The organism is Novosphingobium sp. HR1a, from assembly GCF_015594425.1.
GTDB lineage: Bacteria > Pseudomonadota > Alphaproteobacteria > Sphingomonadales > Sphingomonadaceae > Novosphingobium > Novosphingobium resinovorum_A.
The window spans coordinates 1-55,991 of sequence record NZ_JABXWS010000042.1; the positions used below are offsets into that span (position 1 = coordinate 1).

General features: G+C 62.0%; 46 protein-coding genes and 3 pseudogenes. 34 read left to right on the top strand and 15 right to left on the bottom strand.

Features of this window, described 5'->3' with window-relative positions:
- The 10 genes from HWN72_RS09775 to HWN72_RS09820 all read left to right on the top strand — a co-directional run.
- The coding region (locus HWN72_RS09775) for a TonB-dependent receptor (RefSeq protein ID WP_211150177.1) at positions 1-814 on the top strand (814 nt) is incomplete at its 5' end.
- Positions 815-935: 121 nt separating this feature from the next.
- The gene (locus HWN72_RS09780) at positions 936-2,435 is read left to right on the top strand and encodes an NAD-dependent succinate-semialdehyde dehydrogenase (protein ID WP_025548160.1); all 1,500 of its coding nucleotides are present in this window, start codon (positions 936-938) and stop codon (positions 2,433-2,435) included.
- Positions 2,436-2,559: 124 nt separating this feature from the next.
- The gene (locus tag HWN72_RS09785; RefSeq protein ID WP_211150178.1) at positions 2,560-3,177 is read left to right on the top strand and encodes a UbiX family flavin prenyltransferase; all 618 of its coding nucleotides are present in this window, start codon (positions 2,560-2,562) and stop codon (positions 3,175-3,177) included.
- Positions 3,177-3,746 carry a hypothetical protein gene (locus HWN72_RS09790; protein ID WP_211150179.1) on the top strand — a complete coding sequence of 190 codons (570 nt, stop codon included), beginning with the start codon at positions 3,177-3,179 and terminating at the stop codon, positions 3,744-3,746. Before HWN72_RS09785 ends, HWN72_RS09790 begins: the two co-directional genes overlap by 1 nt.
- A complete protein-coding gene (locus tag HWN72_RS09795) occupies positions 3,743-5,302 on the top strand; it encodes an FAD-binding oxidoreductase (RefSeq protein WP_188084453.1) in 1,560 nt (519 codons plus the stop codon). Before HWN72_RS09790 ends, HWN72_RS09795 begins: the two co-directional genes overlap by 4 nt.
- Positions 5,303-5,336: 34 nt before the next feature.
- Complete coding sequence (locus HWN72_RS09800; protein ID WP_211150180.1) at positions 5,337-6,782, top strand: aldehyde dehydrogenase family protein; 1,446 nt, start codon at positions 5,337-5,339, stop codon at positions 6,780-6,782.
- Between the two features lie 23 nt (positions 6,783-6,805).
- Positions 6,806-8,263 carry a non-oxidative hydroxyarylic acid decarboxylases subunit C gene (locus tag HWN72_RS09805; RefSeq protein ID WP_248005919.1) on the top strand — a complete coding sequence of 486 codons (1,458 nt, stop codon included), beginning with the start codon at positions 6,806-6,808 and terminating at the stop codon, positions 8,261-8,263.
- Complete coding sequence (locus HWN72_RS09810; RefSeq protein WP_037513049.1) at positions 8,260-8,484, top strand: non-oxidative hydroxyarylic acid decarboxylases subunit D; 225 nt, start codon at positions 8,260-8,262, stop codon at positions 8,482-8,484. Before HWN72_RS09805 ends, HWN72_RS09810 begins: the two co-directional genes overlap by 4 nt.
- Positions 8,485-8,502: 18 nt before the next feature.
- Positions 8,503-9,969: an FAD-dependent oxidoreductase gene (locus HWN72_RS09815; protein ID WP_211150181.1), complete on the top strand. Its 1,467-nt coding sequence runs from the start codon at positions 8,503-8,505 to the stop codon at positions 9,967-9,969.
- Between the two features lie 29 nt (positions 9,970-9,998).
- Positions 9,999-10,367, top strand: a complete 369-nt coding sequence (locus HWN72_RS09820; RefSeq protein ID WP_248005920.1) for a cytochrome c — start codon at positions 9,999-10,001, stop codon at positions 10,365-10,367.
- On the opposite strand, the gene HWN72_RS09825 is transcribed toward HWN72_RS09820, so the two are convergent.
- Positions 10,351-10,863 carry a TIGR02444 family protein gene (locus HWN72_RS09825; RefSeq protein ID WP_130030111.1) on the bottom strand — a complete coding sequence of 171 codons (513 nt, stop codon included), beginning with the start codon at positions 10,861-10,863 and terminating at the stop codon, positions 10,351-10,353. The genes HWN72_RS09820 and HWN72_RS09825 overlap by 17 nt on opposite strands.
- Before the next feature lie 120 nt (positions 10,864-10,983).
- Positions 10,984-11,844 (bottom strand): alpha/beta fold hydrolase, encoded by an 861-nt coding sequence (locus HWN72_RS09830; protein ID WP_130030112.1) that lies wholly within the window; start codon positions 11,842-11,844, stop codon positions 10,984-10,986.
- 149 nt (positions 11,845-11,993) lie between these two features.
- Here HWN72_RS09830 and hpaH point away from each other — a divergent pair, with 149 nt between their 5' ends.
- From hpaH to HWN72_RS09845, 3 genes are read left to right on the top strand one after another with little or no spacing between them, the layout of a single operon-like run.
- Positions 11,994-12,842, top strand: a complete 849-nt coding sequence (gene hpaH / locus HWN72_RS09835; RefSeq protein ID WP_211150182.1) for a 2-oxo-hept-4-ene-1,7-dioate hydratase — start codon at positions 11,994-11,996, stop codon at positions 12,840-12,842.
- Between the two features lie 15 nt (positions 12,843-12,857).
- Positions 12,858-13,646: an HpcH/HpaI aldolase/citrate lyase family protein gene (locus HWN72_RS09840; RefSeq protein WP_211150183.1), complete on the top strand. Its 789-nt coding sequence runs from the start codon at positions 12,858-12,860 to the stop codon at positions 13,644-13,646.
- A 46-nt stretch (positions 13,647-13,692) separates the two neighbouring features.
- Complete coding sequence (locus HWN72_RS09845) at positions 13,693-14,826, top strand: CaiB/BaiF CoA-transferase family protein (RefSeq protein WP_211150209.1); 1,134 nt, start codon at positions 13,693-13,695, stop codon at positions 14,824-14,826.
- Positions 14,827-14,841: 15 nt separating this feature from the next.
- On the opposite strand, the gene HWN72_RS09850 is transcribed toward HWN72_RS09845, so the two are convergent.
- The 3 genes and pseudogenes from HWN72_RS09850 to HWN72_RS09860 all read right to left on the bottom strand — a co-directional run.
- The gene (locus HWN72_RS09850) at positions 14,842-16,020 is read right to left on the bottom strand and encodes an MFS transporter (protein ID WP_211150184.1); all 1,179 of its coding nucleotides are present in this window, start codon (positions 16,018-16,020) and stop codon (positions 14,842-14,844) included.
- 174 nt (positions 16,021-16,194) lie between these two features.
- Positions 16,195-16,983 (bottom strand): IclR family transcriptional regulator, encoded by a 789-nt coding sequence (locus HWN72_RS09855; protein WP_211150185.1) that lies wholly within the window; start codon positions 16,981-16,983, stop codon positions 16,195-16,197.
- Positions 16,984-17,268: 285 nt separating this feature from the next.
- Positions 17,269-17,653, bottom strand: a pseudogene (locus HWN72_RS09860) (transposase); the annotation flags it as partial.
- A 154-nt stretch (positions 17,654-17,807) separates the two neighbouring features.
- Between HWN72_RS09860 and HWN72_RS09865 the strand changes: the two are divergent.
- A pseudogene (locus HWN72_RS09865) lies at positions 17,808-19,104 on the top strand (IS110 family transposase).
- Positions 19,105-19,313: 209 nt separating this feature from the next.
- Here HWN72_RS09865 and HWN72_RS09870 read toward each other — a convergent pair.
- The 4 genes and pseudogenes from HWN72_RS09870 to HWN72_RS09885 form a co-directional block, all read right to left on the bottom strand.
- Positions 19,314-20,178: pseudogene (locus tag HWN72_RS09870) on the bottom strand (transposase); the annotation flags it as partial.
- Between the two features lie 58 nt (positions 20,179-20,236).
- A complete protein-coding gene (locus HWN72_RS09875; protein ID WP_013832782.1) occupies positions 20,237-20,731 on the bottom strand; it encodes a hypothetical protein in 495 nt (164 codons plus the stop codon).
- Positions 20,732-20,768: 37 nt separating this feature from the next.
- A complete protein-coding gene (locus tag HWN72_RS09880) occupies positions 20,769-21,125 on the bottom strand; it encodes an AlpA family transcriptional regulator (RefSeq protein WP_309141563.1) in 357 nt (118 codons plus the stop codon).
- A complete protein-coding gene (locus HWN72_RS09885; RefSeq protein ID WP_211150186.1) occupies positions 21,082-21,543 on the bottom strand; it encodes a transcriptional regulator in 462 nt (153 codons plus the stop codon). The genes HWN72_RS09880 and HWN72_RS09885 overlap by 44 nt, the downstream gene beginning before the upstream one ends.
- A gap of 348 nt (positions 21,544-21,891) precedes the next feature.
- Between HWN72_RS09885 and HWN72_RS09890 the strand changes: the two genes are divergently transcribed.
- Genes HWN72_RS09890 through HWN72_RS09975 form a run of 18 tightly spaced genes read left to right on the top strand, consistent with a single transcriptional unit; the run spans position 21,892 to position 39,875 of the window.
- The gene (locus HWN72_RS09890) at positions 21,892-22,236 is read left to right on the top strand and encodes a TrbC/VirB2 family protein (RefSeq protein WP_109807671.1); all 345 of its coding nucleotides are present in this window, start codon (positions 21,892-21,894) and stop codon (positions 22,234-22,236) included.
- 26 nt (positions 22,237-22,262) lie between these two features.
- A complete protein-coding gene (gene traL, locus HWN72_RS09895; RefSeq protein WP_007013892.1) occupies positions 22,263-22,550 on the top strand; it encodes a type IV conjugative transfer system protein TraL in 288 nt (95 codons plus the stop codon).
- A gap of 12 nt (positions 22,551-22,562) precedes the next feature.
- Entirely contained in the window at positions 22,563-23,135 is a 573-nt protein-coding gene (locus HWN72_RS09900; protein WP_211150187.1) for a type IV conjugative transfer system protein TraE, read from the top strand.
- Entirely contained in the window at positions 23,135-23,893 is a 759-nt protein-coding gene (locus HWN72_RS09905; RefSeq protein WP_211150188.1) for a type-F conjugative transfer system secretin TraK, read from the top strand. The genes HWN72_RS09900 and HWN72_RS09905 overlap by 1 nt, the downstream gene beginning before the upstream one ends.
- Positions 23,886-25,220, top strand: coding sequence for a TrbI/VirB10 family protein (locus HWN72_RS09910; RefSeq protein WP_211150189.1), 1,335 nt, complete (start codon positions 23,886-23,888; stop codon positions 25,218-25,220). Before HWN72_RS09905 ends, HWN72_RS09910 begins: the two co-directional genes overlap by 8 nt.
- Positions 25,217-26,107, top strand: a complete 891-nt coding sequence (locus HWN72_RS09915; protein WP_211150190.1) for a DsbC family protein — start codon at positions 25,217-25,219, stop codon at positions 26,105-26,107. The genes HWN72_RS09910 and HWN72_RS09915 overlap by 4 nt, the downstream gene beginning before the upstream one ends.
- 5 nt (positions 26,108-26,112) lie before the next feature.
- Positions 26,113-26,856: a conjugal transfer protein TraV gene (locus HWN72_RS09920; protein WP_211150191.1), complete on the top strand. Its 744-nt coding sequence runs from the start codon at positions 26,113-26,115 to the stop codon at positions 26,854-26,856.
- Positions 26,856-29,402 carry a type IV secretion system protein TraC gene (gene traC, locus HWN72_RS09925; RefSeq protein ID WP_211150192.1) on the top strand — a complete coding sequence of 849 codons (2,547 nt, stop codon included), beginning with the start codon at positions 26,856-26,858 and terminating at the stop codon, positions 29,400-29,402. The genes HWN72_RS09920 and traC overlap by 1 nt, the downstream gene beginning before the upstream one ends.
- Before the next feature lie 32 nt (positions 29,403-29,434).
- On the top strand, positions 29,435-29,830 hold the full coding sequence (locus tag HWN72_RS09930) for a hypothetical protein (RefSeq protein WP_211150193.1): 396 nt from the start codon (positions 29,435-29,437) through the stop codon (positions 29,828-29,830).
- Positions 29,827-30,234 carry a type-F conjugative transfer system protein TrbI gene (locus HWN72_RS09935; protein WP_062902905.1) on the top strand — a complete coding sequence of 136 codons (408 nt, stop codon included), beginning with the start codon at positions 29,827-29,829 and terminating at the stop codon, positions 30,232-30,234. The genes HWN72_RS09930 and HWN72_RS09935 overlap by 4 nt, the downstream gene beginning before the upstream one ends.
- Positions 30,221-30,745, top strand: coding sequence for a S26 family signal peptidase (locus HWN72_RS09940; RefSeq protein WP_062902906.1), 525 nt, complete (start codon positions 30,221-30,223; stop codon positions 30,743-30,745). The genes HWN72_RS09935 and HWN72_RS09940 overlap by 14 nt, the downstream gene beginning before the upstream one ends.
- Positions 30,742-31,386 carry a type-F conjugative transfer system protein TraW gene (gene traW, locus HWN72_RS09945; RefSeq protein WP_211150194.1) on the top strand — a complete coding sequence of 215 codons (645 nt, stop codon included), beginning with the start codon at positions 30,742-30,744 and terminating at the stop codon, positions 31,384-31,386. The genes HWN72_RS09940 and traW overlap by 4 nt, the downstream gene beginning before the upstream one ends.
- On the top strand, positions 31,383-32,411 hold the full coding sequence (traU, locus tag HWN72_RS09950; protein WP_211150195.1) for a conjugal transfer pilus assembly protein TraU: 1,029 nt from the start codon (positions 31,383-31,385) through the stop codon (positions 32,409-32,411). Before traW ends, traU begins: the two co-directional genes overlap by 4 nt.
- Positions 32,408-33,172, top strand: a complete 765-nt coding sequence (trbC, locus tag HWN72_RS09955; RefSeq protein ID WP_211150196.1) for a type-F conjugative transfer system pilin assembly protein TrbC — start codon at positions 32,408-32,410, stop codon at positions 33,170-33,172. The genes traU and trbC overlap by 4 nt, the downstream gene beginning before the upstream one ends.
- Entirely contained in the window at positions 33,169-34,890 is a 1,722-nt protein-coding gene (locus tag HWN72_RS09960) for a conjugal transfer protein TraN (protein WP_211150197.1), read from the top strand. Before trbC ends, HWN72_RS09960 begins: the two co-directional genes overlap by 4 nt.
- Positions 34,871-35,707 (top strand): conjugal transfer protein TraF, encoded by an 837-nt coding sequence (locus HWN72_RS09965; protein WP_211150198.1) that lies wholly within the window; start codon positions 34,871-34,873, stop codon positions 35,705-35,707. Before HWN72_RS09960 ends, HWN72_RS09965 begins: the two co-directional genes overlap by 20 nt.
- A 1-nt stretch (position 35,708) precedes the next feature.
- Positions 35,709-37,133 (top strand): conjugal transfer protein TraH, encoded by a 1,425-nt coding sequence (locus HWN72_RS09970; protein WP_211150210.1) that lies wholly within the window; start codon positions 35,709-35,711, stop codon positions 37,131-37,133.
- 39 nt (positions 37,134-37,172) lie between these two features.
- Positions 37,173-39,875, top strand: a complete 2,703-nt coding sequence (locus HWN72_RS09975; RefSeq protein WP_211150199.1) for a conjugal transfer protein TraG N-terminal domain-containing protein — start codon at positions 37,173-37,175, stop codon at positions 39,873-39,875.
- A 4-nt stretch (positions 39,876-39,879) separates the two neighbouring features.
- Here the strand turns inward: HWN72_RS09975 and HWN72_RS09980 are convergent, their stop codons facing one another.
- The 6 genes from HWN72_RS09980 to HWN72_RS10005 form a co-directional block, all read right to left on the bottom strand.
- Entirely contained in the window at positions 39,880-40,110 is a 231-nt protein-coding gene (locus HWN72_RS09980; RefSeq protein WP_211150200.1) for a hypothetical protein, read from the bottom strand.
- A gap of 97 nt (positions 40,111-40,207) precedes the next feature.
- Positions 40,208-43,501 carry a DUF499 domain-containing protein gene (locus HWN72_RS09985; RefSeq protein ID WP_211150201.1) on the bottom strand — a complete coding sequence of 1,098 codons (3,294 nt, stop codon included), beginning with the start codon at positions 43,499-43,501 and terminating at the stop codon, positions 40,208-40,210.
- 13 nt (positions 43,502-43,514) lie between these two features.
- Positions 43,515-46,361: a DUF1156 domain-containing protein gene (locus HWN72_RS09990; RefSeq protein ID WP_211150202.1), complete on the bottom strand. Its 2,847-nt coding sequence runs from the start codon at positions 46,359-46,361 to the stop codon at positions 43,515-43,517.
- A complete protein-coding gene (locus HWN72_RS09995) occupies positions 46,345-50,589 on the bottom strand; it encodes a sacsin N-terminal ATP-binding-like domain-containing protein (RefSeq protein ID WP_211150203.1) in 4,245 nt (1,414 codons plus the stop codon). The genes HWN72_RS09990 and HWN72_RS09995 overlap by 17 nt, the downstream gene beginning before the upstream one ends.
- Positions 50,586-54,095, bottom strand: coding sequence for a helicase-related protein (locus tag HWN72_RS10000; protein ID WP_211150204.1), 3,510 nt, complete (start codon positions 54,093-54,095; stop codon positions 50,586-50,588). Before HWN72_RS10000 ends, HWN72_RS09995 begins: the two co-directional genes overlap by 4 nt.
- A 22-nt stretch (positions 54,096-54,117) precedes the next feature.
- Positions 54,118-54,981: a WYL domain-containing protein gene (locus HWN72_RS10005; protein WP_211150205.1), complete on the bottom strand. Its 864-nt coding sequence runs from the start codon at positions 54,979-54,981 to the stop codon at positions 54,118-54,120.
- 106 nt (positions 54,982-55,087) lie between these two features.
- Here HWN72_RS10005 and HWN72_RS10010 point away from each other — a divergent pair, with 106 nt between their 5' ends.
- Positions 55,088-55,324 carry a DUF2188 domain-containing protein gene (locus tag HWN72_RS10010; RefSeq protein WP_211150206.1) on the top strand — a complete coding sequence of 79 codons (237 nt, stop codon included), beginning with the start codon at positions 55,088-55,090 and terminating at the stop codon, positions 55,322-55,324.
- Between the two features lie 44 nt (positions 55,325-55,368).
- Positions 55,369-55,929 carry a hypothetical protein gene (locus HWN72_RS10015; protein ID WP_211150207.1) on the top strand — a complete coding sequence of 187 codons (561 nt, stop codon included), beginning with the start codon at positions 55,369-55,371 and terminating at the stop codon, positions 55,927-55,929.
- Positions 55,930-55,991: the final 62 nt, after the last annotated feature.

The window sequence follows — 55,991 nt, forward strand, 5'->3', positions numbered from 1 at the left end:
AAACCATACCGTTCCGGCGTTCGAAGTTTCAGTTCATTCCAAGGAATGGACCCCGGCATTGTCGGTAAACTACCAGTTCACCGACGATATCATGGGTTATGCGTCCTATTCAAAGGGCTTCAAGAACGGCGGATTCACGCAGAGGACCTTCTCGGAACAATTCACCCCGTCCTTTACGCCGGAATTCGTCACGTCCTACGAAGTCGGCCTCAAAACCGAACTGTTCGACCGGCGTCTGCGCATGAATGTCGCGGTATTCCAGTCTGACTACAGCGACATGCAGATCGTCGTGAATGAAGGCCTTGCGCCGAAGGTCCGCAACGGTGGCGAGGGCCGGATCAGGGGCTTCGAAATCGAAGGCCAGGCAGCCCCTGCCGACTGGTTGCGGATCGATTACGGTGTGGGCTATCTGGACGCATTTTACCGTTCGGTTGACCCCGCTGCCTTTCCGGTAACCTTGAACTCGAAGTTTGCTTTCGTTCCCGAATGGACGGCGACGCTCGCCGCCAATGCGACCGTTCACGAGAGCGAGACGGGCAAGTTCGTGCTGCGTGGCGACTGGTATCACCAGAGCGGCACCTTCAAGGATGCTGTCAACGACCCGAGGCTGTATCAGCCCGCCTATAGCGTGTTCGGGGCAAGTGCCTCATTCACCGACGCCAGCGACCATTTCACCGTAACCGCTGGTGTCACCAACCTGACCGACAAGCGCTACATTCAAGGTGGGTTTGTCGAGCTGAACTCATCGGGCGTTGCCCAGGCAACCTATTCGCGGCCGCGCGAATGGTTCCTCAAGGTCGCCTACAAGTACTGACGGCTCTGCCTGGGGTGACCGAAAGGTCACCCCATCGATTGGGGGGGATCCGCTCCGGCGGTTCCGCCCCGTTTCGTTTGCATCCCTTGAACTTCCCAACCGACTGCCAAGGTTTCGCTCCATGCCTGTTTCCCAGCCATCCTTGTCCCGGCCCGAATTCGCTGCAGGCCTGCCGATCGTCGATGGCGAGGCCATAGCCACTACCGAGCGGGCGATTGCCGTGATCAATCCTGCGACGGGGATGGCGCTGACGGAAATCCCCCTCCTAGGTGCGGTCGAGGCGAACCGCGCCGTCGAAAGCAACGCCAGAGCCTTCGGGGAATGGCGGGCCCATTCGGCCGCCGAACGCGCCGCCATTCTGCACGCTTGGTTCGCGCTTGTTCGCGAAAACCGCAACGATCTGGCAATACTGCTCACGGCCGAACAGGGCAAGCCGCTCGCCGAAGCGCTGGGCGAGATCGACTATGCGGCCAGTTTCATCCAATGGTTCGCGGAAGAAGCCCGGCGCATCAATGGCGAGATCATCCCCGCCCAACGCGATCGCCGGGTCCTGGTTCTCAAGCAGCCGGTGGGCCTGGTCGGCGCGATTACGCCATGGAATTTTCCCGCAGCGATGATCACGCGCAAGGTCGCGCCCGCCCTGGCCGCAGGATGCACCGTTACACTCAAACCCGCCGAACTGACCCCGCTCACGGCCTTCGCGCTGGCCCGGCTGGCACTCGAAGCCGGTGTTCCGGCGGGCACTTTCAACGTCATCGCAGGCGATGCGCCGGCGATCGGATCGGTCCTGACCAGCCATCCCGGCGTTGCCAAATTCACCTTCACCGGCTCCACCACGGTTGGCAAGCTGCTGACCGCGCAGTGCGCGACGACGCTCAAGCGGGTGTCGATGGAGCTGGGCGGCAACGCTCCGCTGATCGTGTTCGACGATGCCGATATCGACGTCGCCGTGGCGGGCACGATCGCTTCAAAGTTCCGAAACACCGGCCAGACCTGCGTCTGCGCCAACCGCATCCTGGTGCAGAACGGCATCCATGACCGGTTCGCCGAAGCGCTGGCCGCCAGAGTCGCGGCTTTCCGCGTCGGCAACGGCCTGGAAGGCGAGACCGATCAGGGCCCGCTGATCACCGCCGCGGCATTGCAGAAGGTGCGCGAACATGTCGGCGATGCCGTCGGGCGCGGTGCCCGGATCGTCACGGGAGGCGAAGGCCATGAAGCCGGCGAGCTGTTCCACCAGCCCACGGTCCTGACCGGCGCCAACCCGGACATGCGGCTGGCGCTGGAAGAGACCTTCGGACCGGTCGCTCCCCTCTTCCGTTTCGAAACCGAGGCCGAAGCCCTGACCCTGGCCAACAGCACCCGCTCGGGCCTGGCCGCCTACGCATTCACCCGCGACATGGACCGGTTCTGGCGCCTTGCCGAAGGTCTCGAGGTCGGCATGGTCGGCGTCAACAACGGCATCATTTCTTCGGAAACCATGCCTTTCGGCGGGGTCAAGGAATCGGGACTGGGGCGCGAGGGATCGCGTCACGGGATCGACGAATTCCTGGAACTCAAGGCCATAAGTCTCGGCTTGCCGCCGCAGCCTGCGATTGAAGCGGAGAAGCCCCGAAGGACATAGCTTCAAGGTGCTCTTACATGTTGCTTATAGTACAATTTGTTGCATAATGGTTGAGGGAGAAGGATTCGGCCATGAACGTTGCGACGGGAGTACGCAGGGAACGCGCGGGCGGCGCAGTCCGCCCATGAAGCGCGTGGTCGTTGCCATAACCGGAGCGACGGGCTCGGTTTACGGGCAGCGCCTGCTCGAAATGCTCCGCGAACAAGGTGGCTGGGAAACTCACCTCGTCATGTCGCAAGCCGCCTTGCTCAACATCCGCGAAGAAATTCCGGACGGCCGCCGCCTGATCGAAGGTGCGGCCGATGTGGTGCACAGCGTCCGCAATGTCGGCGCCAGCATCGCCAGCGGTTCGTTCCTGTGCGACGGCATGGTGATAGCGCCCTGCTCGATGCGCACTCTGGCAGCGGTGGCCCACGGTCTGTCCGACAATCTGATCACGCGCGCCGCCGATGTGATGCTGAAGGAGCGGCGCAAGCTGGTGCTGATGACCCGCGAGACGCCGCTCAACCTGGCTCACCTGCGCAACATGGTCGCCTGCACAGAAATGGGCGCGGTCATTTTTCCACCGGTCCCGGCGTTCTACGCCCGTCCTGCAGGCCTTCAGGACATCGTCGATCACAGCTGCACACGGGTGCTCGATCACTTCGACATACATCGCGACGCTGCGGGTCGCTGGCAGGGACTATCCACCGAGGGCGCGGTCGCCGAACCGGCGCCGCTGAAGATCGAAAGGCAGGCATGATGGCTTGGGATATCAAGCGACGCGAGTTCCTGGGAGCCGGAGCGCTGGGCGCCACCGTGGCCGGGCTTGGCGTATTGCCCGGAGCGGCGTCGGCCCCCGCGCGCAGAGTGACGGTGATCGAGGAAACCGCATCGCCGGAAAGCCGGATGTTCGCGGCGACGCTTGCCGAAAGCGGCGTGGTTGGCTGGACCATCCGGCTCGACCGGTCGCTCAACGTCCTCCTGCACGGTCTGGACGACACCGATGGCCTGGTCGTTGGCCTGACGTCGGATCCCGCGGCCATGATCGCCGGACAGGTTCTGGTCGCGCGCGGCGCCCGCCCGGCGTTGTTGTGGCGGCACCATTACACGGGCGGACGCTGGCAGCATCGGACCGAGGGCGCCGCGCAGCTGCTCCAAGGCGCCTCGGCGGCATGGCCGGTGGCCGTCGCGCACCTGGTTCGCGACGCGCTCGGCGCGCCAACCGAAGCTCGCTTGAACACCTGTCAGTCGGGTTCGTGCGATATCGCGGCCAGCAGCCCCGGACTGCTGGCCTCCTGGGTTTATGAAATCGGGGGAGACCTGTCTTGAGCCGCATTGTTCCCCAAGGTGTCGACGCATCCACTTTCAACAAGGCGCTCGACGAGCTTGCCGCGGTTGTCGGCAAGCAATGGGTATTCCTCGACGAGCTTCCGCTTTCGGCTTACCGGGACGCCTATTCTCCGCTGGCCGATGGCGAAATGCTGCCGTCCGCCGCTGTTGCGCCCGACGGTGTCGAGCAAATCCAGAAGATCCTGGCAGTCGTAAACGCCTACAAGATCCCTGTCTGGACCATCGGGACCGGCCGCAATTTTGCCTATGGCGGCCCGGCCCCGCGCAAATCCGGCTATGTCATGCTCGATCTGCGGCGGATGAACCGCGTGATCGAGGTCAACGAGAAATATGGCTACGCGCTGGTCGAGCCCGGCGTATCCTACATGCAGCTGTACCGCCATCTGCGCCAGATCGGCAGCAAGCTGTGGATCGATCCTGCCGCACCAGCCTGGGGCGGCGTGATGGGCAATGCGCTGGAGCATGGCGCCGGCTATACCCCCTATGGCGACCATTTTGTCATGCAGTGCGGCATGGAAGTGGTTCTGGCCGATGGTGAAATCGTCCGCACCGGCCAGGGCGCACTTGCCGGATCGAAGCATTGGCAAGTCACCAAGCACGTGGCCGGCCCGCATTTCGACGGCATGTTCACCCAATCCAATTTCGGCGTGGTGACCAAGATGGGCATCTGGCTGATGCCGGAACCGCCGGGCTACAAGCCCTTCATGATCACCTACCAGAAGGAGGAGGATCTCGAGGCGATCTTCGAGGTCACCCGGGCGCTCAAGGTCAACCAGATCATCCCGAATGCGGCGGTTGCGGTCGATCTGCTGTGGGAGGCCTCGGCCAAGACCACGCGGCGCCACTATTACGATGGCAAGGGCCCGCTGCCGCCGTCGATCCGCGCCAAGATCGCCGCGGACCACGATCTGGGAATGTGGAACTATTACGGCGCGCTGTACGGCCCGCCGCCGGTGATCGAGAACAACTGGAAGGTGGTGGAGGATGCCTTGATGAGCATTCCCGGCGCCAAGGTCCATTTCGATCGCAAGAACGATCCGGCCTGGGACTATCGCGTACGGCTGATGCGCGGCGAGCCGAACATGACCGAATTCAGCATCATGAACTGGATCGGCGGCGGCGGGCACATCAACTTTTCGCCGATCTCGGCGCCCAGTGGTTCCGAAGCACTTGCCCAATACAAGCTGATCAAGCAGCGCTGCAACGATCACGGCTTCGACTACATCGGCGAATTCCTGGTCGGCTGGCGCGACATGCATCACATCCTGATGATCATGTACGACCGCGCCGACGAGACGATGCGCAAGAGCGCCTACGACCTGTTCGGCCTGCTGGTTGACGAGGCTGCGGAGGCGGGGTTCGGCGAATACCGCACGCACCTCGCCTTCATGGATCAGATCGCCAGGACCTACAAACACAACGACGGCGCACTCTGGGATCTCCACCACCGCCTCAAGGATGTTCTCGATCCCAACGGCATTCTCTCTCCTGGCAAGCAGGGCATCTGGCCCAAGGCGATGCGCACAACCGCGTGACCGCGCCGGAATCTGATTGAAGGATACTAGCAAGATGAAGAACCTCGATCACTGGATTGGCGGCGTGGCGGTAGCGCCTGGAAGCGGCACCTATTTCGACGACCTCAATCCGGTCGACGACAGCGTTTACGCCAGGGTTGCGGCGGGCACGGCCGCCGACGTCGATCGTGCTGTGGAGACCGCCGACAGGGCATTTCGCCAGCACCGCGATCTGCCCGCCGCGGCGCGCGAAGGCTGGATGGTCAAGGCCGCTGAAATCATGGAGCGCGACGCCGCGCTGTTCAGCGAGGTATTGATCGACGAAATCGGTTCGCCCGCCGCCAAGGCCGGGTTCGAGACGCGGTTCGCGGTGAGCTTCCTGCGCGCTGCGGCCGGAGTGCCGCGGCGGGTCCGCGGCGAGACAATTCCCTCCGACACGCCGGGCCGCTTCAGCATGAGCCTGCGCCAGCCGGTGGGGGTAGTCGCCGGGATTACCCCGTTCAACGTGCCGCTGATCAAGGGCATCAAGCAATCTGCGATGGCGCTGGCGACCGGCAACGCCTTCGTTCTGCTGCCGTCCGAAGCCGCCCCCAAGGTTGCCGATCTGCTCGCCGCCCTGTGGCGCGACGCGGGCGTGCCCGATGGGCTGTTCAACATCGTCTACGGCGACGGCGCGGAAATCGGAGATGCCCTGACCGGCCATCCCAAGGTTGCCTCGATAACCTTCACCGGGTCGTCGCGAGTCGGCAAGCACATCGCCGGGATCGCCGCCCGGAACCTCAAGAAGTACACACTCGAACTCGGCGGCAAGAGCCCGTTGATCGTGTGCGCCGATGCCGATCTCGAAAAGGCCGTCGGTGCCGCGCTGTTCAGCATCTTCATGTATCAGGGCCAGGTTTGCATGGGGGCATCGCGGATCTACGTTGAACGTCCGATCTTCGACGCCTTTGCCAAGGCCTTCGCCGCCGCGACGGCCAAGGCCAAGGGCGGCAACCTGCGCGAGCCCACCACCATGCTCGGACCGATCATTTCGGAACGCCAACGCGATCGAGTCCGCCGGCATATCGACGACGCCCGCACCAAGGGCGCTGCAATTCTCGCAGGTGCGGAATGGAACGGCAACAGTTGCTCGGCCACGGTGCTGAGCGGCGTGACGCCAGAGATGACGGTCTTTGCCGAAGAAACCTTCGGCCCGGTCACTTCGCTCTATCCATTCGACTCGCTCGAGGAAGCGATCGACCTGGCGAACGACACCGAATACGGCCTGAGCGCGTCGATCTTCACCCGCGATATCGACAAGGCCCTGCGCTTTGCCCAGCAAGCCGAGGCGGGGATGGTCCATATCAACGCTCCGACCCTCCACGACGAACCGCACGTTCCCTTCGGCGGCACCAAGGCTTCAGGGTTCGGGCGTGAAGGCACCGAGGCCGATCTGGAAATCATGACCGAGTGGAAATGGGTGACCGTCCAGACGGCCACCGCCGGCCAAGGCGGCCATTGAGCTGGTCTGACTGAAGGGAACTGATGATGCAGGATCTGGCCAAGCAATCGCGGTCCATCACCTCGCTGCGGGACTTCCTCGAACTGCTGGGCGATGCCGGACAGGCGATCACCTGGAGCGAGCGGGTGATGCCCGAGCCCGACGTGCGCAACATCGCGGTCGCCGCATCGCGCGACGCCAACGGCGCGCCAGCGATCGTGTTCGACAACATTGCCGGATACCCCGGAAAGCGCACCGCGGTCGGCGTGCACGGTTCGTGGGACAATATCGCGCTGTTGCTCGGCCGCCCCAAGGGAACGACAATCCGCGAACTGTTCTTCGAGATCGCCGGGCGCTGGGGCGATGCGGCGGCGCAGATCAGCACCGTTCCCGAAGCCCGGGCGCCGGTTCATGAATGCCGGATCGAAAGCGGGATCAACCTCTACGACGTGCTGCCGGTCTACCGCATCAACGAATACGATGGCGGCTTCTACCTCGGCAAGGCATCGGTGGCGTCGCGCGATCCGGAAGACCTAGACAATTTCGGCAAGCAGAACGTCGGCATCTACCGGCTGCAACTGCAAGGTCCCGACAGCTTCACCCTGATGACCATCCCGTCGCACGACATGGGCCGGCAGATCATGGCGGCCGAACGTACCGGCCTGCCGCTCAAGATCGCGGTCATGCTGGGCAACCATCCGGGCTTGGCGGTGTTCGCGGCGACACCGATCGGTTACGAAGAATCGGAATATTCCTATGCCTCGGCGATGATGGGCGCGCCGATCCGGCTGACCAAGTCGGGCAATGGCATCGACATCCTCGCCGACAGCGAGATAGTGATCGAAGCCGAAATGCAACTGGGCGAACGTGTCCTGGAAGGTCCGTTCGGCGAATTTCCCGGTTCCTACAGCGGGGTCCGCAAGGCGCCGATCTTCAAGGTGACGGCCATCTCGCACCGCAAGAACCCGATTTTCGAGAACATCTATATCGGCCGCGGCTGGACCGAACACGATACCCTGATCGGCCTGCATACCTCGGCCCCGATCTATGCGCAGCTGCGCCAGAATTTTCCGGAAGTCACCGCGGTCAACGCGCTGTACCAGCACGGGCTGACCGGGATCATTTCGGTCAAGAACCGGATGGCGAGCTTTGCCAAGACCGTCGCGCTGCGCGCGCTGAGCACTCCGCACGGCGTGATGTATCTCAAGAACCTGATCATGGTCGATGCCGATGTCGATCCTTTCGATCTCAACCAGGTGATGTGGGCGCTTTCCACCCGCACCCGCGCCGACGACATCATCGTCCTGCCCAACATGCCTGCGGTCCCGATCGATCCTTCGGCCGTCGTTCCCGGCAAGGGTCATCGCCTGATTATCGACGCGACCAGCTACCTGCCCCCCGACCCGGTCGGCGAAGCGCATCTGGTCACCCCTCCGACCGGGCCGGACATTGACGAGCTGAGCAAGAAGATCCGGGCCATGCAACTGGGAGCTTTGCAATGAGCAAGACGGTCTGTCCGCGCTGCGCGACCGGCGGCGCCCTCGCTGACTATCAAGGCAAGGAAGGCGGCAAGGTGGTGTGGACCATCCACCGTTGCCCGACTTGCTGCTTTTCGTGGCGCGACAGCGAACCGGACAGCGCCATCGGCATCGGGATTCGTTCGGCGCACTTCGCCGTCGATGCAGCCAATCTCGATCGTTACGTGAAGATTCTCCAGCAATAGACAGGCGGAACAGGACCCATGACAGACCAAGCTCGCCAGATGGCCGCGCTGACCGCGGTGGAAGCTGCGATCGGCGCCGCGGCAGTCGATCGCACCCCTCAGGGGCTGGCCCGCTTTGCAATCAGCGGCGCGGCACCGCTTGGCATCGTCTTGCCGGCGGATGAAACCCAGCTCGCCAAGGCGCTGGAGGCGGCGCGAACCGCCGGCGGTGTGCTGCAACCCGTGTGCAACGGCGCCCACGGCCTCGAAAAGGCAGGGCTGGACAAGGTCATCATCCTCGACCTCCAGCGCATGAACGCAATTCTCGAGGTGAACGAGGAGCTGGCCTATTGCCTGGTCGAACCGGGGGTGACCTTCCGCCAGCTCGATGCCCATATCAAGGAAAAGGGCATCAAGCTGTGGATCGACCATGGCGGCAACCCCGACGCCAGTGTGGCCGCAAGCTTCGTCCATCGTCAGCCCGGCTACACCCCCTACTCCGATCACTTCCTGATGCAGTGCGGGCTTGAGGTCATGCTCGCGGACGGAAAGCTTGTGCGGACGGGCATGGGCGCCATGCCCAAGAGCACCTGCTGGCAACTGTTCAAGTTCGGCTACGGCCCCTGGGTCGATGGCCTGTTCACGCAGTCGGATTTCGCGGTGCCGACCAAGGTCGGCATGTGGATGATGCCGCAACCGCCAGCCCACCAGACCTTCATGGTGACCGTGCCCAAGGAAGACCAGCTGGCCGATCTGCTCGACGTGCTCGGGCCGCTCAAGCTCAACATGGTCGTGGCCAATGGCGTCGCGGTCGGCAGCGCGCTGCACGAAGCCGCCCTGCTCGGCAAGAAGCGCGGCGACTATGATGGCAAGGGGCCTATGGCGGCCAGCGCGGTAACCGCTGCGGGCGAGGCGCTGGGCCTGGGCCACTGGAATCTCTATGGCGCGCTCTATGGCTTGCCGGGCAATGTCCCGATCCTGTGGGATATGGTCAAGGGGGCGTTTTCGTCGATCTCCGGTGCTCGGGTGATCGCCGACGGCAAGGGCATCGATCCCCGCCTGTGGGCGTGGCGCATGGGCGCGATGACCGGCGTGGTGGCAGAACCGCGTGCGCGCGTGCCGGCATGGAGCGGCGATCAGGCGGTTTCCGCCAACCCGGTGAGCCCCGTTGACGGTGAGGAGGCTTTGCGGCTCTACGAGCTGTCGCGCGACATCTGCGCCAAGCACGAATTCGACTATCTCGGCGAAACCGTGGCGATCTGGCGTTCGGCCGATCATAGGCAGATCCTGCCGTTTGCCACCACGCAGGCCGAAAGTGCCGCCCGCGCCCGCGAATGCGCCGCCGCCCTGATCGCGGCGCAGGCCGAAGCCGGTTTCGGGCAGGCGATCGCCGAACCCGGAATGCGCGAAACGGTCGGCAAGACATTTGAAACCAAGGGGCTTTCAACCTTGCATGAGCGAGTCAAGAAGGCGCTGGACCCGACGGCCCTGTTCGCCTCCGCCTGAGCCGTCCCGCAATTATTCGCGTTGGAGAGATGATGAAAAAGCTGGCTGTCTTGTCGCTCGTTGCTGTTCTCGGAGCCTGCAGCAAGGCACCGAATGCCGAAAAGCCCGACGGCGCCGAAAATTACGCCCTCAACTGCGCCGGGTGCCATAACCCGGGGCCCGGCCATCCCGGCACGATGCTGCTCGAACAGCTGGAGCGTCCGGTCCCGGCACTGATCGGCCGCAAGGATCTTGAACTCGATTATCTGAAGTCGGTGGTGCGCCAAGGTCTGATCGAAATGCCGCCATTTCGTCCGACCGAACTGAGCGACGACGAGATCGCGGAAATCTACGCGTACATCAAGGATGCGAAACCGCCCGCGCAGACCCCGGCAATGCCGGCTAAGGAAGCGCCCTGACGATCAGCTGCACAAGCGGCACGGCGGCGGCATCGGGCGCTTCAAGGAACTGCCGGTATCGCTCCAGGCTTGCCCTCGCCGCGGCTTGAGGCGTTGGCATTTCATCGACTCGCGCCAAACCTGGCCTTAATGCTTCCACCAGCGCCGCCTGGACAAGACGTTCGGCGTTCAATTCCACTTGCTTGAGAGCTCCGTAAAGCTTGTATCGCGCAGTTTCGATAACGGGATCGGAGGGCTTGGCCCAGCGCCTGACCCGGCGCAGCGGCTGCACCAGGTTGTCGTTGAGCGGCGCGACGGCTTCGCGCAGTTCACGAATCCGTTCGGCATCAAGCGCCTTCCGCTGCGTCTCCGCCACCCACAGGCCCAGCAGCAGCAGATTGACGTCGAAACCGTATTCGTCCTGTAGGGCAATGCACAGTTCCGCCACCTGCGGCTTGGCATAGACCTCAAGCGAAAACGCCCAGAAGGCTTCGGCATCGGTTGCTGATTCATTCATGCGCGGCACCTTCAAACGGAAAGGGTGGCCAGACAAGACGCCCGACCACCCCTTCACTTCCTTGGTTGCCCAGCCCGGCTCTGCAAAGCAAGCGCTCGGCACTTATGCCGCCGCCTGCGCTCAGAACGAACGCGCGCCGAAGTGAATCTCCAGCATCGGTCGCATCACATCCCAGCGTTCGAGCTGCGACCAGTGGCCGGAGCGATCGAGCACGTAGAGCTCGGCATGCTTGAGGTGTTCGATCAGGTAGAGGCTGGTATCGAGCGGAACGATACGATCCTGCCGGCCGTGGAAGATCAGCACCCTGTGCGGCAGCTTGCACAGGATCGACGGCGGCATGTTGAGCGTATCAACACCCTGCTTCATCGAATCGATCATCTTGACCGCGGTCTTCATGATCTCGGGATCGGTGGCGATCTTGTAGCGGTTCTTGACGATTTCTTCCATGCCTTCGAACTTGTCGGGGTCATAGGCGAAACTGTGCATCAGCTGGCGATAGCGCGAGGGCCGCGGATCGGAATAGAACGACAGCAGCCGCACCAGTTCGGGCGTCTTCGGGCCCGGCGCACCGATCGAGCCCATCAGCACCACCCGGTCGATCCGGTCAGGCTCCTCGCTCATCATCTGCAGGGTCAGCGCACCGCCCATCGAATTGCCGACAACATGGGCTTTATCGATGCCCAGCGTGTCCAGCAGCCCGAAGCACTGGTCCACCCGTGTACCGATCCAGGCCATGACATTGTCGGGCCAGGGTTCGGGGATGACCGACTGTCCGAAGCCGATCAGGTCCGGTGCGATCACGAAGAAGTTTTCCGCCAGGTCGGGCATCAGGTGCAGCCAGTTCGATCCGGCATGGGCTCCCGGTCCTGCCCCGTGCAGCAGCAGCACCGCCGGCTTGCTCGGATCGCCGGCCAGAAGGGTATGCGAAGTCAGGCCTCGCCCCATAATCTTTTCTTCCCGCACGCTTGTGTCGATGGTCATCCTCTATCTCCGCAGGTTTGCTCTTGTGCCTATTCGCCGCCGCCTTTGCGATCAAGGCAGGGGTCGTTGGGAGGGCGCAGGATGTGGTAGACGACCATTCGTTATTGTGCAATGCATTTGGCATATAGGTTAAGGTGTGGGGAGAGGATATGACAAGCCCGAATCGCGGCGCTCGACCCGGTCAATCGCAACCAACGCTTGATCCTGCTCTAGTCGCGGAGCTCGCGCGGGAACTCGATGCCGCCGAGCAGAACCGCAAGCCAATCCGCCAGTTCACCGCCCGCTATCCGGACATGACGATTGCCGATGGCTATCGGATCAGTAAGCAATGGGTCGATCTCAAGCTCGCGGGCGGGCGGACGGTCCATGGCCACAAGATCGGCCTCACCTCGCGCGCCATGCAGCAGGTCGCAGGCATCACCGAGCCGGATTATGGCACCTTGCTCGACGACATGGTGTTCGAACAGGGCGGCGACATCCCTTGCGACCGTTTCATCACCCCCAAGGTCGAGGTCGAACTGGCCTTTGTCCTGGCCCGCCGGATCGAAGGCCCGAATGTCACCGTGTTCGACGTCCTGCGGGCAACCGAATATGTCATCCCTTCGGTTGAAATCATCGACAGCCGCACGACAGTGGTGGATGCCGAGACCGGCGCCCGCCGCAAGGTGCAGGACACGATCAGCGACAATGCGGCCAACGCCGGCATCATCGTTGGCGGCCTGCCGATGCGGCCCGAAAAGGTCGACATGCGCTGGATCGGCGCGATGCTGAGCCGCAACGCGGTGGTCGAGGAAACCGGGATCGCGGCGGGCGTGCTCAACAACCCCGCCAATGGCATCGCCTGGCTGGCCAACCGGCTGGCGCCCTGGGGCGAGGCGCTCGAACCCGGCGAAGTCGTGCTGGGCGGCTCGTTCACCCGTCCGGTCGAAGCGCGGCGGGGCGACGTTTTCAACGCCGATTTCGGGCCGATGGGCGCGATCGGTTTCCGGTTCGTTTGAGAGGCAGCCGCACCGATGAAGACTCCTGCGAACCGCTTCAAGCAAGGCCTGGGCGAAGGCCCGGTGCAGCTCGGCTTCTGGCTCGCGCTGGCAAGCCCGAACATCGCCGAAATCTGCGGCGGGCTTGGCTACGACTGGCTGCTGGTGGATGCCGAGCACGGCGCCCAGACCTTGCCGGGCATCGCCGATCAGCTCCGCGCGGTGGACGCCAATCCGCCCTGTTCGGCGATCGTGCGCGTTCCGAACGACGATCCGATCGGCATTCGCCAAATCCTCGATCTCGGCGCCCAGACGATCATGGTGCCGATGGTCGAAACCGCCGAACAGGCTGCGGCGCTGGTCAAGGCCGCACGCTATCCGCCGCAAGGCGAGCGCGGTATCGGCGGCGCCCGGGCCGCGCGCTGGGGGCGCTACCCGGCCTATGTCGCCGAAGCCAACCGGCAGCTGTGCATCATCCTCCAGATCGAGACCGCTCAGGCACTCGAGAACATCGAGGCGATCGCCGCCATAGACGGCATTGATGCGCTGTTCGTCGGCCCGGTCGATCTGGCCGCCTCGCTGGGTCTGCTGGGCGAAAGCAATTTCGCCGCCCTGTCCGAAGTGACCGCGGGCGCGCTGGCCCGAATCAGGGCAACCGGCAAACCTTGCGGCATCCTGTCGCGCGACCAGCGCCTGGTCCAGCAATTCCTTGATGGCGGCGCGCGTTTCGTCGCGATCGGGATCGATGCCTTCGCGCTGGCCAAGGCGGCTGGCGACATGGCCAAGGACTGGGCGGCCCGGATCGCCGGACAAGCAGCGGATTGAAACGATGCCGACGATCGGATGGCAGACGCAATCGCCCGCCGACGGCATGGCCAAGCCGCTGAGCGGGGTTCGCGTGCTGGAGCTGGCCCGGATCCTGGCCGGTCCATGGTGCGGACAGCTGCTGGCCGATCTTGGCGCCGAAGTGATCAAGATCGAACGGCCGGTCAGCGGCGATGATACCCGCCACTGGGGCCCGCCATTTGTCGTCTCGGACAGCGGCGAAAACCTCGGCGCGGCCTATTACCACTCCACCAACCGTGGCAAGCGATCGATTGCGGTCGATATTGCCAGCCCGGCCGGACAGCGCCTTGTCCGCGAGCTGGCCGCCTCGGCCGATATCGTGATCGAGAACTACAAGGTCGGCGGGCTGCGGAAGTACGGGCTCGATCATCCCGCGTTGAGCGCGCTCAACCCCCGGCTAATCACCTGCTCGATCACCGGCTTCGGCCAGACCGGGCCCTATGCCCACCGTCCCGGCTATGACTATATCGCCCAGGCCATGGGCGGCTTGATGTCGATGACCGGAGAAGCCGGGCGCCAGCCGCAGAAGACCGGGATCGCCGTGGCCGACCTGTTCACCGGGGTCTACAGCGCAGTCGCGATCCTGGCCGCAATCAACCGGCGGCACGAAACCGGACTGGGCGCCCATATCGACATGGCCCTGCTCGATACCCAGGTAAGCGTCATGGCGAACCAAGCCCTGAACTGGATGACCTCGGGTACCGTGCCGCGCCGGGTCGGCAACGGCCACGCCAATCTGGTGCCCTATCAGGCCTTCCCGACCAGCGACGGCGATCTGGTCATCGCAGTGGGCAACGATGGCCAGTTCACCAGCCTGTGCCGAGTGCTCGGCACCGGGCTTGATAATGATGCCCGCTTTTCCACCAATCCCGGCCGGGTCCGCAATCGAGAAGTCTTGCTCGCCGCGCTCGAAGCGCTGACCGCAACCTGGACCCGGCAGGAACTGGCCGACGCGCTCGAGGTCGCCGGCGTTCCGGCGGGTCCGATCAACGAACTCGACGATGTCTTCGCCAACCCGCAGGTCATCGCGCGGGGCATGGCGATCGCGCGCGACCAGCGCACCGGAGTCGCCAGTCCGATCGTGATCGACGGGGTGCGGATGGTTTCGGATATTGCGGCGCAAGGCATCCCCGAAACGCTTGAGGAGCCATTGACCTAGTCCTGAGGCAAGCGTCTATCGGCTCGGCGGATTGAGGCGCTGGAACAGCTTGCCGCGTTCGCTATAAAGCACAAGGGCCAAGGTCAGCGAGCCGACCATGACCAGCGCAATCGCGAGCGGCCGCGGTGTGCCATCGTAGGCATAACCGATCAGGCCGCCCAGCCCTGCCCCCAGCACCAGCCGGAAGAATGCCTGAACCGATGCCGCCGCACCGGCAATATGCCCGAAAGGCTGCAAGGCAATTGCAGTGAAATTGACGAAGACGGTAATCAGCAGGCACATGTTGAGAGACATGAGGACGACAAACTGGACCAGAGTTTCGCCGGGAGCAGAGGCCAGGAGCAATTGTCCCACCGATGCCGCAAGGTGGCAGAAAATTGCGGCATGGCCGATCCGACGGGTGCCGAAGCGCTCGACGATCGCCGAATTGACCAGGCTGGCCAGCGCCATGGTCGCTGCCATCGAGCCGAAGATCAGTGGATAGGCCGAGCCTGCGCCGAAATGTTCGCCAATCAGTTGCTGCGAGCTGTTGATGAACCCGAAGTGCCCGCCGAAAATCAGCGACATGCCGATGACATACCCGATCGACGCCCGGTTCCCGAGCACCGTTGCAACATTGCCCAGCAAGTTGCCCGAGCGCTGCGACTGCCGGTTCTGCTTCGGATTGGTTTCCTCCATTCTGAGCAGGAACCAGACCGTCACTGCCAGCGCCAAAGCGCCGATCACCAGGAAGATCGCGCGCCATCCCGCGAGCTCGAGAATCGCATAGCCCAGGCTGGGCGCGAAGGTCGGCACCGCCATGAACAGCATCGCCACCACTGCCTGCAGCCTGGCCATGCCGGCACCTTCATAGCGATCGCGGATAATCGCCAGCGGCAAAACCGTCAGCCCAGACGATGCGAACCCCAGTATCGCGCGCAGCGCCAGAAGCACGTGGAAGTCGCGCACCAGCGCCGACACCGCATTGACGGCCACGAACAACGCCATGTAGCCGGCCAGGACTGGCTTGCGCCCATAGCGATCGGAGATTGTGCCGGGAATCAGCGAACTCAATCCCGAACTGACCAGGAAAACGCTGATGATCAGCTGGCGCTGGTTGGATTGGGTGATTTGAAAATCGGCAGCGATATGTCCGAGAGCCGGGAGCAATGAGGTGAAGGCAAGCGACTGGAGCGCCTGGATCATCGCCATCATGGCGATGAATTCGCGCCGGCCTATGCCAGATTCCGCCAAGGAACTTTGAAAGTTCACTGAACCGTGCTCTCCTGAAGCTGCCACAGGGCCGGATCAAACCCGCAACACACTGTCAGGAGTTAAAGAAGGCGCCGCCCTTATTGTGCAACGCATTACGCATATCGATACAAAGGGTCAAGCTGGGCCTGGCCAACCGATCGCTTCGCTTGCTTGCCGCGCCTGCTGCAAAATGCGTCCGATCTTTGCCTTGCTGAAATAAGCCTTGTCCTGTGAACGGGCAAGAACGCTCATTGTCGCGACCAGCCGATTTTGCGAATCGAAAATCGGCACCGATACTGCGGCAAGACCCGGCACCACGGACCCATAAGTTCTCGCATATCCGAGTTTGCGAACGGACTCGATTTGCTCAGCCAATTCCCCATCGTCGACAACAATCCCCTCGGCCCTCTCCCGCTCAACGCGATCGCGCGTTTGCGCAGGCGGACAATAGGTCAGGAAAAGGGTGCCGGTGGAGGAGCCTTGCAAAGGCAAGGTGGAACCAACATGCATTGACGTGAACAGGGGGACGCCGCCGTCGATCCAGCGAATTACCGTTGGCCCATAGTCGCCCCAAACACTGAGCAGCCCGGTCGTTTTCAACTCATCCAGCAGGTCCTCGAGATATCCGGTAGCGATGCGCACGGGGTCGAGCCTGGCCATAGCCGCCAGACCCAGACGTACGGCGAGCGTGCCAAGCGAATACCGCCCGCTGGACGAATTTTGTTCGACCATTCCGGTATTGACGAAGGCGAGTAAATATCGATGCGCCTGACTGCGCGAAAGCCCGGAGTTGGACGCAACATCCCGAAGAAACGCGCCACCCGGGTCCGCCTTCAACAGGGCAAGAAGGACCCTCGCTCCAATTTCTACGGACTGAATGGATTTCCGCGGATTGCCATTCACGGAAATATCGACACTTGACATCTCATCACCCTTGGATTTTGGTATCCCCAAAATTTTTCACCTACGCTTCTCGAGCCAATTCAATTCTCAGCAAAACTGGTAAATTAAGATGCTATCCGAACCTTCGCATTCGGCAGAAGACAAGCCTTGAGCTCAATAGCCATGCTAGGGAGCCAGCCAGAATCTTGCAACTGCCTTTGACACCAATGCTACCGCTCGCCTCGAACTGGCTGGTGATTATTCAGCTAATGATAACCGTTTTGCCTGTGACGTGATGACCTGACCCCCAGCTTTCCCCAGCTGGGATTAGAGCCGGGCGGTTGTTTCGCGCATGAGCACGTTTGAAGCAATGGGCTGCACAGCGGGGCCCGTAGGGCGTAGCGGAGCAGGCCATTGCCTATCCACTTCGCCGGCGAGCGCCGCCGGTGTTGCGTAGCCAAGGGATGAGTGCGGTCTCTCCCGGTTGCAGTCTTCGACCCGTGCGGCGATCTCGACTTGGGCATGAGCCAGGCTCATGAACAGCGTCTCGTCGAGCAGCTCGTCACGCATGCGGCGGTTGGAAGCGAAGCTGGTCGAAGGCCTACCTCTCGACGGAACCGTTCTGCATTGGCCTGCCCGGCGCGATGCAATGCCGCTCCACGCCTATCTCCCCGCACCATGCCAGAACCGCATTGCTCGTGAGCTCAATGCCATAGCACATTGGGAAGCGGGCCCTCGAAGGGCCGCTTCGCCTTGATGAAGGCAAGGGTGCGTAGCGCCCGCCGCCTTCATCAAGGCGGTCATGACCGGCCAGCAGGTCTCTAAAAGTGAAGTTGTCGACTCAACACTTTGGAGACGGACCGACCATGACCAAGCGTACCTCTACTCCCGCCGACGCCGTGCTGGTAGCCATCGATATGTCCAAGCACCGCCAGGAGGTGCTGATCGAGCGCCCCGAAGGTGGGCGCCGGCGGCGGATGACGGTGATGGCGACCAAGGCGGACTATGATCGTCTCGCCTCGGAGCTCGGGGATGTCGCTCGTCCCGTGATCGTCGGCTTCGAGGCCACCGGCAACTACCACCGCACCCTAGCGCATCGCTTGCTCTCGGCGGGTTTCGAGCTGCGGCTGATTTCGTCGGTTGCCCTGGCCCGCACCCGCGAGGCGCTGCACAATGGCTGGGACAAGAACGATTCCAAGGATGCGCAGGTAATCCTGCACATGCTGCGGATCGGTGCCACCCAACGCTACGTCGATCCACTCGCCGCCGGCATCAACGATCTGCAGGAGATGTCAAAGACGCACGAGGCGATCTCCAAGGCCAAGACCCAGACGTGGCATCGCCTCCTGACGCACTACCTGCCGCTGTACTTTCCGGAGATCGAACGTTTCGCCGGCAACAGCCGGTCCGACTGGTTCCTGGCCCTGCTCGAGCGGTTCCCGACCCCGGCCAGCATGATCACGCTCGGCAAGGAGGCCTTCACGCGCGAGGCATGGGGCCTGGTCGGCCGCAAGGTGTCCAAGGCCCGGCTGCTCAACGATATTTACGAGACGGCCTGCGCCTCGGTGGCGCTCCCGGTCGATGAGGATTCCATCGCGATCGCCATGTTCCGTATGGTCATCGCTCAGGCCCGCAGCCTGATCCGGCAACGCGACGAGATCGAGCGAACTGCCCATGCTTTGCTCAGCGACAACCGCGATTACCAGCTCCTGCGCATGATCCCCGGGATCGGGCCGATCAACGCGCTGACCATCCTCGCCGAGGCCGGCGACCTTCGCCGGTTTGCCCACCATCGCCAGTTCCTCAAGTTCTGCGGGCTTGATCTTGCGACCTGCCAGTCAGGCACCTTTCGTGGGCGTACCAAGCTCTCGAAGTACGGTAATGCCCGGCTACGGCGCACCTTCTGGATGGCTACCCAGGTTGCCATCCGCCAACGCGACAACAGTTTCCGCGACAAGCTTGGTCGCTATGTGGCCGGACACGGCAACGACCCTGATCGCCGCCGCAAGGCGATGACCGCACTCACCGCCAAGATGGCGCGCGTCGCGCATGCCGTCATCAAGACGGGAGCCGAGTACCGTCCGTTCGTCGAACGGGCGGACACCAGATGGAAGGACCCCTCTCTGTCGTGCCGTGAGGGCGCTGCGGCGACCCTGTAGATAATGTTCGGGCCTTCCATCTGGCATCCGCATCTCATTTTAAGGACGGTGAGGACCACGACCGATGCGGCCGCTGGATCCTGTGTTTGCTATGGCCGAGAGCGCATTCCTTGACGATGGAAGCCATCTGGATCAGAACGACATCAGCGCTGATCATGATCGGCGCAACGAGACCTGCTGGCCGTTTTCCGCCGCTGCTTCCCGACCTAGGACGTTGTCGCTGACGATCACCCCCGGCTTGCCGCACTGTGCGATCAGCTCTGTCAACTGGCGCACGACACGGCCGCCTGAGATCGATATGTCCGACACCGCCGCAAGGCACTCCCGGGTCACGTCATCGACCAAGTTGAGTTCGGAACCGCCTTCCTGGCGCCATCCGATCGTGCACGGATCGGAGCGAAGCGGAGAGGGGCGGGCAGCGTCCAACTCAAGGCTCCAGCGCTGGTTCGGCAGGGCCAGCACCGGAGCAGGTGCCCGTGTTCCAACAGCACGCTTGCGGCTCCGGCGTCGCCTGACCGCCAGTCCCTCCTCACGATAGAGGCGCTGGGTCTTCTTGCGGTTGATCATAACGCCCTCCCGGCGCAGCAGGATGTGCAGACGGCGATATTCGAACCGGCGACGCTGGTTGGCCAGATCGCGCAGCTTCGCGCAGATCGGCATTATCGTCCCGAGTGGAACGATAACGCACGCTTTTGCGAGCGGCATCGATGATACGGCACGCCCGCCGCTCGCTCATCACCTGACAATCCTGGAGATGAGCGAGCGGCGGGCGTCAAAACTTCTTTGCCAGGAGATCGTTGGCTGCGCCGCCGTTCGGGTCAGCGCAGCGTTGTCCAGCATCGCATCAGCCAGCACCCCTTGAGCCGGCCGTTCTCGTCCTCGAGCGAACGCAGCCGCTTCGCCTCGGACACCTTCAGCCCGCCGTACTTCGCCTTCCAGCTGTAGATCGTCCCTTCCGACACACCGTGCCGGCGGGCGAGCTCGGCGGTCTTCGCTCCCGCCACGCTTCCTTCAGCACGCCAATGATCTGCTCCTTCGGAACCGTAGGCGTGAAAGCACAAAACCTCGTTCGCTTCATCTCGTCCTTCCTTCTCTCAGGTGCGGACTCTAATCCAGCGTGGAGGAAAATCAGGGGGTTAGGTCAGGGTCAGGTCATGTTCGCGCAAGGCGTGATTGAAAGCTAAGCGACCCCGCTCGAGTTCCTGCTCCCAGTCCTCGTAACCTGATACACCCCTCTGATGCTGCCAGAAAGGATGGTAGACATAGAGATTGTCGAGAAGGAGGCGGATATCCTGAGTGAACCGCTCCCGAACCGCGTCGTAGACACGGTGGCGCCCATCGAACTTTACGAGCGTCGAGAAAAACGATTGGAACAGCCCACGCTCGCCTTCTGGCGCTGAGCTGCTGGCCGAGGCCTCTACGTCACCGGCATAGGCAGCGTTGAACCCGATCCAGAGCAGGATGAAGCGAACGTCCTGTTCTTCCTGTTCTGCTTCGGCCCGACGAAGCCACGATAGTGAGCGATGAGCCCGAAGGGTTGGTGGCGTTGAAAAGCCGTCGCGAAGCGCACGCTGCTTCTCTTTCAAGGCTTCAGGATGGAGAGGATTGCCTGCCGGGTATCGATAAACCATGCGCGCAACTTAGCGCGATGATTTCTTTCGGGATAGTTTACAGAACGTCTCGATGCGGCTTGTCCGCAATTGATCTGATCCACGCGTCGATTTCCTCCTCAACCCACACAGTGCACTTGGGCCCGAGCGAGCGGGATTTGGGAAAGCGCCCTTCGCTCATCCGCTGATAGATTGACGAACGACGCAGGCCGACCCGGTCGATGACTTCGGGCAGCCGCAAGAGCCGGGCTGGCGGGGGGCCTAGTGGCGAAGCCTGGTCAGCGCTTGCGCCGTCCTCGGTAGGCTGGGGCTGTGCATTCATGATCGTTCCTGTCGGGTCAATTCCTCGGTCCTCTCCGAGGTGAATTGGATCAGCGCGGCAGCGACATCGAAATGTCGCGGTTAGCAAAATCATCAATGTGCTTGGCAAGCATGCGGGCAACGAGCTGCGAAGTGCCGTTCGCCCACCGGGGCCGCAAATCCTCGACGCGTCGCCCAAGCGTGCGTTCGAGCTGACCTGGCAAGGCCGTGAAGAAGTCCTCGAGGAACTCCCCCATTTCGCTGCGCATCCATTCGCAGGCGAGATCCTCTTGACCTGCCAAGGCGAGAATCATGCTGGCGCGGGGAAAAGCGCCGCAGACATCGAGAACGCGCGCGGCTTCATCAAGGCCGATCGGCCGATCGCCGCGCATCACACGAAGCAATGTCTCGCGGTGGATCCCGACTTCCCGAGCGATCTGGTGCTTGGGCTTGTCAGACGACTCGATTGCATGTGCGAGGATGTGCGCGAGACTGGTGTTGGCTTCGCCTCGAAATGGCGCGGGATGGTGCATCGACAAAAACTCCAACGATGAGGAACTGAGTCGTAGCCATATCGCGCGTGATCCATGTAGGAAAATGAAAAGAACATTTGCGGAACATCTCGTTTCTAGGCGAATCATCCCCTAGGCCCGAGTCGCCGACAATCACCGCCACGCTTGTCGGGATTCGTCGACGTTGATTGCGATATAAACCGCTGTTTCTGCGTATTATCGCCGACGCTGACCAATTGATGCGTCCATATCCGTCCGCCACTTCAGCTCCAGCGGCAATCCGACTTTCCTACATCGATTTCCTAGATGCATGTGGAACACACAGCGAACGAAACAACGCTGGGTTCACCCCTCCAGATGGAGCTCCATATGCAGTCTCTCACCCTCTCCCGGCGTTCCGGCGCCATTGATCACAACCCCTCGAAGTTCGGGCGGGCCATGACCATTGCAGTACCGCTTGCGGTCGCAGCACTGGCCGCCAGCGCTGCCTACGCCGGCGCCGACACGACCTTCACCCCTGCCCTCACGAAATTCACGGATTTCCTCGAAGGCTCGGGCGGCAAGATCATCACCGTCCTCAGCCTTGCAGGCGGCCTCATCGGTCTCGCCTCGGGCCGGTTCTCGCTCGGACAGGTCGCTGTTCCTGTCGGTGTCGGCATCGGCGTCGGCACGGGTGTTCCGATCGTCACCTCGGTCGTCACCGCGGTCATCTGACGCATCGGACGGGAAGGCGCGTCGCCATGGCAGACCCATATATCATCCCGCGTCGGCTCGACGATCCGGAGCTCATCGGCTTCTGGACCATCGACGAGTTCGCCGGGATGCTCATCCCCTTCACCTGGGGGATCCTCAGCCAGCATATCTTTATCGGCATCATCGTTGCCTTCGGCGCCTGGTTCGCGCTGCGAAAGGCAAAAGCAGGACGCGCCAGCTCCTGGGTAGCCCATGCCGCCTATTGGTATCTGCCGGCCGGATTGCTGGGCCTAAAATCGACGCCGCCTTCCCACTGCCGCCTGCTCGCCGGTTGAGGGGAGATATCCATGTTTGCAGACATTTCACACGAGCGTCAGCAGTCGCTGCTGCGCCAGCGCAACCTCTTTGCGCTCACCAGCGCCGGACTTGGTATTGCGCTCGTCGTAGCGGTCAGCCTTGCTGCCACCCGCGACCGCGAAGTCGTGCTCCTTCCAACGCTCCCCAAGCAGCTGACCGTCAGCAGCGCGGGGGTCGAGGCCGACTATCTCGAACTCGTGACCCGCGATGCCGCGCTCGTTCTCCTCAATCGCAGCCCCGAGGGCCTCGATTACTGGATGAACGAAATCCTGAAGCTGGCAGATCCCGCAAGCTATGGCCGCCTCAAGGCCGAGCTCGTCCGGATCGTCGAAGAGCAACGGGGTTCGGATGTCACCCAGGCCTTCGTCATCCGGTCGATGACCGTCGACCCCAAGGGGCTGACTTCCGATGTGACGGGCACGCTCAAGACCTTTGTCGGCGCCCAGGTCATCGCGAGCGACGAACGCCGTTTCCGCTTCAACTGGACCTACCGGGGCCTGCGTCTCGCGCTGTCAGGCTTCAGCCAGTTGCCCCCCAAAGACCCAACGAAGGAGGCCCAGTGATGGCTTACCGACGCAAGACGCGCGCGTGGAGCCTGGCTCTTTGTGCCAGTACCATGCTCGCATTTTCAGGGAGCGGCGCGCAGGCCGCCGACCAGTTCAAACAGGCTGCAGACGGAGCGAGCATCGAATGCGCTGTGTCGGCCCGCGAGCTGACGCGCTTCGCGCTTATCGACGACCAGTTTGCCAGCGTGTCGAAGATCTCGACCGGCACGCCCTACAACGATTTTGCGGTCACCAACGAACCGCTGCGCGGCGACATTTATGTGTCGGTGCCCGAAACCTATGCGGCCCGCTCGATCAGCTTCTTCGCCACGACCAAGAAGGGCTTCGTCTACAAAGTTTCCTGCCAGGTCGAGCCTGTCCCGGCAGTGCAGGTCTTCATCACCAACCCGGCGATCGCGACAAACAAGGCATCTGGCTGGGAAAGAGAAACGCCGCTGGAGACGAGCGCAGTGCGGCTCATCCAGGCCATGGCCAATGACCAGACGGTCGATGGCTTCGAAGTCCGGCAATCCTCAGCCCTTCCAGCACGGGTCGGCGATCTCGAAATCCAGCTCATCGCCGATTACCGCGGCAGCGCGCTTGCCGGAAAGGTCATCCGCCTGGCGAACCGTGGCCGCAAGCCGCTGACGCTTGCCGAAGCGGATCTCGCGTCCTCCCAGACACTCGCAATCTCGATCGCCCAGCCCACTCTCAAATCGGGAGAAAGCACGGTCGCCTTCATCGTCGGTTCAAACGGAGGGTTGGGCCATGACTGATGCTCCCTCGATCTCAACCCCGGTACAGGCCGATCCGGCATCGCCGTCGCCAGTAACCAGCCTCAACGCGAAGACCGCACGGCGGCAGAAGCTTCTGCTTGGCTCCTTGGGCGCACTCGCGCTTGTCGGCGGCAGCTGGTTCATCCTGGGCGGCGACGACAACGCGAAGAGCGATGATCCCACCGCCGCGCAGACCATCGACACGGCAGGACTCATCAATCGCGACCTTTCGCAGCGTGAATTCGTCGCGACCTACGGCAATCGTCTCGATGCCGTGACCCGCGAGCAGAAGGCCATGAAGGATGCGAGCCTCCCGCGCAAGGAAATCGAATCCCAGCTTGCCGCACTCAAGGCGGAAAACCAGGCCATGCGGGTCGACGGCCAAGCTGCGATCGATGCGATCTCTGCCGAGAACGCGGATCTCAAGTCGCGCCTCGCCAGCCAGGCCGCCCCGGCAGCCGCAAGCCTGCCGCCACCGGCCTATGGCCCGCAGGCGGGTGGCTATGATGCGCGCGGTCGACCGGTTCAGCCTGCTCCTGCGGGTGCTGCGCTGGGCGCGAGCGAAACCGGCTTGCCCGGTCCCGGCGAAGTGAAACTCATGAGCTTCACCGCCGACAAAGCAGGAGCAAGCGGCCTCAGGGCGGCTCGCCCGGAAGCGCCGCCGGTGGTGGTCGAGGACTCGCCGGACTATCTGCCGCCCAATTCCTATGCTCCGGCCAAGGTCATCGTCGGCGTCGATGCGTCGGCGGGCGTTGCGAGCCAGACCGATCCGCTGCCCGTCGTGCTGCGCATTACCGGTCCGGCGCGCTCCGTCATGCAGAACGGCAAGGTTCTGACCACGCGGCTTCAGGGCTGCATCGTCAATGGCGCAGCACGCGGCGATCTCTCGTCCGAGAAGGTCTATGTGAAGCTGGCCCGGATGACCTGCGACCAGCCCGGCGGGCGCGTCGCGGTGAGCGAGGTCAAGGGTTTCATCAGCTTTGCCGGAAAATCGGGCGTGCGTGGCCGTGTCGTCAGCCGCGAGGGCAGCCTTGTCAGCCAGGCTCTGCTTGCCGGGATTGTCGGCGGGTTCGGGCGCGGCTTTTCGGCGAACGCCAACAGCGTCTTCTCGGGCGTCACAACCAATGCTGACGGCACCCGCTCGAAGCTCTCTGCCGGCGACATCCTCGGCGGTGGGCTCGGCCAGGGCGCTGCCGATGCCGCCGATACGGTCAGCAAATATCTGATCGAGCGCGCCGAACAATACCAACCCGTCGTCGAGATGCCGACCGGCATCGATGTCGAGATCGTCTTCCTCGACGGCGTCTACGTGAGGAACTCCCAATGACCCCCGCCACAAATGATCCAACCCCCACCAAGCCGCGGCGATGGCTGCGACCGGTGGCGACCGTTGCTGCCGTCGTCGCCCTGTCAGCCGCAACGGGTTGGGGCGTGGCCAGCCTCGCCTCCCCGGCTCAGGCTCCCGACACGGCAAAGGTGCGCGCCGCGCTCAAGCTGCGCCTCCCGAAGACGCCGATCGACGCCATCACCTGCGATGGCCTTGGCGGCCTGTGCGAAGTCGCCTCGAAATCGACGCTGTTCTACGTCGATCGCGCGGCCAAATATCTGGTGATCGGGCGCATCTACGACATGGAGGCGCGGCAAGACCTGACGGCAGCCCGTCTCCTCGCACTCAACCCAGACTTGCTGGCTGCTGGTGCTGCACGGCGGAGCAACGCCAACGAAGAAAGCCAGCCAGCCCCGCGCGCCACCCCGCAGAAGGTATCGCTCGCCGGCCTGCCCGCGAACGGCGCGATCACCTGGGGGCCGGTGAACGGCCCCCAGGTCGTCGTCTTCTCCGATTTCCACTGCGGCTACTGCAAGAAGCTCGAAGCCGAACTGAGGGCGATCGGCGCGCGCGTCGAGGAGCGGCCCATTTCGATCTTCGGGGCCGACAGCCGCCGCGATGCCGAACGGGTGCTGTGCTCGCCGCGCCCCGAGGTCTCCCTCCACATGGCCTATTCGGGCCTCGCCCTCGCCAATCCGAAGCCGTGTGACACGAGCGGGCTCGATGCCAACGAGGCCTTTGCCAAGGCCCATGGCTTCAACGGAACGCCGGTGATCGTACGCCCGTCCGACGGCGCGATCCTTGAAGGGTATCGCCCGGCTTCCGTGCTCCGCGAATTCCTCAAGCCCGCAAAAGCGGTCGCCCTCGCTCCGGCCAAGAAAGGATAATCGTCATGGGATTTTGCCACCGTGTTCTCGCCTCTGCCTGCCTTGCCGTGCTGACAAGCGGCTGCGCCACTTTCGGCACCAATGTCGAAGGCGATTTCACCTGCCGTGCCCCCAAGGGCGACTGCGCACCCAGCCAGGTGATCGATGCCCGCGCGACCAGGGATTTGTCCGCGACCGGACCGGTCCAGGACGGCCCGCGTCCGCCTGTTTCCGTCGCTTCCGGCGATCAGGGCCGCACTTCCGAGCGTACGCTCAGGATCGTCTTTCCGGCGCACATCGATGAAACCGGGACTCTGCACGACGATGCGGTCGCCTGGGCGGTGGTCGAAAATCCGCGCTGGGCCGCAGAACTGCGCCGCAAGGCAGGCGAGGACACCGCCCCGCCGCTGATGCGGCAGCTCAGGCGCCAGTTGAAGGCCGCACAAGCCAAGAGCGATCTCCTGGAGGAAACCACCACCCTTCCCGCGGCCGAACAGCCCGAAGCCGAGACGTTCGATCTCGGACAGCCCTTTCAGCCTTCGTCCTCGATCGAGGACATCCCCTCTGCCTCGCCGCTGGTCCTCCCCTCCACGGCGCGCGAGGCGGTTGCCGGTGCGAGCGCACCGGCGGTCGAGGGGTTCGACATGGCGCAGCCCCCGCATGATCGAACCCCTCGGCCCTCTGCCGACAAGGCCCCGCTGATCTACCCGACCATCGAGGCGATCGAGGCCGCCAAGAACGCCGCCAAGGCACAGAAGGAGCCTAAGTGATGGCCGAGAAACTCAAGACGATAGTCGACAGGCTCCTTACCGGGCTTCTGGGCGATGCCGAGCACGCCGAGCATGACCGGCCTGCCCTGATGCTCGATCTGCTCTCGGACTGGCTCCCGTACCGGGTCTACGATCCGGCGAGCCGGCTCTATTTCAACGCGCGCTCCAAAGGCTTCGTGCTTTCAGTCACTCCCCTGATCGGAGCGGACGAACGCACTGGAGAGATCCTCGGGTCGTTCTTCTCCGAAGGGCTTCCGGCAGGCGCCTGTCTCCAGGTCCTGCATCTCGCATCCCCGCGCATCAGCCGGATCGTCGCACCCTGGTTTGCGCCGCGTTATATCCAGGGCGGCGTCTACGAGGCGATTGCCCGACACCGCGCACTTCGGCTCTACGGTCTCGTCTGGGAATCGGGTTCGCAGGACGCGCCGTTTCACGCCCGGCACCATCAGGTCATCGTTTCGGTCGGCGTGCCTGCGGCCAAGGCAGTCAGCAACGAAGATCTCAAGCAGACCCGCGACGGCCTTATCGCCATGCTGAAATCGCTCAATCTGGGCGTTACCGAAGTCGAGCCCCAGCAACTGATCGCGATCATCGACGACCTGACTTCGCCGACCACCGCGCCGCAAGACGATGCCGTGCCCTATAATCCGAACGACGCGATCGCGGCCCAGGCGATCCGGCACGATATCGAGCTCGTCATCCACGAAGACCGGATGCGGCTCGTCACCGAGCGGTTTCGTGCGACGGGCAAGATCGATGACGGCGTTCCCGAGATCGGCACGGTCTACCCCGATGCCTTCGACGTGCGGCATTTTTCCTCGCGCAACATGCCCCAGCGCTGGGCGCCGTGGGAGTGCGCGCGGCTTATCGGCGACATGTTCACCGACAAGCTGCGTTTCCCCTGCCCGGCCGCGACGATGCTGTGCCTCGTCTATCCCGACCAGGAAGCCGCTTCGGCCAAGGCCGGCTTCAAGTTCATGCGTACGACGAGCCTTGCCGGAACGCGCAGCGCGCGTTTTCTGCCCCGCATCGGCGAGCAGGCGGCTGAGTGGCAGCATGTGCAATCCGAGCTGCAGGAAGGCCGCCGTTTGGTGCGGGTCTTCTATGGCCTGACGACCTACTCCCCGCTCGGCCGCGGAGACCGCGACGAACGCGCGATCAAGTCGATCTACAAGGCGGCGGGCTGGGATCTTGCCGATGAGCGATACCTGCAGATCCAGGGGCTGCTCGCGGCCATGCCGATGACGCTGGCCGATGGGCTTGGCGCGGACATGGAGCGCCTCAAGCGCTTCAAGACTGTGCTGTCGACGACAGCGGCCAATATCGCTCCCATGCAGGGCGAGTATCTCGGCAGCGCCCATCCGCACCTGCTGTTCGTGGGCCGGCGCGGCCAGCCCTTCTTCTGGTCGCCGTTCGAGAACGATGCTGGCAACCACAATGTCGCGATCTGCGGCAAGTCCGGCTCGGGCAAGTCTGTGCTGCTGCAGGAAATGTGCGCCGCGCTTCGCGGCGCTGGCGCTCAGGTCGTGGTCATCGACGACGGACGCAGCTTCGAGCATTCGGTGAAGCTGCAAGGCGGCCGGTTCGTCGAGTTCACGATGAAGGCGGGCTTCTGCCTCAATCCGTTCTCGATGATCGATGGCGAGCGCGCGGCCGAAGACGAGGATTACCGGCTCGACTGCTTCGGCATGGTCAAGGCGATCGTCGGCCAAATGGCGCGGCACAGCGCAAAGCTTAACGACACCGAGCGCGGCCTGATCGACCGGGCGGTCAACATGGTCTGGAGCGAACGGGGCGTCGATGCCTCGATCACCGGCGTCGGCGAAGCACTGGCCGGTCTCGGCAATGAAGCCGCGAGCGACCTCGCTACCGCGCTTGCCCCATACATGGCCGGCGGCACCTATGGCGCCTTCTTCGAAGGCCAGGCTAGCCTCGATCTCGACACCGACTTTACCGTCTTCGAGATGTCGGACCTCGCCGCCCGCGAGGAACTGCGCAGCGTCGTGCTCTCGGCGATCATGTTCATGACCAGCCAGGCCATGACCCGCAGCCCGCGTTCGGTGAGGAAACTGCTCTTGATCGACGAGGCATGGTCGATGCTCAAGGGCGGCTCGATGGGTGAGTTCGTCGAGACCTACGCCCGCACCTGCCGCAAATATGGCGGGGCGCTCGCGACCGCGACGCAGTCACTCAACGACTATTACAAGTCCGATGGGGCGACCGCTGCGCTGGAAAACAGCGACTGGATGCTGATCCTTCAACAGAAGCCCGAGACGATCGCCGATTTCAAGGCGTCGAAGCGCCTCGACATGGATGATCGCACCGAGACCCTGATCCGCAGCCTGAAGCGTTCGGGCAGCGACTATTCGGAAGTCTTCATCAAGGGCCCGGAGACCGAAGCCATCGGCCGGCTCGTGCTCGACGACTATTCGGCGACACTGTTCTCAAGCTCGCCCCAGACCTTTGCCGCGATCGATGCCGAAATCGCGCGCGGCCACCAGCTTGCCGACGCGATCGAACGGATCGCCTTTGCCAATCGAACCTGACTTCTCCCTCCATCCAAGGACACCCAAAACCGATGCCACTCCATCTCGTCACGCCGGTCGACCGGGCCCAGGATGCCCGTGCCGACAGCGACAGCCTCGATCTGCCGATCAAGGGCTGGCGGTCTCATGCCGCCGACCTTTGCTTCATCGTGCTTCGCGGCAGCACCTTCCTCGCCTCGAGCTACCTCATGGCGCTCGGGCTCCCGCTGCTCTTCTTCCTTCTGATTTCCGGCGGCGATGCCGGGGTCTTCTTCGCCCATCTCGCCAATATTGCGGACCGTTTCCTGGGCGCCGAGCAGGGCCGCCAGGTCGGCTTCCTCGACGAGTTCAAGTTCGTCCTCATCGGTGTCGCAACGCTCGTCGTGGTCTGGCGCCTGCCGCGCTTCATCAACGATCTCGAGCGCGAGCTTTCGGGAGAAAAGCTGTGAAGAACATATTGGCAACACATTCCCTGCGCGGTCGCATGGGTGCGGTGAACTGGACCGCCGTCGCGCTCGGTTTGAGCATGGTCGGCTCGGCGCTCTGGGGCGTCTGGGCCACCGACAAGCTGCTCGCGCTCGACAAGCGCGAAGTGGTGACCGTGCAGCTGAGCCGCATCATGGGCGACTTCATCGAAGCCGAAGCGCGCGCAGGCCGACCGCCCGAAGAAACCAAGATGCGCGTCCAGGCCTATCTCCAGGCGGTCGAAGCCTCGGTCGGACATCTGGGCCGCGAGGGCCGCACGGTCCTTGTCGCTGAAGCGGTGGTGGCCGGCAGCACGCCTGATCTCACCGAAGCGGTGCGCGCCGATGTCGCGCGCCGCGTGGGAGCCATTCCCGATGCGCGCCGCTGATCTTGTCCTCCACTCGCCCACCGGGCGGCGCCTCGCGCTGTGGGCAGGGCTTGGCGCTGCCGCGCTCGGGCTCACCTCGCTCGCCGCCTTCTCGAAGGACCATGCGCTGATGATCAACGCCAGTCCGAGCCTGCCATACTGGGCGATCTGGCTCGATCGCGGCGCGCTGCCACAGCGCGGCGAGGTCATTCTGTTCGATCCGCCCGCCTCGCCGCTGCTCGAAAGGCACTTCGGCAAGAAGCCCAAGCCGTTCGGCAAGAAGGTGAGCGGCATGCCAGGCGATATCGTGACCGAAAAGGATCGCAGCTTCTTCGTCAATGGCCGCAAGGTTGCGGTAGCCAAGCAAGCAAGCCGTTTCGGCGAGCCGCTGGCGCTCGGTCCGACTGGCGTGGTGCCTCAAGGCTGCTATTTTGTCACCACCGCACACAAGGACGGCTTCGACAGCCGCTATGCGGCAATCGGGTGGATCTGCGCCAGGCGCATTCTCGGGGTCGGGAGGCCGATCCTGTGACACCGCTGCGCGTCGCAACATTCCTCGTAGCCGGTCTTCTGATGGCTGCGCCGGCAAGCGCCCGCGACTACGGCCAGCAAGGCACGGTCTGGTCCGTGATCGAGCCTGACCTGCTCGAGCAAATCCATGCGCGTCTCACCCATCTCGAGAAGACCGGCGAGACGGCCAAGCTCAACGAGGAGCTGAAGCGGCGCACCATCGCGCGCGTCAACCGCCCTGAGCCAGTCGCGGGGATCAATGCCGCGGCGGCGGCGCGTAGCTGGCGGTTTGATCCGACGATCAGCGTGGAGCGCGACATTGCCGACGACAAGGGCCGGGTGATCGTCGCCGCCGGAACTCGGGTTAATCCGCTCGACACCGTACCGCTGCGTGTGCCGCTGGTCTTCCTCGACGGGGATGACCCCGAGCAGCTTGCCTGGGCAACCCGGCGCTATGCCAGCACCAAGGCCAAACTCATCCTCGTACGCGGCGCGCCGCTTGAACTGATGAAGGCCCGCCAGCGCCGTTTCTATTTCGACCAGGGCGGCAGCCTCGTGAAGCATTTCGGCATCCGCGCCGTGCCCGCAACCGTCGAGCAGCAGGGCCGCGTCCTTATCATTACCGAGCAGCCGGTTCGACCCAAGGAGCGCGCATCGTCATGAGCAGAAAAAATCGTCTTCTCACATGGATATGCTGCGCGCTCCTTGCCTGTAGTCTGAGCCTTGCTGCCGCTTCGCCAGCGCAGGCATCTGCCGGTCCGGGCCGCTGCACAGGCAAGTTCGTCAATCCGATCACGGACATCTGCTGGTCGTGCCTGTTTCCGATCTCGGTCGGCGGCCTGAAGATCTGGCCATCGAGCCGTCCCGACACGAGCAACCCGGCGCTCCCCGTTTGCCTGTGCGGTTTGCGGCCGGGCATCGCCATGGGCTTCTGGGAACCGGTGCGCCTTGCCGACGTCAGCATGAAGCCCTGGTGCTTCGTCAATCTCGGCGGAATGAAGCTCGATCCCGGTTTCGACATCGGGTTCAAGTCGATGGCAGGTCCCTCGGCGGTGGGCGGCGCGACGCAGTACAACTCGCAGTGGCATGTCCACTGGTATGCCTATCCGCTGATCTACTGGATGGAGATCGTTGCCGATTTCCTGTGCCTCGAACAGGGCTCGATCGACATTCTCTACATCACCGAGATCGATCCGCTCTGGCAGGACAGCGAACTCACCGCGATCATCAATCCCGAAGCGGTTCTCTTTGCCAATCCGCTCGCGCTCGCGGCCTGTGCGGCTGACTGCGTTGCTGCGACGGCCAAGCTCCCGACCGACGAACTCTTCTGGTGCGCGGGATGCCAGGGCACCATGTATCCCTTGAATGGCAATGTCTCGGCGACAATCGGGCACGTCCAGGCATCACGGCTCGCCCTCGCCCGCTTTTCCTACAAGCTGCACCGCGAACTCGTTGCCTGGGGCACGATGGGCAGCAAGGGCCTTTGCGGCAAGTATCTGATGCCGGTGATGAGGAAGCAGCAATACCGCTTCCAGGCCACCAATCCCAATCCGCAGACCAAGGGCCGCTACGCCTGCGCGCCCATTGGCGCATCCACAACCTTCATGTCGGCAGGCCAGGTCTATCCCGCCATCGGCGAGGACATGGGCTATCTGGTCTGGCGCAAACGGAACTGCTGCGCGTTATGAAAATACTCCCTCATCTCCTTGTAATCGCGTCGATCACTGGCGCCGCCGCCATGGCGGGAGCCGCAGCGCAGACGAGCGAGCCCGAGCTCGATCTCGAAGCGATACGCGCCCGCGCCAAGGTCGAGGCGAGCGAGGCCGATGCGCTGGCCGCCAGTGCCCGCGCGCGCGCCGAGGCGGTCCTTGGCCAAGCCAATGCCAGCGCCGCCGAAGCCCAGGCTCATGGCAAGCGCTACACCGAGCAGGCGGCAAGATCCGCGCGGCCAGAAAGCGAGGACGTCTTCGACTTCGACAAGATGGTGGCCGACGCGGCCACCATGGCCAGCGAGGGCTTGGGTGAAGCACCCCGCTTCATCGCCTTCGCTTCGCTCTCGATGCCGCCGGCAGCCTTGCGCGCCATGGCGGACGATGTCGCCCGTGCAGGCGGTGTGGTCGTGCTTCGCGGGCTCCCAGGGGGCAGCCCCAAGACCCTGACTGCAGCGCTCGCGAAAGTCGCAGGGGACGGCGGCAAGCTCGACGTGGTCGGCATCGATCCGCGTCTGTTTCGCGCCTTCGGGATCGAGGCGGTCCCGACCTATGTGGTGACCAGCAGCGATTTCGATCTCTGCGATGGCTTCGATTGCCGGACCCAGGTTCCACCCCACGACCGGATGAGCGGCAATGTGAGCGTGTCCTATGCGCTCGAAACCTTCGCGCAAGGCGGCGGTCCCGGCGCCCTTCTCGCATCACAGCATCTTGCCCGCCTGCAACGGAGTGACCCATGAAGTGGCTTCTCCTCTCCCTTTTCTGCCTCGCCTGCGCCTGTCTACCGGCAAGCGTCTCGGCCCAAACCACGACCGATGCCGCCAAGGCCGACGGCAAGGCGTTCGGGCGCGACCAGGCAGCCGCAGCGCAGAGCGCGGCGACAACCGACCCGGACGCAAACCGTGTTCCCAATTTCGGGGGTGTGCCGAACCAGTCGGGCTATTTCGACGACCCCGACCGAATGGCGCGTGAGGCCGCAAGCCAAGCAACGGCGAACACCGGCTACCGGACCATGCGCGATTCCATGGATCGCCGTGCGCAGTTCGCGCCCCAGGACCTCGACGCTGTTGTCGCGCGCAGCAATGTCATCAACGACGATCCGCTCTCCTACACGAGCGGCATGAGTATCAGCGGGAGCCAGGGCCGCTGCGTCCCCCTGCCTCCGGGAACCGGCACGGCAGCGCGCTACATGGCGACCTGCAACGTCGGCTATACCGCGACCCAAGAGACCAGAACCTGCCCGGTGACGCTGAATGCCACGATCGAGCAGCGGCAGGTCTATGGCTACTACTGCGTCGGCGGGAGCGGCGTCGATCCGGCATCGATCTACAATTGCAATCGCTACCCGGCGCCGCAGTGCACGGTCACGCAGTCCTATCCGATCAATCTGTGCGATCCCTATCTCGGTATCTACTGGGGCTGTAACTCGGGCGACCTGCGCGTCGATCTCGTGAGCTGCACTGCACCGGTCGATGGCGCGACGCCCTACACCGTAGCCGGCGAGAATGTCGTCACGACGAACCGCGATGAAAGCCAGTGCGCGGGTCTTGCCGCAGACAATTCATGTGAGCAGGACACCGAGACATGCACCGACAGCGATCCCGTCACCCGGATCGTCGACGGCATCGCGGTCACCCAGCCCTGCTGGGCATGGTCACGCAGCTATACCTGCGCCCAATTTACGCAAGCCCAGGATTGCCAGACGCTGGAAAGCACGCCCGGCTGCTCGCTGGTGCGCGAAGACTGCCTTTCGGGTGAGCCCTGTCGAACCTGGGAGCGGGTTTACGACTGCCCTGTCCCGGACCAGCCTGCCGATACCAGCCAGTTCATCTGCGACGGCGACGTCTATTGCATCGATGGCTCGTGCGAGACGATCGAGCGCGAGGCCAATGACGAGTTCAAGGATGCAGTCGTCGCGCTCAACGCAATGGACCAGGCACGGCGCGAGTTCGATCCCGACACGCTCACCTTGTTCAAGGGCACGCGCAATACCTGCTCGTCCAAAGTCTTTGGCGTGCTCAATTGCTGCAAGGGCAAGGGTTTCCCGCTCATTCCCGGTATCCAGCTGCTTGTCGCGCTCGGCTGCAGCCGCGAGGAAATGCTGCTTCACCAGCGCGATGCGCAGGGCCTGTGCGCCTATGTCGGGACCTATTGCTCGGACAGCTTCCTGGGCGTCTGCCTGACCAAGAAGAAGGTCTATTGCTGCTTTGAATCGAAGCTTTCGCGGATCCTGCAGGAACAGGGCCGCCAGCAACTGAACAAGCCCTGGGGCAAGCCCAAGAGCGAGCAGTGCCTTGGCTTCACCATCGACGAGTTCTCGCGGCTCGATCTTTCGAAGATGGATTTCAGCGAGGTCTACGCCGAATTCACCGACGCCGCGCGCCTGCCCGACGAGCTCCAGGCCGCCACCGAAATCCAGCAGAAAATCGAGGACTATTATGCCCGCGCCAGCCAATAAGGCCGCCCGGCGGCTGCTTTCCGCCTGCCTCTCGCTCACCGCCGTTGCGCCCGCGCTCAGTGCTCCGGCACACGGGCAGGAACCGCCGCTGGTCACGACCAGCGACAGCCAGGACAGCTTCTACTGCGAGGAGCGACGCCTTGGGTACTGGTTCTATTGCACCAGGCCCAAGCCGCCCGAAGGGCAGGAGGAGACATCCGAGCCTGCTCCGAGTGCGACGAGCCAGCTCGATGCCATCACGGCAAATCTGCGCGAACTGAAAGCCAAGGCGATCCTCGAGCCGACGCCGGCCAATGTGACGGCCTATATCCGCTTCCAGCGCGCCCAGCTCGACCGGGCATCGCTGTTCAGCGATGTCTGGCAGCGGGCGATCTGGCAGGATCCTGATCTCGACTACACGCTCCAACGGCCAGTCTCGACGCTCGGCAAGCGCCAGTGGCAGGACTCGCGCAATGCCGAGCGCAATGCGGTCATGGCGCAGCTGTCCGAACGCTACGGGCTGTTCTACTTCTTCGCCCAGAGCTGCGGCGCCTGCGAAGTCATGTCGCCGATCGTCCAGAGCGTCGCTTCGACCTGGCACATCACGGTGCGCGCGATTTCGACCGACGGCGGCCCCTCACGCCATTTCCCGAACTACACGGTCGAGACCAACCAGCGCAGCCGCATGGGGCTTGAGCCCAAGATCACGCCGGCGGTGGTGCTCTGGGATGCCGCCAAGGGCCAGCCCATCCCGATCGGCTACGGCGTGATGAGCGCCGACGAGCTTCAGGATCGCATTTATCTCCTCACATCGAAGGAAGCCGGACGTGACTACTAGGATGAAACGTGCCGTCGCCGCGATCCTCGCGGCTACCCTCCCCCTTTCCAGCGCATCGGCCGATGTCGGCAGTTCAATGGACTCGTTCCTCAACGATGTCGGCGGCGCCGCCAACGTCAACGGGCCGACCGCGTTCGAGGGTCAGTCGGCAGGCTATTACAGCCTCGGCAACGTCTGGACGCGCTTCCCGCAGAAGACGACCAACATCGCCAATCTGCAGCTGCCGCGCGCCCGTGCGGGCTGCGGCGGCATCGATATCTTCGCCGGATCCTTCAGCTTCATCAACGCGAGCGAGATCGTCGCGATGCTGAAGGCTGTCGCTAACAATGCGGTCGGATTCGCTTTCAGCCTGGCGATCGACACGGTCTGCCCGGAATGCTCGAAGATCATGCAGGAGTTCAGCCAGAAGGCTCAGCTCATGAACAACCTCAACATCAACTCCTGCGAAATGGCGCAGGGGCTGGTGGGCGGCATCTGGCCCAAGGGCGATCTGGCCGACAAGGCGATCTGTGAGGCGATCGGCAATTCGGAAGGCATCTTCACCGACTATGCTGCCGCCAAGCACGGGTGCGGCACCAAGGGCCAGCGGTCGAGCACGACGGCGCAGGGCTCGGGCAAATATGACGACGTCAATCCCGCTGTCGCGAGAAACTACACCTGGACGATCCTCAAGAAGTCCGCGTTCTTCTCCCCGAATGGCACCTTCGACGAGGAACTCGCCGAATATGCAATGACGCTGTTGGGCACGATCATCTATGTCCCGCCAAAGGACGACGAGCCGGGCAAGTTCGTGCCGATTGTCGGGGAGGCGTCCTCGACGCTGGTCACCTCTCTGCTCGATGGGACGAGCAACGGAAACGTCCTGATCTTCGACTGTGACGAGCCGGACAAGTGCCTCGATCCCGGCTTCAAGTCGCTCAGCCTTCCCGCATCCAAGGCGCTGCGCCCGCGCGTTGCGGCCCTGATTGTTGGTATGATCCAGGCAATCCATGACGACACCGCGATCACCGACGCGCAAAAGGAGCTGCTCCAGGTTGCTTCGATCCCGCTTTACAAGATTCTGACGGTCCAGGCGGCCTATGGCCGCGGGATGCCAACCGACGATCGCGAGACGCTGGCGGAGATCGCCAGTGTCGACCTGCTGTTCGCGGTCCTCGACCGGATCGTCAGCGAGGCGGGCCGCTCGATGTCGAGCTTCATCGGCGCGGACGAAGCCAAGATCGCGATGTGGCAGGGCCAGGTGAATGTCGTCCGGCAGGCACTCGCCGACAGGCAGGCGAACACGCATCTGAAGGTCAACGCCATCATGCAGATCATCGAGAAAACCGCGTTCATCGAGAACGTGCTCGCTGCCTCGATGTCGCCCGGCATGGCCGCCTCGCTCGACTGGTCGCGCGGCGTGCAGTCGCGCGCCCTTACCCACTGATCCCCTTCAGCGCGCCGAAAGCGGCGGGAGCCCAGCATCATGGTCGAGATTTTTACGGTTGGCGGCGGCGACTACCTGGTCAATGTCTTTCAGGCGGTCGCCGCCTGGACGGGCAATGGGGGCTACAAGAGCCTTCTGCAGGTCGTCATGGTCATGGGGCTTGGCCTCTCCGCCATTACGCTGGCGTTCAATCAGGACTGGCGGGCCTGGATCAACTGGTTCCTTGGCGCGACGCTGATCTATTCGTGCCTGATGGTGCCGCGGCTCGACGTCCATGTGACCGACCGGCTCAACCCTAGTCTTGCTCCGGCCAATGTGAGCAATGTGCCACTGGGGCTTGCGCTGATGGCGAGCTTCACGAGCCAGGTCGGCGACTATCTGACGGGTTCGGCCGAGGTGGTGTTCGGGCTGCCGGGTGATCTCAACTACTCGAAGAACGGCATGATTTACGGCGCACGGCTCTACGATGCCACGCGCTCCTTGCGCATTTCCGACCCGGAATTTGCCGCCAATCTCGACGAGCACTTCCGGCAATGCGTCTTCTACGACGTGCTGCTTGGCCGCTATTCAATGAAGGAGCTCGCCGAAACCAGCGACATCTGGACGACCATTGCACCCGGCAGTCAGGCGCGGGCCCAGCGCTTCCTGACCCGCGACACCGGGACCGGTCAGGTGACTTCGAATATCATCACCTGCCGCGAAGCCTATTATGCGCTGAACGCGCAGTGGGCCGGACTGGTCGACGGCATGGGTACGGTTTTCGGGCGCCAGCTCTATCCCAACCAGACCGCCGCCCTGGCCAAGGCCAAGCTCTTTGCTGACTTGCCAGTGGCCTACCAGTACCTCACCGGGGTCTCGGCCAATGCGACCGAGATCTTCAAGCAGACACTGACGATCAACGCGATGAGCCAGGCCATGCATTCGATGGCGGCAACGAGCGGCGCGGGCAACGTCGACGTCTACGCCCAGACGCGCGCCGATATCCAGACCGAACGGACCTATGGCTCGATTGCCAGTAACGCGATGAAGTGGGTGCCGCTCCTCAATGTCGTGCTGACCGTGCTTTTCTACGCCCTGTTTCCTGTTCTCTTCCCCCTGTTCCTGCTGCCCAAGACCGGGCCGCTGGCACTCAAAGGCTATGTGACGGGCTTCTTCTACCTGGCGGCATGGGGACCGCTGTTCGTAATCCTGCATATGATGCTGATGTACAAAGGCGCCGCGGACATGAGCGCGGTGGCCGGTGGCAATGGTCTCAGTCTCGCGAGTTTCACCGGCATGACCGATGTGAACAGCGATATCGGGCTTTTGGCAGGCTATCTCATCGCCTCGGTGCCATTTCTGGCCGGCGGCGTCGCCAAGGGCGCCATGGCGATTTCGCACCATGCGACAAGCTATCTCAATCCGAGCCAGAACGCGGCCGAGGAAGCGGCGCGCGAGGCAAGCACGGGCAACGTCTCGCTGGGCAATACAAGCTTTGAGAATTCGAGCGTTCTGACGCGCCAGTTCGCACAAGGGACAATCGCGCCAAGCTTCACCTATGGCGCGGCGCAGACCCGGACATTCAGCGATACGGGCTCGATGACGACGAGTTTCCCCGAAGCCAGCTATGACCAGCTTCCCAACTCAAGCTATCCCTTCACCCCCAGCCTCGGCCAGGAGTTCACCTCGCGCCTGTCGACGATGGCATCGCAGGCCCGCTCGAACAGCGAGAGCTATGCGAACATTGCGACGGAATCGACCACCAGCGCGGTCACGAAGTTCCGGGAGCTGCGCAGCCAATTCAGCCGCGGATCGGCTTTCGAGAGCGCCACCGGCACATCCAACTCCGATAGCATCCAGACCGCCTTCAGCGAGGTCGACCAGGCGTCCACCAACCTGCAGCGTCAGTTCGGCCTATCACGAAGGGCCGCTGACGACATTACTGTTGCCTGGTTCCTTAACGGCGAGGCCGGCGCCAGCGCTGGTGTGACGAATGGTGTGGCTTCCGCGAATATCGGAGCGAAGGGTGGGCGAAACCAATCGTGGACTGACAGCGACATCGGCATCGCATCCGAAGACCGCTCACGCATCTTCGGGAGCCTCGCGCAGATGTCGGACAGTCGGAACTGGTCGAGCACGCGCGATGGATTTGTTCGCAGCGTCAGCACCTCGTCGAGTTCCTCGATTTCGTCGACCGCGAGTGGCATGAACGCTTCGCTGACCGAGGCCCAGAGTTACAGTCGCGAAGCACGGCGGGCTGAGGAACTGGCGAACCGCCTCGAAAGCCAGGCATCGTTCTTTGAAGGTAACAGCGCCGCAGGCAGCCTAAACTTGTCACAGGCCTACCGCGAATGGGGTTTGGTCGAAATTGAACGCAATCGCGACTTCTACGGCAATGTCCGCTTCGACGACCTGTCCTTCCAGCTCAGCCCGGAAGGTCAGGCGCTGCAGGGCAAATTCATCGAAAGCTACGCGGAACAGCTGCGCGACGGAATCGAGGACAGGCTCGTACTGACGCCAGGACAGCCAATCTCGCGCCCTTCGGTGACAGGACCCGGATCTATCCGTGGTCGTGCCCAAATTGGTGGAGGGGGTTCAGGAACCGTGCCGCAGGTGGACCCGGGCAATGTTCACGACGAAGTGCTGCGCGCTCAGGATGCCGGTCGCGAGCGGATCCGTGGATCCAGAGGACGTCTGGACGAGGTTACCAAAGGAGCGCATGGAGCAAGCGCGGAAGCAGCCGATGACGTCAAGGAATGGTAAAGTTTCAGCCCTTCAAGACATCCCAGTAGAGGACAAAGGAGGCGAAAATCGCGAGAACTAGAAATACCGCGATTGTGAGTTTCCGTCCCCAAGAATCGGCCCAAGACTTCTTGATCCGATACTCCATCAGACGATTGTCATGGATCGCCTGATCGATCTCAGACAGCCCTTCCCACTTGCGGGGTCCGCGCGTCTCTGCATTCTCAATGTCGAAATTCGTCATGATGGCGTTCATCTCATTGCTCCTTGGAACATAGCAGAAACAGAGCCGGGGGACAGGAAATTCTGCCCCCCGGCTGCAAGCGACATCTCTCCTCAAAACCTCCGAAAGCCTATTCGACCGACTTGTCGAGGAAGCCGAGTGTGGTGGCATTTTCGATCAGCGTTCTAACCTTGGCTCGATCCAAGCCGGAGGGAACATCGGCATCGATCTCAAGCCGCAACTTTACCGAGCATCCGGGAAGCGTGGTCAGCTGTTCGACGATGGCTTCGACAACCTGATGTATATCACGCGCGGGTCGGTCGGGAGAGATGAGCACGGAACCACTGAAACGCGTTGGCTTGCGTTCGGGCTGCGGTGTCGGAGTTGGGCCGCCGACCGGAGGTTCTTCGCCGGGTTTTTCAGGCTCGCCCGAGCCGGGCTCACCAATGGGATCGGGGGTTGCTGGCTTTGGCCTATGGCCCTCGGCAACATCCGGTTTGACGATGAGGCTGTCGCTGTCGATTACGACGACAGCGTTCGAAGCGCGTTCGATGGCAAGTCCCAGATATGTCCCTGAGCTATCGTCCCACCGCTCAGCATAGGCGAATGGCCCTGGAAGCATGCCGCTGACTGCCGCGTACACCGTCTTGATCAGAACCTCCGGGTTCTTGAGGCGTGGCAGATAGACGTAGCGACTGAGATACTCGCGGAGGTCTCGCAGCGAGAGGTGAGGCTTGCCATTCCAGATGTACTTCTGGAGATCTCGATCGAGACGCGTGGGCCCAAGCTCGGTGAGCAACCCCTCCTCGGCGACGAGCTTCTTGCTGGCCCTGGCCAGAAGACCGTCTTGAGCCGGTATTTTCCCCGACACCCACTCGACGTCTGCTTGAGCGCTCTCTTGAGCAGGATAATGCAAGTAGCACCACGCCTCTTTCAGGCGGGTTTTCACCGTCTCATTGGCTTCTGTCAGTTTGGCCTTGGCGAGCGCACTGTCACTCTGAGTGAGGTTCAGGCGCTCGATGTCTCGAACGATCTCGGACCAAGCCAGCGCCGACCGGACAGCGTCCTTGAGGTTATCCAACTGTCTTGAGTCAGCCGCGATGAACACCAGCATATTGCGGTAGACGCGCGGGATGCTGCCACGCTGCATCAAGATGTCCTTGGCCTCGACCAAGGCTTCCGAACCATCGCGCCCATGATGGGGGTGCGCAACACCCAGCACGACCGCGCGGACGCCGCCGGCTTCATCTGGTACTTCAGCTGAGCTCGCAGGAGCGACCTGGACAGCGTCGAAATGGCCGCGATCAGCAAGCCCATTTACGTACTTGCCCAGTTCCGCATCGATCGTGACGTCGACCAAAGCCGCCTCAATCTGCGCGGCCTTGTCCGTGGCGATACGATTGAGGCTCGCCGCCATCGAGTACCAGTACCGGCCAAGGTCCGAATGCATGAATTTGGCCTGATTTGTCAGTCGCCGGAGCGCGTCCCCAAAAATGGCCGGCCGCTCGCCAGGTTGGACAACGCCGAGATTGATCTGCTTGTCGTCGAGACCGGTGTTCTGTTGCTGATGCGTCGGCGCAGTTCCCATAAAAATCGCGCGCGCCACGCGGCGCGTCGCCGAGTAGCGGTTGAGGTTGGGAGCTGATTGATCGACCTTATACGGCGTAGACGCAGTGCCATCGACGTCACCGGCAATGATCGATTGCCAGCTGACATCCAGATAATGGAGAAGCTCAGGCTCCACGCGCGGCGAACTGACCGCAACGCTGCCAGGCATAATCATGACAGAGGGGTCGCCGCTCATCCACAGTTCGTGAATGGCCTGCGCCATCAAGCGAAGCACGCCGCGGGTGCGCTGAAACTTCTCGAGCGAGCCCCAGCAAGTGTAAAGTTGGTCGAACAGTTCGGGGTGGATCGGGTAGGCCTTTTCCAGCTTACGCCGATAGTCCTCGTCGGCGCATCCCTGGGGGAAGTCATTGGCATTCTCGCGGTACAGCTTGGCGAATTGCTTGAGGGTGTTGTCGCGGTGGTGGAACCGGTCGCCCGGTATCTCCTTGAAGAGCCGCCGGCGGACGATCTCGTAGCTCTCCTCCTGGCTGGCGGGGCGCCAAGAAGACTCCACACGGCTGAACGTCTGCTTCAGCCGCGCCAGCGCCTCTTGACCGCCTTCGCCGCCCACCTCGATCTGAGATGCGGGAAGGGATGCAACCAAAAGCGTGCCGGGACTGGCTTTCACAGCCTCGGTCAATGACTGTACAAAAGACAAGTTTGCGTCGAACGAGCCCGAGGGAAGCCCCTCCACTTTGTATATCTGCCGCAGGTAGGCGACCCATTCGTCGATCAGAATGAGGCACGGCGCGTACTTCTTGAATATCGCTTCAAGCAGGTTTGACCCGGGTGCGATCCCATTGGCATCGTTCTCGGCGATCAGGTCAAAGGCTTCGGCCCCGCCCAGCTGCCATGCTAACTCGCCCCATGTCGTCCGGATCTTACGGCCGCCATCTGCGTTGAGCACGTCCTGCGGCCCGCGCGAAGTACCGACCAGCACCGCTCGGTTGACGCCCTTGGGGACAGTGAGTCCGTGCTGATCCAGCAGTTGATCTAGTCCTGAGAGATCCTGGACAGGCGTAGATCCCGCCATATGGTACAGCGCCAGCATCGAGTGCGTCTTGCCACCACCAAAATTGGTTTGCAGTTCGACGACGGGATCGCCACCCGAACCGGTCAGGCGCTTAGCGGCGCCGACCAGCAGTGTGCTCAAGCCCTCGGTGAGATAGGTTCGGCTGAAAAACTGCCGTGGATCCCGGTACTCGGGAGGCGCGCTCCCCGAATGAACCTTGGCCAGGTCTGCGGCAAATTCGGCTTGCTGAAATTCACCAGTGGCGACGTCCTGATGCGGCTCCACCACCTCGCGCCACGGGAGCAAACCAGCTACCGTTTCGACCGAAATTTCCAGTCGCTGTGTCTTGCGGCGTTCCTCGTTGCGTTGAAGCTCGGAAAACTTTGTCCGCAGGATAGTATCGCGCATTTTGCCGAGCTGATCTGCCACTTCGCCCGCACTGATCGCTTCCATCAAGCGACGCATGGAATCAAGGGCGCGCTCGGCGTCATCGTAAGTGAAGGTCTCATTGTGCGAGAGCTTGTTGCGCACGTCGAGCAGCTCAGAGACGTAGGATCGTTCGGGATGGCCTAGGACAGTAGCAAAGGCATCCTTCCAGAAGGCCATCATGGTCTTGAGCAGACCCTGCTGGTCCCAACCGACTTCGCCGGCGGAATTTGGCCGCAACCCCTGAATGCGCTGGACTACCTCTAGCTGCCAATGGCCCTTGATGGAGCTTTCCAGACGCTTCTCGACGAACGGTATAAGCGCCGAGGGGAGCAATTCCATGCCTTCGAAAACATACTGCCGCGTGCTTTTCGCCACGTCGAAATTCCCCTCAAATGTCCATATTCATCTGGCGATTGCCACTGGTGTCGTGGATAGCTGCCGCCTGTCGCGACAGTTCAGCCCAATCCGCGATCAAGGCGTTGTAAGACGTAGCCTCCTTCGCATCCTTCCGCTTGTTGGCGCTGATGTCGTAGAGGCAATAGGCGAGATCTTTCACGGCGTCGGCATGGGTGTTGATCTTTTTGAGCAGAACGACAGTGTAATGAGAAATGCCGTCCTTCTCATGTTGCCTGACCAGATGCTGGAGACACTCCCATACAGTCAGGTGATGGTCGTCTTCCGGGTCCCAATCCTCATCGAGTTCGTCACGCGCGAGGATGCGCACCTTGCCGGCGGCGCTTTCGACGATCCCGGCGTGCTTGACGCTTTCGACCGAGATGCCGCGCGCCGTTGCTATGCTGTTGGCCGTGCCATATTCGCCGGTCTTCAACCCATTCTGCTCGAACCAGGTGATGGCAAACCGAGTTTCAGCATCAAACTCGCCTTGAATGCCGCCCAGATATTCGTCGAGTTCCTTGTTTATAAGCTGAAGCGCAGTTTTCACGCTCATCGGATTGTCGTCCGACTCCAGGACAGCCTTGTAACGCGAGAACACGCCCATGCCGGGTCCGATAGCTGATTGTGGCATATCCGCCGGCGCGATGTTGGCAGCCTGCAGCTCGGAAATCGCCGGTGGCAGTTCACGTTTCAACGCGCGGATAAACTCGGCGCGGGTAACGACCTCTGCCGTGTTCGCCTTCTTCCGGCACACCAAGACGACCGAATTGGCAAGAGCGTTCGTGCCAGAAGCAATCATCCGGCTCGCCATCTCCGTTCTAACCGGCCAAGTGCCTACAACAGAATAACCGGCTTCGATCACTGCCTGAAGAAAGGTCGCCCAGCCGGTCGAACTAATACCCTCTTGCGATACTTCACTTTGCTTGAAAGCATAGTAAATCGTCGCCGGAAATTTATCAGATGACTTCAAAGCCATATTGCGGATAGCAGAACGCATTCCTTCTAAGAAAAACACTTCGGCCGACCCCTTACCTTCATGGCGGTAGGGAGTTGCAACAAGCTCCTCTGTCTTCGGAGTAGCCAAGAGACCAAAAATATCTGGAAAAATCTTTCTCAGTGATGGCCGCAGCCAACAAAAAAAGAAGTCCGATAAATCCGAATATCCGATGTTGTCATAATATGGTGGGTCGCTCGAAATCACGGCGCCATCTGGAAGATCGACCGTCTGTGCATCGTGCTGCACGATTGACCCAGGTGGAGCTTGGGGCGGAAAATATTGAATAGGAGTTGCGAGCGTCTTCAAAACCGTCTCAAGCGCGCCCACCGACGAACTAAAGAAATTTACCTCCGCGAAATCCCAGGTCATCGGTAGCGACTGTCGTCCGAATGTCACACGGACCGTTGCCACTCGGGCTGATCGTCCTGATGCCGATTTGTTGGATGCAGGTCCAGCATCCCAAGTGCAAATAGTCGACCCTTTGTCGGCCAATTTGGAAATGAGAAACGACAGATAGAGGCTGATGGCCTCAGAGTAAGCCTTTGCGGCCGTTCCGCCGTTTCGCAGTTCAACACCATCAGCCGACAAGCCCGATGCAATGGCGTCCTCTTCTGCCTTCAGTCGGGCTTCTTCAACCAAATCCGAAAAGGCATTGAGAGCCACCAATTGCCGGTCTGTAAAAAGACTTCCAAATGTAGTCAGCCCGTAGTCGATCGTCCAAAAATTCCGCGGATCGGCAGGCAATGCAGTTTCTGGCTTCCAGCTTGGCTTTGTGGAAAATGCTATCGCCTCATGGTCAGCCGAAGCATCGACGAAATATCTCCCGCCTTTCCCCTCAGCCACTATAGCGATCAGAGCTTGCCCCATCCTACCTGCACGTCCAGTTTCTTTCACGTATTCAGGGGTAATTGCCGTCCCAGACAGGACGCATATGAAATTCGCACCACGTCCAGATTTCGTGCCTTCCTTAGCTTTAGCTAATTCGTCAACCGTTCCACCGTGCCTGACTTTGTAGGCTATGGTCTTCGCAGCTTTGTCGACTACGGGCTCGATCCAAGCCTCTTTCCCTTTCATAGGTGTGAGCAGGAAACTCGATGCAATCGGCACCGGTACTCCCGCAAAGGCAGGGTCGGGGCTCGGAACGGTCCTCGCCCAAATCCAGGCAACGACGGTCGCTTTCCCGCCACCTAGTTGCCTAGGCAGATCCACCTGCGGGTAAAGATGTCCAATACGCTCCCACGCCTTCTCGCGCATCCACTCGCCATAGTATTTGACATCCTCGGCAAGACCCTCAGCGTTGCGATAGAACTGACTATCCTTCGCGCCTGGGTGGATCGGCTTCCGGTCTTTGAACTTGGGTGGAATCTCGATCATCGCCTTGCCGATCATCACCGCGACCGGGTTCAAGTCAGACCCATATGCAGGCAGACCAAGGCGCTGCGCCTCCAAGGGGATCGACCCGCCGCCCGAGAACGGATCATAGACCGGCGGTAACTCGCCCTCGCAGCTCTTGCGGATTTCAGTGCGTGCGCGCTCCAGCACTTCCTCGTTGGTGGAGTTCTCCCACTTCACCAATTCCTCGATGATGCCGAACAAGCGCTTGCGCTCGACCTCCTGCGCTTCTGGCGTGGGGAAGTTTTCGAGATCGCTCGACGGGTCATCGACAAGCTGCGCGAACAGCACTGCGCGGCACGCCGCCAGTGGTCGTCGCGCCCACCACAAATGCAGCGTGGATGGGTGCCCATGCCGGATCGACTTTTCGCGTGCGGAGGCGGCGTTGATCGCTTCGAGCGGGATCGCAACCTCGATCAGCTTCTTTTTGAGATTAGGTGTCGAGGTCATAAACCAGCCTATAAGTCGCAGGATGAATGGTGATCTCACCGCCTTCGCGCATCGCGCACAGGCGTGTTCCCGTCATTTCAACGGGCTCGCCGTCCGGGGTCGTGAGGATGAAGGAATAGTCGGCCGGGCGTTGGTCGAGCAGCCCCCAGACGTCGGCCTCGATCTGTAGAGGCTCAAGCTCAAGGCAGTGTTCCTTGGGGTAATAATGGCAGAGGACTTCGCCAGAAGAAGACCGGCATTCCCAAGGAAATCTGCTTCCGTTCGCGCGACCGATCCAGCTACCGTCGGAGTGGAAGAAGCGATCGGCTCCATCGGCCTTGTAACCCTTGGCACATGCAAATCGCGCAATGACACTCGGCCGCGCCGGTCTAGGCGTCGGACGCGGCTTGACCGGGATGTCAGGAGGCAGGATTTCAGGTTCGGCTGGCCGAGCCGTATCCTCGGGCGGCGTCACAGGTTCGTCGTCCGCGTCGTAAGTGAACACGTCATCGGTTTCGATATCGTCGGCGTCGGAGGACTCAGGGTTTGGAGGCTGCGCCGGATCTTCCGCATCGGCAATTGCTCCATGCTGATCCGCATATTCGTGGACTTGCTCGCCGGGAGCGGGCGCCTCAACTCGCTCCGGCCCAAGTGAGAAGTTCTCTTCGAGGTAGGCCTGGATGTCCTCCGGCGACCGCTCAAAGGCATAGGCGAGCGCGGCCTGGATATCGGAGCTGAGCGACTTGCCAATCTCCTCCGGTACGCGCTTTGCCAGCTTGGCCTTGGAGAGCGGCGTAACGAACAGCGTGCCGTCATGCCAAAGGATGTCGGTCAGCCTAGCCGTGCCGGCTGGAACGCCGTCCAAGTAGGGGATCACCTCGAGCTTGGGCGCGGCAGCCCAGGTCGTCCGTTCGATCGCCATGGCGACATGCCGCACACGCTCGGTTTCACCAGCATCGGCAAGTTCGATACGGCCAAGCTGCCTGCCGAACGCCGTCAACCAGGCGCGACGCTCCTGGGGGCCCCCGAGCAATGATGGTTGATTGAACCGCTCTTCGACGAAGTGGGAGAGTGCCGGAAGCGCCGCGAACGGCGGTGTTTGCATCACATCCCCTGCCAATCTCTGGCAATCTGCGGTCTTGCGCTTGACCCAGTCATGGAGGTGGCTCCACTTGATCAGCCCCTGGAGACTAAAGGCGTATTCAAGCGTACCCACCGGCGCCCACTCGCCAAGCAGGTTCATCCAGTGCCCGCACTCCTGCCATATCCGGATGGGATATTTGACGATCAGCGCCCGTACTCGCCGAGCTTCATCTGCCGCGAGCGTTGAGTCGGATTCGAGCGAGTTCAACCATTCCAGGGCGATATCCGCCGAAGGGCGATCCGCCACGCCGACCCGGCGCCAAAGACTGAGATCGCCGACCGAAGCCCGAATGATCGCGGCTCCCGGCACATCCTCCTCGTCCGCATGAAGAAAGACTGTAGATGCCGTGACCCACGAGCCGTCGTGCGCCAGGATGAGCTTTTCGGATTGGAAGGCATCCCTGACGCTTTGGGCGTCCGCGGTCGAGCAGCCATCCAACATCCCGTCGAGGCGCCGATACCATTTTTCAACTTCAAGGACCGGAGCGCGTTGCGCACCGGCAAGCGCCCGTAGTCGCTTGAGCAATTGTTCCGGACCGCTCGGCGTTTTCCGAACGCCCAAGAGGTCCAATAGCGGGCGCGTTGCTTCCCGATCCAGAATGCCCTGAACGAAGGGTTCGACGTCAATGAAGGACTCGGTTTCCGATGTTCGACGGAGCAGGTCGGCGGGAATGTGCGGCGTGTTGCGCGTATCGGGTAGGCAGGGCTTTTCGCGAAGCTTTAGTATCCAGCCCGCAGCAAGCGTGTCCCAACTGACCGCGCGCCGCGAACCGGTGGTGGCGATCTGAACGATGCGGGCGCCGGATGCCCTGGACCAATAGGTTTCGCGCTGGGCAAATATTCGCGCCGCGACTTTTGTCCAGAATGACGGATCGCTTGCAGCCTCAGCCTCCCAATGCCGCCAGTAGTCCGCTCCATAATCCCAGTCTTCGATCTCGAAGCTGTCGGTCACATAATGATATGACAGGGCGGCCTTTTGACCGCGTGACTTTGCTTCCGCGACTATCCGCGACCGGCCGTAGATTGAGATTCTCTTCGAAGCCAAAGGCGCAAAAGTCTGCAGGCCCGAGCGACCCGAGCCTACCCACCGCAACCACTCATCCCGCGAGCATGACGTGAAGCTCGCCGAGTAGTCCTGATGGAGAAGCTGGGTTTCCTGCACGGCCTTGGGAAGCAAGGCATCAAGGGTCCCATCCTCGTCGAAAAGGATCGTGCTGTTGGTTCCGCGCAGCTTCCGATCGGCAGCCGCATATCGAAACGCGGCCCCAGGGGTTGCGTTCAGCTTTGCTGCGATCTGGGCGAGGCGTACACAGTCTGCCATCTTTGGCTGGCCGGATGAAAAATAGGCATCCGCAACAAGTTCGATGACCGAGTTGACGTCGCTCGTATCATTCAAGCCGATCTCTTCGAGGACATCTAGCGCCGCTTGAGCCGGATCCTTTCGCTGGTCCTTGGCACCCGCTTTCTCCCGCCGCTGATCGGCCAAAAAGCGGGTCCAATTCTGGTTCAAAACAATCAGGTGCTCGGAAAGGAAGGACCAATCGTCATCGGACTGAAGCAGCTTTTTCTCGCCGAGGCGCACGACCTCGGCCGCAGAATACAGGACGTCCTGACCTTGAACAGGCACGATGCGGAGCGCGGATGGATCGCTGCAATCGTACCCTGTTACCTCGGGCGCGATATAGGCCCAGAGATTGAGCAAGTGCCGCCAGGTCGCCGGCCTAGGCAAATGAACCTCGGACAAACGCTCCAGCAGATCGTCCTTGGTAAACTCCTCGACGAAACCCCAGTTCTTGAGCTTTGTCCGATTGCCCGCCGAGACATGCCGCAGGAACGCCGGCCGGCCAGTTTCATCCAGCAAAGCCATTGCCTGCTCGGCTGGCCAGACCTCAAAAACAGCGGGCGGCATGATGATCGCCGCTTTGCCGGAAACGAGCTTTCCCTCGTCCGTGAGAAGGATCGGCTTGTCCTTGATCGCAGCATCAAAGGCCAACTCGGTGATAGCCGCACACATGCCTTCAAGGTCACTCGCCTTCCGGTCCACGTCAGGAAGGAGACCATATGCGATCGCTCGATCCTGGAGGCCGACGGAGGAGTCCCCGATCCACCGCTCCATCGCCTGCGCGGCGAGCTGCCCGGCACGCTCCAGAAGCCAACGGTTGGTCGGCGAAATTGCCGGATCCTTGATCTTGAGCCGGGCCGGGTCCTGAATGAATGGCGCATTGCAGGCGAATGGCAGTTTGGTTTCCACGCCTGTGGGAAGGACAACGTACAATCTGCCCTTGGCGCCCAGAACGATCTCAACGCGGCATGGCGGAAATTCGCCACTGTCCTCCACGCCCAGCATGCGCTCCTGACGGATCTCTTCCAAAGCCTCTGTCGGAAAGGCCTCTTCATTCGAACGGACGAGAAGAAACGGGTCCTCCGCCTTCTCGTCGAGCGCCATCCATTCGCTCTGTTCGACCGGTCCAGCGCCGAGGCTCTGCCAGTGGACGGATTGATCTCCGATCCGCAGCTTTCGGATATTCCTGAAAAACAGGAGTGACACCGGGCTCTTGAGCCATTCGGCCAGGTTCTTTTCGACCTCTTGGCGGCGAAGGTCGCTTGAAATCGCCACCTCGACCTTGGTTGTGCCCGAAGTGAGCGATTTTCCGGGCATCCAGTGAGGTTGAGTGAACCGGCTCCGATCAAACTCGATGGCGAGAGTGGGTGTCAGAAGTTCAACGCGATCACCCAGGCTGAATGTGCTCTTGAAGCCAATCCCACGGAATCCGATGGTGTGAAGTGCGCGCTTGTTCGAGTAGCCGAAGCGACAGATCGATGCGAAATGCGCCTCAATGAAATCCTCCCCATTGTGCTCGAACACGAAGCGGCCGTCTTCGATTGAGACATGCGCCTCGCTTGCGCCAGCGTCATCGGCGTTCTGGAGGAGTTCCGACAGAATATGGCGCGGACTTTGGACCTGTTTGAAAAGCTGGTGCCATGGTCCAGCGAGTTCCGGATCGGCTTCCAACTGGTCCCAGCGGGCAGAAGCGCGCGCCCTGATCCCCTCAAAATAAGGCGGAGGCATGCTCGCGCTTTTGGTCGGCTTTGCGCTTGAACTCATCGGGGCGCCTCCGACCGCTCCAGTAGTCGGGCGAGGTGGAACTGAACTGCGGTTTCAAGGAATGACGGCTCCCGATCGACGAGAGGACCACGAACATAGCGAGGCTCGTTCCCCACGCCCTCAGCGACCGCGACGATTGCCAGGATGAACTTGTCCGGTTCATGCAGGGAGGTGATGATCTCTTGGCGTGTAACCATCACCGAGTTCGCTCCATCGATCCGACCCTTGACCTCGATGAAGCGCATGTGCCCTGATTCTGGATCGTAAGATTCGATATCGTAGCCAAGCTTTTTGGCGGAGAGGTCGACAGGCCGGTTTCCCAGCCCCTTCTCGGCGGCAATGACCGCTGCCATTGCTGCCATTTCGATCTGACGGCGTGCAGCCGGATCGACTGCAAACTGATCAGGAATCCCATCAGTCGACGTTTGGCGCGCCGCCAGCAGTCCACTCGGGATGACCACCATTCCCCCGCGCACGCGGGGCGGTTGCGAGGAAATGAAGCGTTCCTTTTCGAGCTGGTCCATGCGGCGCTTCTGACGTTCGGCGAGGTCCTCAGCGCGACGCTGTGCGTTCTGCCAGTTCAGGCGCGTCTTCTTGCCTGCCTTTTCCTCTTCCTTGAGTTCGAACGCCCGGGAGTCCCAGTAATTGATTTCCTTCTTGAGCCGCGCCCGAACTTCCTGCTCGACCTTGTCGATCTCGGGAATCCGCCGCGCCTTCACTTCGGCGACATGTCCCTGCGCGAGTTCGACCGTGGCGAAGCGGATCGCGGCCTTCTCGAGTTCGCTGGTGAGCCAATCTTCCTCGAGAAGATCGCGGACCGACCCGACTTCATCGCTCGTCGCTGGCCGAAGATTAAGGTGAGGCGCAATCCCTGCGTTTACCGTCTTGCCAGATTTGTCGATCGCAGCAAACTGAAGCCGCTGGGAAATCACATGCGGCTTTCCAAGGCTTGTGAGCCGCCCGTCCTGGATCGTATGCTCCAGCAGGAAGATGGCGGACAGGCTATCTCCCCCATCGGTGTCATCCACCAATATCGCTCCCTGACGCATGATCTGCTCATACTGTTCGCGGACGAGGCTGATCACCGCTTCCAGGAGCGGGTGTCCGGGGCAGACGAAGGCCGCAACGGGCTGCTGGTTGATCTTGTCCTTCTCGAAACAGATGCGTTCGTACTGCTTCTGGATCGGAGCGCCTGTCCCGATCTGGCGGTCTCTTTCGCGTATGCGAACCGGAACGTGCGTGATCTCCCAACGCCCCTCCTCTCGCCGCTTGATCCGGCCGCCTAGATGCTCGAACGCCTCGACGAAGAAGCTCTGAATGTGATGGGGTTGAAGCCGCAGCGCCTCGGCGCGCTCCATTTCGAGGCGGAGTTCTTCAACGGCGGCAGCGGGCATCGTGTCGTTGGTCAACGCCCGTCGACGCAACAATTCGAGGAGATGAGCCTGATCGACGGCGCCATCGACTTGCTGGAAAAGACGGGCTTTGACGTCATCCTGCTCGCCATACTGGATGGCTTCGAACAGGAGATCCTTGAGCGCGGTTCCCTCGAACAGTTCGCCCAGAACATCATAGACCCGGCCGCCCAAGGCTTCGCGTGCCGCTTCGAGCTTTTCCAGAAGCCGGGCGTAGACTTCACCTTCGCGCGTGTCGGCCGCTACAAGGTTCCAGAGGTGACAGACTTCGGTCTGGCCGATGCGATGGATACGACCGAAGCGTTGTTCGATCTTGTTCGGATTCCAGGGCAGATCGTAGTTAACCATCAAATGCCCGCGCTGAAGGTTCACACCTTCGCCCGCAGCATCGTTTGCAATCAGGACCACCAGGTCCTTATCCTGCATGAAGCGCTCGACCACCTTGCGGCGCTCCTCCCGCGAAACGCCTCCATGGATCACATCGACCGCCTCGGGATTGCCGAGACGCGCGCGAACCTTGTCCAGGAGATAGTGAAGGGTGTCCTTGGGCTCGGTGAAGATGATGAGCTTGCGCCGATTGCCCGCGGCATCGACCATCAGTTCATCGTCGAGGATCCGATTCAGTTGGCTCCATTTGGTGTCGACGCCAGAGCGCAGAACACCCAGCGCCATGGATTCAAGTCCCTTGAGAGTCTCGACCTCAAGAGCGAGCTGCTCGACCGTTTCTGCAGTGGTTGCTCCGGTCGAAATCAGGTCTTCAAGTTCGTCGATCTCCTCCTGCCCGTACTCCTCGATGTTCCCGAGCATATCGACGTTGACCGTCGGCTCGCCTATGCCCGAACGGCGCCCTTTTGCAGCGAGGCGGGCCTCGCCCAGCTCATTTTCAAGCCGTTCCTTGCGCCGTTTGAGTGACTGGTAGATCGCGGCTGGCGAGGATGCGAGACGCCTCTGAAGGATCTGTAGAGCGAACCCGACATTGTTGCGCTTCTTTCCGTCACCTTCGGCGAACCGCTTCACACGGTTCATCTCGGTCCGGACATACTCGGTGACCGCCGTATAGAGGGCCGCCTCGCCGTCGGACAATTCGTACTTGACGGTTCGGGCACGACGCTCCGGAAAAAGCGGGCGCCCATCGAATTTGAGCAACTCCTCCTTCGTCAGACGCCGCATCATGTCAGCGGTATCGGCATAATGGACGCCATCGCGGAACCGGCCTTCAAAGCGGTCGCCATCGAGCAGCGCCATGAACAGCTGGAAATCCTCCTCCTTGCCGTTGTGCGGCGTGGCAGACATGAGCAGCAGGTGCCGGCAGACCTGGCCGAGCTTCTGCCCCACTTGATAGCGCCGCGTGTATTTGACTTCGCCGCCGAAGTAGGTCGCGGACATGCGATGGGCTTCATCGCAGATGATGAGGTCCCACTCTTGGGCGCTCATGAGCTTTTCCTGGAGCTCTTCGTTGCGTGCGAGGACGTCGAGGCGGACGATCAATCGATCGCGGTCGCTGAAGGGATTGCCCGACCGAGACGTCTCGATCATGTCGCGACTGAGAATGTCGAATTCGAGATTGAATTTCTGGCCCAGTTCGTCCTGCCATTGCTCGACGAGACTTCCCGGCGCGACCACCAGGCAACGCTCGAGGTCGCTGCGCGCAATCAGCTCCTTCATGAGCAGGCCCGCCATGATGGTCTTGCCCGCACCCGGATCGTCGGCGAGGAGAAACCGCAGTGGCTGGCGCGGCAGCATTTCGGCATAGACTGCGGAAATTTGATGCGGGAGGGGATCGACCAGACTCGTGTGAATAGCGAGATAGGGATCGAAGTAGTGCGCCAGCTTGATCCGGTTGGCCTCGGTCACCAAGCGCAGAAGAGCGCCATCAGCATCGAACGACCAAGGCCGCCCACCTTGCTCGACCTCCAGGCGATGTTCGTCGTCCCGATAGAGAACGGCCTCGGCAACGATTCCATTGTGGTCACGGAAAACGACATTGATCGCCTGATCGCCGATCCAGTCGATGGACAGAACCTGCGCAGCTTGGTTCGACGCAATTCCGCGCACCGATGCACCGTTCTTGATGTCCTCAAGCTTGGCCGCCATCAATCAGTCCTCCGCCCAAGCGTCATAGTTGAAACTCCGCCTTTTCCAGCGCGGCTTCAGTCTCTTTGCGATTTATAGTCACGATATGCTGAGTGCGGGCGCTCAATTTCGACGCATCCCCTAGCAAACCCAGACGCTTCAGAACATAAAACAGCATGGCATAGCGAACGGACAAGTGGCCGCTACCTTGCTCAAACCCATAGTCCTTTGCGACGACCTTTTTCTGGCTTTCGGTCAGGTCGGGATGCGGCCCGATTATCACGTCGAAATAGTTGTTCCAGAGCCAATCCTGCTCACCGCCAGCACCAGGCTCACCTTCGTTACGAACCTCTAGAATCCGGGGAAGAAGGAAGTCCTTGAAGCGCTCCTCAAGGTGACAATAGGCGCGCGTATGCCAACGGAAGCCGTCGAAGCCAAAGGCATGGGGGGTAATCCGACGCCAGGTTGGGTCCGGCCGCCGTGAATTCATGGATTGGTAAAAGACCTCGATCGACGTGCGCTCGCGGACGGCATCCAGCGTCCTGCGCAAAACCTCGATGCTAATGTCCCGCTTGGGTGTCATCGCGACATCGGCTGCAGGCAGAGTCGCGATCCAGGATTCCACCGGCGGGATCGCGCCTTCGGTCACTGAACGCAGCTGGGACAGGTAGGCGTAGGGATCGGGATCCATGAACCGAAGCGTGAACCGCTTCGCCGCGACATAACGCTTGCCCCGCTTGTCATACTCCATGTTTCCAGGCGCCCGCTCCTGATAGAGCGTCAGATCCTTTGATGCTTGCGGAACGGAAACCCCGAAAAACTCGGTCAGGTCGGCGCGATTGATCGCCCCCTCCCAAAACAGGCGGAATTCGATGAATTCAAGCCGCTGCTCGACACCCCAGCGCATTTCCACCTCTCAATACGAATATAAACTATACCCACTTGACATAATAGTCAGTATAGTTCCTATATGCATCTGCCATTCAGCAGTCAACGCGAAAGGAAGGCATTCCATGGCAGACAGGTACGTCACCAAGCATCCCGACGGCTGGGCGGTAAAGGCCCCGAATGCGGATCGCGCCAGCAGTGTGCACAAGACGCAGCGGGCAGCCGAACAGGCTGCCAAGCAGACTGTGGCCAATCTTGGCGGAGGAGAAGTCCGGATTCAGGGTCGTGACGGTCGCTGGCGCGACTCCGACACCGTAGCGCCGGGCAACGACCCCAATCCCCCCAAGGACCAGAAACACTGATGGCCGGCACGGGGGAACCGGCATTCAACATGAGGTAACGACGGATGGCGTCGCGCAAGCAGCAGACCGTGAATGGACAGGCGGGGCTTTTCGACGACGAAGTCCGCTTGCTCATCCCCCAGCGGCTGGCTGTGGAAGGCAAGGTTCTCGGCAGCCCGGTGCGCCAACTGGAGGTTCCTGCATCTCTCGAAACCTGTCGCTTGCGTCCCTTCGCTGTTCGCCGTGTGAACGGATACGAGACGACCCTGTCTTCCGGGGAAACGCTCAAGATCATCAGCAACAAGACGTCCACCGAGCTGGAGGCAGATCTGGTCTTGCTGGTGCCCGAGGCGGCCGAGCCCAAGGCAATTGTGGATGCGCTGGAAGCGGGCCAGGGTCGCTGGATAAACATCACGCCGACCAATATCGCCGCGCTCGATCGGAATGCACGCAACGAGCGATTGGCCGCGGTTTCACGTTCATGGCAAGATGCATTCCATCTGCGCGAGGGAAAGCCCGCCACGAACGATAATCCAGCTCAACATGGGCTTCGCAGGCCGCAAGTGGGCGCTCTGCACGCGGCACTGGCTCATTCAACGCGTTCGACCACCCCTCCACGATTGTGATGCCCACGGGCACTGGCAAGACGGAAACCATGCTGGCCCTCAATGCACATCAGCAGTTCAGT

What these genes read in the sequence shown, in the direction of transcription:
- HWN72_RS09780 (WP_025548160.1), top strand. Translation starts at nt 936, where the DNA reads ATGCCTGTTTCCCAGCCATCCTTGTCCCGGCCCGAATTCGCTGCAGGC.
- HWN72_RS09785 (WP_211150178.1), top strand. Translation starts at nt 2,560, where the DNA reads ATGAAGCGCGTGGTCGTTGCCATAACCGGAGCGACGGGCTCGGTTTAC.
- HWN72_RS09790 (WP_211150179.1), top strand. Translation starts at nt 3,177, where the DNA reads ATGGCTTGGGATATCAAGCGACGCGAGTTCCTGGGAGCCGGAGCGCTG.
- HWN72_RS09800 (WP_211150180.1), top strand. Translation starts at nt 5,337, where the DNA reads ATGAAGAACCTCGATCACTGGATTGGCGGCGTGGCGGTAGCGCCTGGA.
- HWN72_RS09805 (WP_248005919.1), top strand. Translation starts at nt 6,806, where the DNA reads ATGATGCAGGATCTGGCCAAGCAATCGCGGTCCATCACCTCGCTGCGG.
- HWN72_RS09810 (WP_037513049.1), top strand. Translation starts at nt 8,260, where the DNA reads ATGAGCAAGACGGTCTGTCCGCGCTGCGCGACCGGCGGCGCCCTCGCT.
- HWN72_RS09815 (WP_211150181.1), top strand. Translation starts at nt 8,503, where the DNA reads ATGACAGACCAAGCTCGCCAGATGGCCGCGCTGACCGCGGTGGAAGCT.
- HWN72_RS09820 (WP_248005920.1), top strand. Translation starts at nt 9,999, where the DNA reads ATGATGAAAAAGCTGGCTGTCTTGTCGCTCGTTGCTGTTCTCGGAGCC.
- HWN72_RS09825 (WP_130030111.1), bottom strand. Translation starts at nt 10,863, where the DNA reads ATGAATGAATCAGCAACCGATGCCGAAGCCTTCTGGGCGTTTTCGCTT.
- HWN72_RS09830 (WP_130030112.1), bottom strand. Translation starts at nt 11,844, where the DNA reads ATGACCATCGACACAAGCGTGCGGGAAGAAAAGATTATGGGGCGAGGC.
- hpaH (WP_211150182.1), top strand. Translation starts at nt 11,994, where the DNA reads ATGACAAGCCCGAATCGCGGCGCTCGACCCGGTCAATCGCAACCAACG.
- HWN72_RS09840 (WP_211150183.1), top strand. Translation starts at nt 12,858, where the DNA reads ATGAAGACTCCTGCGAACCGCTTCAAGCAAGGCCTGGGCGAAGGCCCG.
- HWN72_RS09845 (WP_211150209.1), top strand. Translation starts at nt 13,693, where the DNA reads ATGGCCAAGCCGCTGAGCGGGGTTCGCGTGCTGGAGCTGGCCCGGATC.
- HWN72_RS09850 (WP_211150184.1), bottom strand. Translation starts at nt 16,020, where the DNA reads ATGATGGCGATGATCCAGGCGCTCCAGTCGCTTGCCTTCACCTCATTG.
- HWN72_RS09855 (WP_211150185.1), bottom strand. Translation starts at nt 16,983, where the DNA reads ATGTCAAGTGTCGATATTTCCGTGAATGGCAATCCGCGGAAATCCATT.
- HWN72_RS09875 (WP_013832782.1), bottom strand. Translation starts at nt 20,731, where the DNA reads ATGGTTTATCGATACCCGGCAGGCAATCCTCTCCATCCTGAAGCCTTG.
- HWN72_RS09880 (WP_309141563.1), bottom strand. Translation starts at nt 21,125, where the DNA reads ATGATTTTGCTAACCGCGACATTTCGATGTCGCTGCCGCGCTGATCCA.
- HWN72_RS09885 (WP_211150186.1), bottom strand. Translation starts at nt 21,543, where the DNA reads ATGCACCATCCCGCGCCATTTCGAGGCGAAGCCAACACCAGTCTCGCG.
- HWN72_RS09890 (WP_109807671.1), top strand. Translation starts at nt 21,892, where the DNA reads ATGCAGTCTCTCACCCTCTCCCGGCGTTCCGGCGCCATTGATCACAAC.
- traL (WP_007013892.1), top strand. Translation starts at nt 22,263, where the DNA reads ATGGCAGACCCATATATCATCCCGCGTCGGCTCGACGATCCGGAGCTC.
- HWN72_RS09900 (WP_211150187.1), top strand. Translation starts at nt 22,563, where the DNA reads ATGTTTGCAGACATTTCACACGAGCGTCAGCAGTCGCTGCTGCGCCAG.
- HWN72_RS09905 (WP_211150188.1), top strand. Translation starts at nt 23,135, where the DNA reads ATGGCTTACCGACGCAAGACGCGCGCGTGGAGCCTGGCTCTTTGTGCC.
- HWN72_RS09910 (WP_211150189.1), top strand. Translation starts at nt 23,886, where the DNA reads ATGACTGATGCTCCCTCGATCTCAACCCCGGTACAGGCCGATCCGGCA.
- HWN72_RS09915 (WP_211150190.1), top strand. Translation starts at nt 25,217, where the DNA reads ATGACCCCCGCCACAAATGATCCAACCCCCACCAAGCCGCGGCGATGG.
- HWN72_RS09920 (WP_211150191.1), top strand. Translation starts at nt 26,113, where the DNA reads ATGGGATTTTGCCACCGTGTTCTCGCCTCTGCCTGCCTTGCCGTGCTG.
- traC (WP_211150192.1), top strand. Translation starts at nt 26,856, where the DNA reads ATGGCCGAGAAACTCAAGACGATAGTCGACAGGCTCCTTACCGGGCTT.
- HWN72_RS09930 (WP_211150193.1), top strand. Translation starts at nt 29,435, where the DNA reads ATGCCACTCCATCTCGTCACGCCGGTCGACCGGGCCCAGGATGCCCGT.
- HWN72_RS09940 (WP_062902906.1), top strand. Translation starts at nt 30,221, where the DNA reads ATGCGCGCCGCTGATCTTGTCCTCCACTCGCCCACCGGGCGGCGCCTC.
- traU (WP_211150195.1), top strand. Translation starts at nt 31,383, where the DNA reads ATGAGCAGAAAAAATCGTCTTCTCACATGGATATGCTGCGCGCTCCTT.
- trbC (WP_211150196.1), top strand. Translation starts at nt 32,408, where the DNA reads ATGAAAATACTCCCTCATCTCCTTGTAATCGCGTCGATCACTGGCGCC.
- HWN72_RS09960 (WP_211150197.1), top strand. Translation starts at nt 33,169, where the DNA reads ATGAAGTGGCTTCTCCTCTCCCTTTTCTGCCTCGCCTGCGCCTGTCTA.
- HWN72_RS09965 (WP_211150198.1), top strand. Translation starts at nt 34,871, where the DNA reads ATGCCCGCGCCAGCCAATAAGGCCGCCCGGCGGCTGCTTTCCGCCTGC.
- HWN72_RS09970 (WP_211150210.1), top strand. Translation starts at nt 35,709, where the DNA reads ATGAAACGTGCCGTCGCCGCGATCCTCGCGGCTACCCTCCCCCTTTCC.
- HWN72_RS09975 (WP_211150199.1), top strand. Translation starts at nt 37,173, where the DNA reads ATGGTCGAGATTTTTACGGTTGGCGGCGGCGACTACCTGGTCAATGTC.
- HWN72_RS09980 (WP_211150200.1), bottom strand. Translation starts at nt 40,110, where the DNA reads ATGAACGCCATCATGACGAATTTCGACATTGAGAATGCAGAGACGCGC.
- HWN72_RS09990 (WP_211150202.1), bottom strand. Translation starts at nt 46,361, where the DNA reads ATGACCTCGACACCTAATCTCAAAAAGAAGCTGATCGAGGTTGCGATC.
- HWN72_RS09995 (WP_211150203.1), bottom strand. Translation starts at nt 50,589, where the DNA reads ATGAGTTCAAGCGCAAAGCCGACCAAAAGCGCGAGCATGCCTCCGCCT.
- HWN72_RS10000 (WP_211150204.1), bottom strand. Translation starts at nt 54,095, where the DNA reads ATGGCGGCCAAGCTTGAGGACATCAAGAACGGTGCATCGGTGCGCGGA.
- HWN72_RS10005 (WP_211150205.1), bottom strand. Translation starts at nt 54,981, where the DNA reads ATGCGCTGGGGTGTCGAGCAGCGGCTTGAATTCATCGAATTCCGCCTG.
- HWN72_RS10010 (WP_211150206.1), top strand. Translation starts at nt 55,088, where the DNA reads ATGGCAGACAGGTACGTCACCAAGCATCCCGACGGCTGGGCGGTAAAG.
- HWN72_RS10015 (WP_211150207.1), top strand. Translation starts at nt 55,369, where the DNA reads ATGGCGTCGCGCAAGCAGCAGACCGTGAATGGACAGGCGGGGCTTTTC.